The 53,637-nt window shown below is 72.3% G+C and carries 69 protein-coding genes (2 of these 69 only partly in view); 65 read left to right on the top strand and 4 right to left on the bottom strand.

Features of this window, described 5'->3' with window-relative positions; genetic code table 11:
* The 22 genes from ACLQ21_RS09710 to ACLQ21_RS09605 all read left to right on the top strand — a co-directional run.
* Positions 1–816, top strand: the 3' portion of a protein-coding gene (locus tag ACLQ21_RS09710; RefSeq protein ID WP_425663187.1) for an RDD family protein. It extends 675 nt beyond the left edge of the window; only the last 816 of its 1,491 coding nucleotides appear in the window; its start codon lies beyond the left edge, outside the window; the stop codon is at positions 814–816.
* Entirely contained in the window at positions 813–1,640 is an 828-nt protein-coding gene (locus tag ACLQ21_RS09705; protein WP_425663185.1) for a PP2C family protein-serine/threonine phosphatase, read from the top strand. Before ACLQ21_RS09710 ends, ACLQ21_RS09705 begins: the two co-directional genes overlap by 4 nt.
* Positions 1,637–2,929, top strand: a complete 1,293-nt coding sequence (locus ACLQ21_RS09700) for an FHA domain-containing protein (protein ID WP_425663183.1) — start codon at positions 1,637–1,639, stop codon at positions 2,927–2,929. Before ACLQ21_RS09705 ends, ACLQ21_RS09700 begins: the two co-directional genes overlap by 4 nt.
* On the top strand, positions 2,926–4,416 hold the full coding sequence (locus ACLQ21_RS09695) for a protein kinase domain-containing protein (RefSeq protein ID WP_425663181.1): 1,491 nt from the start codon (positions 2,926–2,928) through the stop codon (positions 4,414–4,416). Before ACLQ21_RS09700 ends, ACLQ21_RS09695 begins: the two co-directional genes overlap by 4 nt.
* Complete coding sequence (locus tag ACLQ21_RS09690) at positions 4,409–5,134, top strand: hypothetical protein (RefSeq protein ID WP_425663179.1); 726 nt, start codon at positions 4,409–4,411, stop codon at positions 5,132–5,134. Before ACLQ21_RS09695 ends, ACLQ21_RS09690 begins: the two co-directional genes overlap by 8 nt.
* A 12-nt stretch (positions 5,135–5,146) precedes the next feature.
* Complete coding sequence (locus ACLQ21_RS09685; RefSeq protein ID WP_425663177.1) at positions 5,147–9,682, top strand: FtsK/SpoIIIE domain-containing protein; 4,536 nt, start codon at positions 5,147–5,149, stop codon at positions 9,680–9,682.
* A 93-nt stretch (positions 9,683–9,775) separates the two neighbouring features.
* Entirely contained in the window at positions 9,776–10,063 is a 288-nt protein-coding gene (locus tag ACLQ21_RS09680) for a WXG100 family type VII secretion target (protein ID WP_425663175.1), read from the top strand.
* Between the two features lie 157 nt (positions 10,064–10,220).
* Positions 10,221–10,535 (top strand): hypothetical protein, encoded by a 315-nt coding sequence (locus ACLQ21_RS09675; RefSeq protein ID WP_425663173.1) that lies wholly within the window; start codon positions 10,221–10,223, stop codon positions 10,533–10,535.
* Positions 10,536–10,575: 40 nt separating this feature from the next.
* Positions 10,576–11,826 carry a hypothetical protein gene (locus tag ACLQ21_RS09670; RefSeq protein ID WP_425663171.1) on the top strand — a complete coding sequence of 417 codons (1,251 nt, stop codon included), beginning with the start codon at positions 10,576–10,578 and terminating at the stop codon, positions 11,824–11,826.
* Positions 11,827–11,853: 27 nt separating this feature from the next.
* Entirely contained in the window at positions 11,854–12,519 is a 666-nt protein-coding gene (locus tag ACLQ21_RS09665) for a hypothetical protein (RefSeq protein WP_425663169.1), read from the top strand.
* Positions 12,519–13,187, top strand: coding sequence for a hypothetical protein (locus tag ACLQ21_RS09660; RefSeq protein ID WP_425663167.1), 669 nt, complete (start codon positions 12,519–12,521; stop codon positions 13,185–13,187). Before ACLQ21_RS09665 ends, ACLQ21_RS09660 begins: the two co-directional genes overlap by 1 nt.
* Positions 13,184–13,909, top strand: coding sequence for a hypothetical protein (locus tag ACLQ21_RS09655; RefSeq protein WP_425663165.1), 726 nt, complete (start codon positions 13,184–13,186; stop codon positions 13,907–13,909). Before ACLQ21_RS09660 ends, ACLQ21_RS09655 begins: the two co-directional genes overlap by 4 nt.
* Before the next feature lie 316 nt (positions 13,910–14,225).
* Positions 14,226–14,600: a 30S ribosomal protein S12 gene (rpsL, locus tag ACLQ21_RS09650; RefSeq protein ID WP_055787040.1), complete on the top strand. Its 375-nt coding sequence runs from the start codon at positions 14,226–14,228 to the stop codon at positions 14,598–14,600.
* A complete protein-coding gene (rpsG, locus tag ACLQ21_RS09645) occupies positions 14,600–15,070 on the top strand; it encodes a 30S ribosomal protein S7 (protein WP_425663162.1) in 471 nt (156 codons plus the stop codon). The genes rpsL and rpsG overlap by 1 nt, the downstream gene beginning before the upstream one ends.
* An 89-nt stretch (positions 15,071–15,159) precedes the next feature.
* Entirely contained in the window at positions 15,160–17,274 is a 2,115-nt protein-coding gene (gene fusA, locus ACLQ21_RS09640; RefSeq protein ID WP_425663160.1) for an elongation factor G, read from the top strand.
* 150 nt (positions 17,275–17,424) lie between these two features.
* Positions 17,425–18,618, top strand: coding sequence for an elongation factor Tu (tuf, locus tag ACLQ21_RS09635; protein WP_425663159.1), 1,194 nt, complete (start codon positions 17,425–17,427; stop codon positions 18,616–18,618).
* Positions 18,619–18,691: 73 nt separating this feature from the next.
* Positions 18,692–19,459 (top strand): hypothetical protein, encoded by a 768-nt coding sequence (locus ACLQ21_RS09630; protein ID WP_425663157.1) that lies wholly within the window; start codon positions 18,692–18,694, stop codon positions 19,457–19,459.
* A 44-nt stretch (positions 19,460–19,503) separates the two neighbouring features.
* A complete protein-coding gene (locus ACLQ21_RS09625; RefSeq protein ID WP_425663155.1) occupies positions 19,504–19,953 on the top strand; it encodes a DUF1801 domain-containing protein in 450 nt (149 codons plus the stop codon).
* Between the two features lie 147 nt (positions 19,954–20,100).
* The gene (locus ACLQ21_RS09620; RefSeq protein ID WP_425663154.1) at positions 20,101–20,640 is read left to right on the top strand and encodes an OsmC family protein; all 540 of its coding nucleotides are present in this window, start codon (positions 20,101–20,103) and stop codon (positions 20,638–20,640) included.
* A gap of 44 nt (positions 20,641–20,684) precedes the next feature.
* Entirely contained in the window at positions 20,685–21,251 is a 567-nt protein-coding gene (locus tag ACLQ21_RS09615) for a dTDP-4-dehydrorhamnose 3,5-epimerase family protein (protein ID WP_425663152.1), read from the top strand.
* Positions 21,244–21,474: an SCO4848 family membrane protein gene (locus ACLQ21_RS09610; protein WP_425663151.1), complete on the top strand. Its 231-nt coding sequence runs from the start codon at positions 21,244–21,246 to the stop codon at positions 21,472–21,474. The genes ACLQ21_RS09615 and ACLQ21_RS09610 overlap by 8 nt, the downstream gene beginning before the upstream one ends.
* A gap of 86 nt (positions 21,475–21,560) precedes the next feature.
* On the top strand, positions 21,561–22,187 hold the full coding sequence (locus ACLQ21_RS09605; RefSeq protein WP_425663149.1) for a hypothetical protein: 627 nt from the start codon (positions 21,561–21,563) through the stop codon (positions 22,185–22,187).
* On the opposite strand, the gene ACLQ21_RS09600 is transcribed toward ACLQ21_RS09605, so the two are convergent.
* Positions 22,163–22,957, bottom strand: coding sequence for an IclR family transcriptional regulator (locus ACLQ21_RS09600; protein WP_425663147.1), 795 nt, complete (start codon positions 22,955–22,957; stop codon positions 22,163–22,165). The genes ACLQ21_RS09605 and ACLQ21_RS09600 overlap by 25 nt on opposite strands.
* 94 nt (positions 22,958–23,051) lie before the next feature.
* Here ACLQ21_RS09600 and hutH point away from each other — a divergent pair, with 94 nt between their 5' ends.
* Genes hutH through ACLQ21_RS09570 form a run of 6 tightly spaced genes read left to right on the top strand, consistent with a single transcriptional unit; the run spans position 23,052 to position 30,588 of the window.
* Entirely contained in the window at positions 23,052–24,650 is a 1,599-nt protein-coding gene (hutH, locus tag ACLQ21_RS09595) for a histidine ammonia-lyase (RefSeq protein ID WP_425663145.1), read from the top strand.
* On the top strand, positions 24,650–26,302 hold the full coding sequence (hutU, locus tag ACLQ21_RS09590) for a urocanate hydratase (RefSeq protein ID WP_425663430.1): 1,653 nt from the start codon (positions 24,650–24,652) through the stop codon (positions 26,300–26,302). The genes hutH and hutU overlap by 1 nt, the downstream gene beginning before the upstream one ends.
* 1 nt (position 26,303) lies before the next feature.
* On the top strand, positions 26,304–27,548 hold the full coding sequence (gene hutI, locus ACLQ21_RS09585; protein ID WP_425663143.1) for an imidazolonepropionase: 1,245 nt from the start codon (positions 26,304–26,306) through the stop codon (positions 27,546–27,548).
* A 34-nt stretch (positions 27,549–27,582) separates the two neighbouring features.
* Positions 27,583–28,728, top strand: coding sequence for a type III polyketide synthase (locus ACLQ21_RS09580; protein WP_425663141.1), 1,146 nt, complete (start codon positions 27,583–27,585; stop codon positions 28,726–28,728).
* A 7-nt stretch (positions 28,729–28,735) separates the two neighbouring features.
* Positions 28,736–29,467 carry a methyltransferase domain-containing protein gene (locus ACLQ21_RS09575; RefSeq protein ID WP_425663139.1) on the top strand — a complete coding sequence of 244 codons (732 nt, stop codon included), beginning with the start codon at positions 28,736–28,738 and terminating at the stop codon, positions 29,465–29,467.
* Positions 29,464–30,588 carry an FAD-dependent oxidoreductase gene (locus tag ACLQ21_RS09570; protein ID WP_425663137.1) on the top strand — a complete coding sequence of 375 codons (1,125 nt, stop codon included), beginning with the start codon at positions 29,464–29,466 and terminating at the stop codon, positions 30,586–30,588. The genes ACLQ21_RS09575 and ACLQ21_RS09570 overlap by 4 nt, the downstream gene beginning before the upstream one ends.
* Here the strand turns inward: ACLQ21_RS09570 and ACLQ21_RS09565 are convergent.
* Positions 30,569–31,516: an arginase family protein gene (locus ACLQ21_RS09565; RefSeq protein WP_425663135.1), complete on the bottom strand. Its 948-nt coding sequence runs from the start codon at positions 31,514–31,516 to the stop codon at positions 30,569–30,571. The genes ACLQ21_RS09570 and ACLQ21_RS09565 overlap by 20 nt on opposite strands.
* A 104-nt stretch (positions 31,517–31,620) precedes the next feature.
* Here ACLQ21_RS09565 and ACLQ21_RS09560 point away from each other — a divergent pair, with 104 nt between their 5' ends.
* From ACLQ21_RS09560 to map, 24 genes are all read left to right on the top strand, one after another.
* Complete coding sequence (locus ACLQ21_RS09560; RefSeq protein WP_425663133.1) at positions 31,621–31,848, top strand: antitoxin; 228 nt, start codon at positions 31,621–31,623, stop codon at positions 31,846–31,848.
* Positions 31,849–32,227: 379 nt separating this feature from the next.
* Entirely contained in the window at positions 32,228–32,536 is a 309-nt protein-coding gene (gene rpsJ / locus ACLQ21_RS09555; RefSeq protein WP_021010896.1) for a 30S ribosomal protein S10, read from the top strand.
* A gap of 8 nt (positions 32,537–32,544) precedes the next feature.
* Positions 32,545–33,195, top strand: a complete 651-nt coding sequence (rplC, locus tag ACLQ21_RS09550; RefSeq protein WP_425663131.1) for a 50S ribosomal protein L3 — start codon at positions 32,545–32,547, stop codon at positions 33,193–33,195.
* A gap of 2 nt (positions 33,196–33,197) precedes the next feature.
* Complete coding sequence (rplD, locus tag ACLQ21_RS09545) at positions 33,198–33,872, top strand: 50S ribosomal protein L4 (RefSeq protein ID WP_425663129.1); 675 nt, start codon at positions 33,198–33,200, stop codon at positions 33,870–33,872.
* Entirely contained in the window at positions 33,869–34,168 is a 300-nt protein-coding gene (gene rplW, locus ACLQ21_RS09540) for a 50S ribosomal protein L23 (RefSeq protein WP_343918769.1), read from the top strand. The genes rplD and rplW overlap by 4 nt, the downstream gene beginning before the upstream one ends.
* Before the next feature lie 17 nt (positions 34,169–34,185).
* The gene (rplB, locus tag ACLQ21_RS09535) at positions 34,186–35,025 is read left to right on the top strand and encodes a 50S ribosomal protein L2 (protein WP_425663127.1); all 840 of its coding nucleotides are present in this window, start codon (positions 34,186–34,188) and stop codon (positions 35,023–35,025) included.
* Between the two features lie 12 nt (positions 35,026–35,037).
* Positions 35,038–35,319 carry a 30S ribosomal protein S19 gene (rpsS, locus tag ACLQ21_RS09530; protein ID WP_425663125.1) on the top strand — a complete coding sequence of 94 codons (282 nt, stop codon included), beginning with the start codon at positions 35,038–35,040 and terminating at the stop codon, positions 35,317–35,319.
* Positions 35,320–35,344: 25 nt separating this feature from the next.
* On the top strand, positions 35,345–35,713 hold the full coding sequence (rplV, locus tag ACLQ21_RS09525) for a 50S ribosomal protein L22 (RefSeq protein WP_425663123.1): 369 nt from the start codon (positions 35,345–35,347) through the stop codon (positions 35,711–35,713).
* Positions 35,713–36,435 carry a 30S ribosomal protein S3 gene (rpsC, locus tag ACLQ21_RS09520; protein ID WP_343918761.1) on the top strand — a complete coding sequence of 241 codons (723 nt, stop codon included), beginning with the start codon at positions 35,713–35,715 and terminating at the stop codon, positions 36,433–36,435. Before rplV ends, rpsC begins: the two co-directional genes overlap by 1 nt.
* Positions 36,436–36,438: 3 nt before the next feature.
* The gene (rplP, locus tag ACLQ21_RS09515) at positions 36,439–36,858 is read left to right on the top strand and encodes a 50S ribosomal protein L16 (protein WP_425663121.1); all 420 of its coding nucleotides are present in this window, start codon (positions 36,439–36,441) and stop codon (positions 36,856–36,858) included.
* On the top strand, positions 36,858–37,193 hold the full coding sequence (gene rpmC / locus ACLQ21_RS09510) for a 50S ribosomal protein L29 (protein ID WP_425663119.1): 336 nt from the start codon (positions 36,858–36,860) through the stop codon (positions 37,191–37,193). The genes rplP and rpmC overlap by 1 nt, the downstream gene beginning before the upstream one ends.
* Positions 37,193–37,477 (top strand): 30S ribosomal protein S17, encoded by a 285-nt coding sequence (gene rpsQ, locus ACLQ21_RS09505; protein ID WP_425663117.1) that lies wholly within the window; start codon positions 37,193–37,195, stop codon positions 37,475–37,477. The genes rpmC and rpsQ overlap by 1 nt, the downstream gene beginning before the upstream one ends.
* 26 nt (positions 37,478–37,503) lie before the next feature.
* Positions 37,504–37,872 carry a 50S ribosomal protein L14 gene (gene rplN, locus ACLQ21_RS09500; RefSeq protein ID WP_123697054.1) on the top strand — a complete coding sequence of 123 codons (369 nt, stop codon included), beginning with the start codon at positions 37,504–37,506 and terminating at the stop codon, positions 37,870–37,872.
* A 3-nt stretch (positions 37,873–37,875) separates the two neighbouring features.
* A complete protein-coding gene (gene rplX, locus ACLQ21_RS09495; RefSeq protein WP_425663116.1) occupies positions 37,876–38,247 on the top strand; it encodes a 50S ribosomal protein L24 in 372 nt (123 codons plus the stop codon).
* Entirely contained in the window at positions 38,240–38,806 is a 567-nt protein-coding gene (gene rplE / locus ACLQ21_RS09490) for a 50S ribosomal protein L5 (protein ID WP_425663115.1), read from the top strand. The genes rplX and rplE overlap by 8 nt, the downstream gene beginning before the upstream one ends.
* 82 nt (positions 38,807–38,888) lie before the next feature.
* Complete coding sequence (gene rpsH, locus ACLQ21_RS09485) at positions 38,889–39,287, top strand: 30S ribosomal protein S8 (protein ID WP_425663114.1); 399 nt, start codon at positions 38,889–38,891, stop codon at positions 39,285–39,287.
* Positions 39,288–39,293: 6 nt separating this feature from the next.
* Positions 39,294–39,830, top strand: coding sequence for a 50S ribosomal protein L6 (rplF, locus tag ACLQ21_RS09480; RefSeq protein WP_425663112.1), 537 nt, complete (start codon positions 39,294–39,296; stop codon positions 39,828–39,830).
* Positions 39,830–40,201: a 50S ribosomal protein L18 gene (rplR, locus tag ACLQ21_RS09475; protein WP_425663110.1), complete on the top strand. Its 372-nt coding sequence runs from the start codon at positions 39,830–39,832 to the stop codon at positions 40,199–40,201. The genes rplF and rplR overlap by 1 nt, the downstream gene beginning before the upstream one ends.
* On the top strand, positions 40,198–40,923 hold the full coding sequence (rpsE, locus tag ACLQ21_RS09470; protein WP_425663108.1) for a 30S ribosomal protein S5: 726 nt from the start codon (positions 40,198–40,200) through the stop codon (positions 40,921–40,923). The genes rplR and rpsE overlap by 4 nt, the downstream gene beginning before the upstream one ends.
* On the top strand, positions 40,920–41,108 hold the full coding sequence (rpmD, locus tag ACLQ21_RS09465; RefSeq protein WP_123697061.1) for a 50S ribosomal protein L30: 189 nt from the start codon (positions 40,920–40,922) through the stop codon (positions 41,106–41,108). Before rpsE ends, rpmD begins: the two co-directional genes overlap by 4 nt.
* Positions 41,101–41,565, top strand: a complete 465-nt coding sequence (rplO, locus tag ACLQ21_RS09460) for a 50S ribosomal protein L15 (protein WP_425663106.1) — start codon at positions 41,101–41,103, stop codon at positions 41,563–41,565. Before rpmD ends, rplO begins: the two co-directional genes overlap by 8 nt.
* A gap of 60 nt (positions 41,566–41,625) precedes the next feature.
* Positions 41,626–42,957 carry a preprotein translocase subunit SecY gene (secY, locus tag ACLQ21_RS09455; RefSeq protein WP_425663104.1) on the top strand — a complete coding sequence of 444 codons (1,332 nt, stop codon included), beginning with the start codon at positions 41,626–41,628 and terminating at the stop codon, positions 42,955–42,957.
* The gene (locus ACLQ21_RS09450) at positions 42,958–43,539 is read left to right on the top strand and encodes an adenylate kinase (RefSeq protein ID WP_425663102.1); all 582 of its coding nucleotides are present in this window, start codon (positions 42,958–42,960) and stop codon (positions 43,537–43,539) included.
* Positions 43,539–44,369, top strand: coding sequence for a type I methionyl aminopeptidase (map, locus tag ACLQ21_RS09445; protein WP_425663100.1), 831 nt, complete (start codon positions 43,539–43,541; stop codon positions 44,367–44,369). Before ACLQ21_RS09450 ends, map begins: the two co-directional genes overlap by 1 nt.
* 2 nt (positions 44,370–44,371) lie before the next feature.
* Here map and ACLQ21_RS09440 read toward each other — a convergent pair whose 3' ends face one another.
* A complete protein-coding gene (locus ACLQ21_RS09440) occupies positions 44,372–44,794 on the bottom strand; it encodes an ImmA/IrrE family metallo-endopeptidase (protein ID WP_425663099.1) in 423 nt (140 codons plus the stop codon).
* Entirely contained in the window at positions 44,739–45,209 is a 471-nt protein-coding gene (locus ACLQ21_RS09435; protein ID WP_425663098.1) for a helix-turn-helix domain-containing protein, read from the bottom strand. The genes ACLQ21_RS09440 and ACLQ21_RS09435 overlap by 56 nt, the downstream gene beginning before the upstream one ends.
* A 151-nt stretch (positions 45,210–45,360) precedes the next feature.
* Between ACLQ21_RS09435 and ACLQ21_RS09430 the strand changes: the two genes are divergently transcribed.
* The 13 genes from ACLQ21_RS09430 to ACLQ21_RS09370 all read left to right on the top strand — a co-directional run.
* The gene (locus tag ACLQ21_RS09430) at positions 45,361–45,564 is read left to right on the top strand and encodes a helix-turn-helix domain-containing protein (RefSeq protein ID WP_425663096.1); all 204 of its coding nucleotides are present in this window, start codon (positions 45,361–45,363) and stop codon (positions 45,562–45,564) included.
* Between the two features lie 74 nt (positions 45,565–45,638).
* Positions 45,639–45,917 carry an uberolysin/carnocyclin family circular bacteriocin gene (locus tag ACLQ21_RS09425; RefSeq protein ID WP_425663094.1) on the top strand — a complete coding sequence of 93 codons (279 nt, stop codon included), beginning with the start codon at positions 45,639–45,641 and terminating at the stop codon, positions 45,915–45,917.
* A gap of 1 nt (position 45,918) precedes the next feature.
* Positions 45,919–46,524 carry a stage II sporulation protein M gene (locus ACLQ21_RS09420; protein WP_425663093.1) on the top strand — a complete coding sequence of 202 codons (606 nt, stop codon included), beginning with the start codon at positions 45,919–45,921 and terminating at the stop codon, positions 46,522–46,524.
* Between the two features lie 20 nt (positions 46,525–46,544).
* Positions 46,545–47,102 (top strand): hypothetical protein, encoded by a 558-nt coding sequence (locus ACLQ21_RS09415; RefSeq protein ID WP_425663092.1) that lies wholly within the window; start codon positions 46,545–46,547, stop codon positions 47,100–47,102.
* Entirely contained in the window at positions 47,099–47,512 is a 414-nt protein-coding gene (locus ACLQ21_RS09410) for a hypothetical protein (protein WP_425663091.1), read from the top strand. The genes ACLQ21_RS09415 and ACLQ21_RS09410 overlap by 4 nt, the downstream gene beginning before the upstream one ends.
* 46 nt (positions 47,513–47,558) lie before the next feature.
* Positions 47,559–48,638 (top strand): hypothetical protein, encoded by a 1,080-nt coding sequence (locus ACLQ21_RS09405; protein WP_425663090.1) that lies wholly within the window; start codon positions 47,559–47,561, stop codon positions 48,636–48,638.
* Positions 48,635–49,252: an ABC transporter ATP-binding protein gene (locus tag ACLQ21_RS09400; protein WP_425663089.1), complete on the top strand. Its 618-nt coding sequence runs from the start codon at positions 48,635–48,637 to the stop codon at positions 49,250–49,252. The genes ACLQ21_RS09405 and ACLQ21_RS09400 overlap by 4 nt, the downstream gene beginning before the upstream one ends.
* Positions 49,249–50,151 carry an ABC transporter ATP-binding protein gene (locus ACLQ21_RS09395; protein ID WP_425663087.1) on the top strand — a complete coding sequence of 301 codons (903 nt, stop codon included), beginning with the start codon at positions 49,249–49,251 and terminating at the stop codon, positions 50,149–50,151. The genes ACLQ21_RS09400 and ACLQ21_RS09395 overlap by 4 nt, the downstream gene beginning before the upstream one ends.
* A complete protein-coding gene (locus ACLQ21_RS09390; protein WP_425663086.1) occupies positions 50,148–50,909 on the top strand; it encodes a hypothetical protein in 762 nt (253 codons plus the stop codon). The genes ACLQ21_RS09395 and ACLQ21_RS09390 overlap by 4 nt, the downstream gene beginning before the upstream one ends.
* 111 nt (positions 50,910–51,020) lie before the next feature.
* Positions 51,021–51,275 (top strand): HPr family phosphocarrier protein, encoded by a 255-nt coding sequence (locus tag ACLQ21_RS09385; protein WP_343918712.1) that lies wholly within the window; start codon positions 51,021–51,023, stop codon positions 51,273–51,275.
* Between the two features lie 22 nt (positions 51,276–51,297).
* On the top strand, positions 51,298–52,869 hold the full coding sequence (locus tag ACLQ21_RS09380; protein WP_425663085.1) for a PTS mannitol transporter subunit IICB: 1,572 nt from the start codon (positions 51,298–51,300) through the stop codon (positions 52,867–52,869).
* Positions 52,870–52,928: 59 nt separating this feature from the next.
* Positions 52,929–53,360 carry a PTS sugar transporter subunit IIA gene (locus tag ACLQ21_RS09375; RefSeq protein WP_425663084.1) on the top strand — a complete coding sequence of 144 codons (432 nt, stop codon included), beginning with the start codon at positions 52,929–52,931 and terminating at the stop codon, positions 53,358–53,360.
* On the top strand, positions 53,360–53,637 hold the beginning of the coding sequence (locus ACLQ21_RS09370) for a mannitol-1-phosphate 5-dehydrogenase (protein ID WP_425663083.1). It continues 841 nt past the right edge of the window; the window shows 278 of its 1,119 coding nt (coding positions 1–278); its start codon is at positions 53,360–53,362; its stop codon lies beyond the right edge, outside the window. Before ACLQ21_RS09375 ends, ACLQ21_RS09370 begins: the two co-directional genes overlap by 1 nt.

Genomic DNA, 53,637 nt, shown 5'->3' with positions numbered 1-53,637 from the left:
AGCCTCGCGCAGGCCTACCGGCCCGGCGCGCGCATCAGCTCCGGCGTCGTCGGCGCCGCACGCCCGCAGCCGGCGCGCGCCGAGCACGTGGGCCTCGCCTCGCAGCCGGCAACGGAGGTGCCGACCGGCACCGTCCCCGGCATGCCGGCCGGAGGCGCGCGCCTCGGCGGCTACCGTCCCGGCGAGCTGAGCGGCGCCGCCCGCCCGCCCGCGCCGACCGCGCCGCCGTCCGCACCGCAGCCGCCTGCACCGCAGCCGCCCGCACCGCAGCCGCTCGCACCGCTCCGCGGCCCCATCGTCGACAGCGCGCCTGGCTTCTCGCGGCCCGTCGCGCCCGTCAACGCCGTCCCGTCGCAGCCGGCCACGAGCGGCGTCCCCGACGAGACGGTCATCGAGCCCGACATCGACGCCATGGACGACATCGACGACCGCACGGTGCGTCGCGTCGAGGTGGACGACGACCTCGAGGCCACCCGTGCGCGGCCGCGCAGCCGCTCGTCGGCCACGCTCGCGTTCGACACCGGCGATCGCTTCGCGCTCACCGGCGCCGCACTCATCGGCCGCAACCCCTCCCCGAGCGACGGCGAGGTGGTCGAGCACCTGCTGCCCTTCGCCGACGACACCCGCACGGTCTCGAAGACGCACGTGCTCGTCACCGTCGCGCCGCTCGCGGTCGTCGACCGGGCGTCGACCAACGGCTCCGCCGTCGTGCGCGCCGGCGTCGAGCAGCAGCTCGAGCCGGGCCGGCCGTTCCCGCTCGAGCGCGGCGACGTCGTGCGCTTCGGCGACCGCACCTTCACGGTGGAGCCCGCATGAGCGCCGTCGGGGAGTTCCGCTTCAGCCACCCCTCGATCTCGCTGCGCTGGGCCGGCACGACGCACGCCGGCATGCGCCGCGCGGTCAACGAGGACTCCGTCTTCGCCTCCTTCCCGGTCTTCGTCGTCGCCGACGGGATGGGCGGGCACGCCGCCGGTGACGTCGCGAGCACGCTCGCGGTCGAGGCCTTCCGCAGCCTCAAGGGCCGGGCGCTCGCCGACGTCGAGTGCGTCGAGGCCGCCGTCGAGCGCGCATTCGAGCAGGTCCACGCTCGCGCCGCCGACGAGGCGATCGGCGGCACGACCCTCTCGGGCTCGGTGCTCGTCGACGTCGCGGGCGTCGCCCACTGGCTCGTGCTCAACATCGGCGACTCCCGCACCTACCTGTTCGAGCGAGGCTCCCTCGAGCAGATCACCGTGGACCACTCGGTCGTGCAGGAGCTCGTCGAGACGGGTGTTCTGCACCGCGCCGACGCCCGCACGCATCCGCACCGCAACGTCATCACGCGCGCGCTCGGCGCCGGCGAGCGCCAGCCGGCCGACGCGTGGCTCCGGCCCGCCGAGCGCGGCCAGCGCCTGCTCGTCTGCTCCGACGGACTCACCGGCGAGGTCGACGACGCCGAGATCGCCGAGATCCTCGCCGACGTGATGTCGCCGGCAGCGGCCGCCGCGCTGCTCCTGCGCCGCGCGCTCGACGCCGGCGCCCCCGACAACGTCTCGATCGTCGTCGTCGACGTCGACGCCGTCGCCATCGCCGACGAGGAGCTGTTCGACACGAACGTCCAGAGCATCGACGACACCATCCCGAAGGGGGCGCGAGCATGACCGCACGCATCGAGTACGCGCCGGGCGACGCATGGTGCATCGCGGCGGGCCGCGTCGTGCTGGTGTGCGAGCGCGATCTGCCCGCCGTGCGGGCGCGAGCGCTCCACGACGCCGCCGCCGCCGTCGAGTCCCTTGAGTCGCTGCGCACCGTGCTCGAGCTGGAGCCGGCCGCGCTCCTCGGCCTCGTCGACCTCGATGACCGCCGCGTGCTGCTGCGCCGCCACGGCGTGCCGGCCGCCGCCGACGAGGAGCCGCTCGACGACCGCTTCGGCGCCGACTGGGGCATCGACGACGCCGACGCGTCGTCGATCATCACCGCCGGAGCGATCGCCGCGCTCACGCCGGACGTGCTGCCGCTCGAGGACGGCGTCGTGCGCGTCGCCGCCGTCAGGGCGGTGCCGCGTCCGTCGGTCGCGTCGGGCACCGGCGCGGTCGATGCGACCGCCGAGCCGGTCGCGGCCGCGGAGCCGCGCACCGGCGCGTTCGGCGAGACCCTGCCACCGCGCGGCGAGCGCGAGACGAAGCGCGAGCCGGAGCAGCAGGCGGAGCCGGCACCCGCGCCCACCCCGGCCAACCCGATCGGCGGGCTGATCGACTCCGTGCCCGGCTTCATCCGGCCGGCCGTCGACCTCGATGCCGCCGAGCCGGAGGCTGCGCCGCTGGCTGGCGCCGCTCCCGTTGAGGTCGGCGATCACGACGGCATGACGATCACCGCGGAGCAGGCGCGAAGGCTGCAGGAGGACGGCCCCCGCGCCGCGAGCGTCGACGCGCAGCAGCCGCCGCAGCAGGCTCCGCTGTCCGCGCCCGCGACCGGTCCGCTCGTGCTCTCGACGCTGTGCCCGAGCGGCCACGTCAACGCGCCCGGCACGCTCGCGTGCGTGCGCTGCGGCGGCACCGTCGACGACGGCTCCGCGGCGCAGCGCCCGCGCCCGGAGGTCGCGGTCGCCGTGCTGCCGTCGGGGGAGCGCGTCCCGCTCGGCCGCGGCGTCGTGCTCGGCCGCCGACCGCGCTCGCGTCGGGCCGAGGACGGCAGGGTGCCGCGCCTCGTCACCGTCGAGAGCCCGGGCGAGGACATCTCCCGCAGCCACCTCGAGCTCCGCGTCGACGACTGGAACCTGATCGCGATCGACCTGAGCTCGACGAACGGCACGCTGCTGCTGCGAGACGGCGCCGCGCCGCAGCGCCTCCGGCCCGAGGCCTCCACGATCCTGCAGCTGGGCGATCGCCTCGACCTCGGCGACGCGGTCGTCGTCAGCATCGAGGCAGCACAGATGGGACTCGTGCCGTGAGCCCGAAGCGCGCGCCCTCCGCGCCCCCGGCCCTGCCCGGCTACGACTACGTGTCGCTGCTGGGCTCCGGCGGCTTCGCCGACGTCTTCCTGTACCAGCAGCTGCTGCCGTCGCGGCAGGTCGCGATCAAGGTGCTGCTGCCCGACGCCGTCAACCGCGAGCTCATCGAGAACTTCCGCCACGAGGCGAACGTGATGGCGCAGCTGTCGACGCATCCGTCGATCGTGACGATCTACGGAGCGGCGGTCGCGCCCGACGGCCGGCCGTTCCTCGCGATGGAGTACTGCTCGAAGCCCAACCTGGGTGTGCGGTACCGGCGCGACCGGTTCGCGGTGCCGGAGGTGCTCTCGCTCGGCGTGCAGATCGCCGGCGCCGTCGAGACGGCGCACCGCGCCGGCATCCTCCACCGCGACATCAAGCCGGCGAACATCCTCGTGACCGCCTACAACCGGCCCGCACTCACCGACTTCGGCATCGCCACGAGCGCCGGAGCCGCCGACGACGCGAGCGGCATGTCGATCCCGTGGTCGCCGCCCGAGGCGTTCCAGGACCCGCCCGGGTCGACGCCCGCATCCGACGTCTTCTCGCTCGCGGCGACGCTGTGGACGCTGCTGGCCGGTCGCACGCCGTTCGAGCTGCCGGGCGGCAGCAACACGAGCGTCGACCTCATCGATCGCTCGCAGCGCGGCGAGATCTCGCCGCTCGCGCGGCACGACGTGCCGCCGAAGCTCGAGGCGGTGCTCGCCTCGGCGATGGACCCCGAGCCCTCACGCCGGTACGCGACCGCGGTCGCGTTCGGGCGGGCGCTGCAGCAGGTCGAGGCCGAGATGGCGTTGCCCGTGACGCCGCTCGACGTGCTCGACGACTCGCTCGAGCCCGACGCGGTCGACGAGGAGGACGGCGGCGCCACGCGCATCCGCGGCGTCGTCTCGATCGACCCGCACGCCGGCGAGCCCGCCCCCTCGATGGCGATGGCGGGAGGGCCCGACGTCGGCGACGCGACGCTCCGCAGGCCCCGCCCCGGCCCCGGCTCGGCGACGCCGCTCGCTGCCGCGCCCGAGCCGCAGCCGCGGCCCTCGCGCCGGCGCGCGCTCGCGACGGCGATCGGCAGCGCCCTGGTCGCGCTCGTCGGCGGCGGCATCGTGTGGATGGCGGTCACCGCGGGCTCCCAGCCGCAGCCGTCCGCGAACCCGACGCAGACCGTCGCCGCGCCGCAGGCCGCGCAGCGCCCGCCGGCACCCATCGCCGTCACGGGTCAGGTCACCGGCGAGACGGTCGTGTTCACGTGGACCAATCCGCAGCCGCAGGAGGGCGACGCCTTCCAGTACCGCTACGAGCGCAGCGACGCCGACCCCGTCACGTCGACGGTGCCCTCGCCGACCGTCACGCTCGAGCGCGACGCCGACGGCGAGTCGTGCATCCTCGTGAGCCTCGTCCGCGCCGATGGGCGCTCCTCCAACGACACGAAGGGATGCGTCGATGGCTGACACGCCGCAGCTGCAGCTCGAGTTCGCGGGAGAGTGGATGACGCTCGACCCGGAGCGCCCGTTCGTGATCGGCCGCGAGGGCGACCTCACCGTCGACGACAACCAGTACCTGCACCGGGCGTTCCTCGAGCTGCGCCACGTCGACGGCCTGTGGTGGCTCGCGAACGTCGGCTCGCGACTGTCGGCGACCATCTCGAGCGGCGGCGGTGCCGTGCAGTCGTGGCTGTCGCCCGGCGCGCGGCTGCCGCTGGTGTTCTCGGAGTGCTCGATCGTGTTCACCGCCGGCCCCACCACCTACGAGATCGGCGTCCACTCCGACGACGCGGCGTTCGCGATGTCGACCGAGCACCGCCGCCGCTCCTCGGGCGAGACCACGGTCATGCCGGTGGGCCTCACGCAGCTCCAGAAGCTGCTCATCGTCGCGCTCGCCGAGCCCATGCTCCGGCGCGACGGCGTCGGCGTGAGCGAGCTGCCGTCGAGCGGCGCCGCGGCGGAGCGGCTCGGCTGGACCATGAGCCGCTTCAACCGCAAGCTCGACAACGTCTGCGACAAGCTCGACCGGATGGGCGTGCAGGGGCTGCGCGGCGGTGTCGGCAAGCTCGCGAGCAACCGACGCGCCCGGCTCGTCGAGTACGCCGTCTCCTCCCAGCTCGTGACCCGCAGCGACCTCTCGCTGCTCGACGACCCCGCGCTCCGCGCCGCGGACGACCAGGACTGATCGGAGAGCCACGTGAAGGTCAAGCTCACCCTGCACCGGACCACGTCCGAGCCCACCGACGTCGTCATCACCGCCGACTCGACGGCCACGGTCGAGGACGTCGCCCGGCAGATCGCGCTGGCCGAGCCGACGCGCTCGATCGCCTTCGGCGACGACGACACCCTCTCGCTCGCCGTCGCCCCGCCGACCGAGCGCTCGCTCGTGCAGCTGCAGCCCGATGCGCTCGTCGCCGAGGCCCCGATCGGGTCGGGCTTCCACGCCCAGGTCGTCAACCTCGGCGTCGGTGCCCGCCGGGGCGGCCCGGCGGGGAGCGCGGTCGAGGCGGTCGCCGTGCTCCTGGCCGTGTCCGGCCCGCTCCGCGGGCAGGAGTTCCCGCTGCCGCGCGGCCACTGGCGCCTGGGCCGCGACGCCGCGAACGACATCGTGCTCGACGACCCGCTCGTCTCGAAGCGGCACGCTCGCGTCGAGGTGGGCGCGCACATCGAGGTCGTCGACCTCGGCTCATCGAACGGCATCCTGGTCGACGGCCAGCACACGACCCGGATCACCGTCATCCCCGGCCAGCCCTTCACGATCGGCGACTGCGACTTCGTCGTGCACGTCGCGAGCGCATTCGACGGCTCGGGGGAGGACCCGGTGCTCGAGCGCGGCGGCGCGCTCATGTTCAACCGCAGCCCGCGCGTGGAGCCGCGCTACCCGGGCGAGGCGCTCAAGTCGCCACGGATCCCGAAGGAGATCAGCGACAAGCTGTTCCCCTGGCCCATGCTCATGACGCCGATCCTCATGGCCGCGGCCCTCTACGCCCTCACGGGGCGCGTGCGCTCGATCCTGATCGCGTTCATGACGCCGCTCATGTTCCTCGGCAACTTCATCAACCAGCGTCGGCAGTCGGGGCAGCGGCAGAAGGTCGAGACGCAGGTCTTCGAGAAGCAGTTCGAGGCGCTCGAGGAGCGCTTCTACCGCGAGCAGCCGGTCGAGGTGCGCGTCCGCAACCAGGAGGCGCCGCCCGTCGCCGAGGTCTTCGACCACGCGATGCGGCTCGGGCCGATGCTCTGGACGCGACGGCCGGAGCACTGGAACTTCCTCGGGCTGCGGCTCGGCAGCTGCCGCGACGAGTCGCGGCTGACGATCCGCGAGCCCTCCGAGGACGAGGGCAGCGGGCTCCCGGAGTACCTGGAGCGCGTCGACCGCCTGCGCGAGCGCATGCGCGAGGTCGACGACGTGCCCGTGTTCGAGTCGCTCTCGACCGCCGGCTCGATCGGCGTCGCGGGGGTCAAGGGCGTCGCCGCGGACGCGCTGCGCGGCATCGCGGTGCAGCTGTTCGGGCTGCACGCGCCCAACGAGGTCGTCGCGGTCGCGCTCTGCGACCCCGAGTGGACCGAGGAGCTCGACTGGCTCAAGTGGCTCCCGCACACGACGAGCGCGACGAGCCCCTTCGCGGGGATGCCGCTGGCCGACTCCGCACCGGCGGGCACCGCGCTGCTCAACGCGCTCGAGGAGCACGTCATGCGCCGCGGGAAGCCCCCGGTGCCCCGCGGTCCCATGGCCGACCGCTGGACGCCCATGGACTTCGGCACCGACGTCGAGCGCGCGGCGGGCATCACGCAGTCGCAGCACCAGACCTCCGTCGTCGTCATCGTGACCAATGACGCGCCGGTCGACCGCCCGCGACTGACCCAGATCCTGGAGCGCGGCGCCGACGTCGGCGTGCACGCGATCTTCGTCGCGCCGACCGTCGAGTCGCTCCCGGCCGCGTGCCGCAGCTTCGTCGACGTCACCGACGGGCTGGAGTCCGCGCGCGCGGGCTCGGTGCGCGCCGGCGAGGCGAAGGAGTCCGTGACGGTCGAGGGCGTCTCGCTCGAGTACATGCGGATGTTCGCGAAGCGCCTCGCCCCGGTCGTCGACTCGAGCATCGTCATCACCGACAGCTCGGACATCCCCGGATCGGTGACGCTGCTGTCGCTCATCGGCGACGAGGTCGCGGAGGACCCCGCGGCGGTGATCGACCGCTGGCGCCAGAACTCCACGATCCTCGACCGCTCGGGCGCGAAGCTGCCGCGCCTCAAGCGCGCCGGCACGCTGCGCGCCGTGATCGGCCAGGGCCCGAGCGACGTCATGACGCTCGACCTGCGCACCCAGGGCCCCCATGCCCTCGTGGGCGGCACGACGGGAGCCGGCAAGTCCGAGTTCCTGCAGGCCTGGGTGCTCGGCATGGCGGCGGCGCACAGCCCGGACCGCGTGACGTTCCTCTTCGTCGACTACAAGGGCGGATCGGCGTTCGCCGACTGCGTCGAGCTGCCGCACTGCGTCGGGCTCGTCACCGACCTCAGCCCGCACCTCGTGCGGCGCGCGCTCACGAGCCTCAAGGCCGAGCTGCACCATCGCGAGCACCTCTTCAACCGCAAGAAGGCGAAGGACCTGCTCGAGCTCGAGAAGCGGCAGGACCCCGAGACGCCGCCCGCGCTCGTGCTCGTCATCGACGAGTTCGCGGCGCTCGCGAAGGACGTGCCGGAGTTCGTCGACGGCGTCGTCGACATCGCCCAGCGCGGGCGCTCGCTCGGCATCCACCTCATCATGGCCACGCAGCGCCCCGCGGGCGTCATCAAGGACAACCTGCGCGCGAACACCAACCTGCGCGTCGCGCTGCGCATGGCCGACGAGTCGGACTCGAAGGACGTCGTCGACGACCCCGTCGCGGCCTCGTTCGACCCGAGCCTGCCGGGCCGCGGCATCGCGAAGACCGGCCCCGGTCGCCTCGTCCCCTTCCAGTCGGCCTACGCCGGAGGCTGGTCGAGCCAGGACGAGTCGGTCGCGGCGGAGGTGCGCGTCGCGGAGCTGCGCTTCGGCTCGACCCCCGACTGGGAGGTCGAGCGTGTCGCGGAATCGGACTCGCACGCCGAGGACCTCGGTCCGAACGACCAGAAGCGCATCGTGCGCACGCTGATCCGGGCGGCGGGCGAGGCAGCCATCCCGGCACCCCGGCGCCCGTGGCTCGACGACCTGCCGACGACGATCGACCTGCGCTCGCAGCCGCTCGAGGGCGACAGCCGAGTGCTGCTCGGCCTGTCCGACCTCCCCGAGCGGCAGCAGCAGCTGCCCGCCTACTTCGAGCCGGACAAGGACGGCTCCATGCTCGTCTTCGGCGCGTCCGGCTCCGGCAAGTCGGCGCTGCTGAAGACGGTAGGGACGGTCGCGGGGATGCGGCCGGAGCTCGGCAGAGCCGAGGTCTACGGCCTCGACTTCGGCTCCGGGTCGCTGCGCTCCATCGAGCGCCTGCCGCACGTCGGCTCGGTCATCGAGGGCGACGACGTCGAGCGCGTCCAGCGACTCCTGCGCTCGATCGACCGCGAGCTCGACCGCAGGGCTCGCGCGTTCGCCGCGGCGGACGCCTCGAGCCTCGGTGAGTTCCGCACGATCGCCGAGCCGGACGCGACCCGCATCTTCGTGCTCGTCGACAACTTCCCCGAGTTCCGCAAGGACTGGGAGATCCAGTCCGCACGCTCGCCGTACTACCGGATGTTCATGCGCATCATCGGCGAGGGCCGCAACCTCGGCGTCCACGCGGTCATCGCCGCGGACCGGCCCGGCTCGCTCTCGAGCAACGTCACGGCGAACATCTCGCGCCGCGTCGTGCTGCGGCTCGCCGACCCCAACGGCTACATGTACCTGGGCGTCGACCGCGACGTGCTCGACGACACCTCGCCCGCGGGCCGGGCGATCTTCGACGGTGCCGAGACGCAGCTCGCCATCATCGGCGGCACCGCGAACGTCGCAGAGCAGGCCGCCCTGCTCGACGAGCTCGGCCGGGGCCTCCGCGAGCGCGGCGCCCCCGACGTCGAGGAGATCGGCGCGCTGCCGACGCTCGTCGCGCAGTCCGAGATGCCCGAATCCGTCGACGGCATGCCGGTGTTCGGCGTCGCCGAGGACACGCTCGGCCCCCGGCCCTTCGAGCCGCTCGGCACCTTCACGGTGGTGGGGCCGCCGCAGTCCGGCCGCTCGAGCGCGCTGCGATCGCTCGTGCGAGCCATGGAGCGCTTCGATCCGGACGTGAAGCTCTTCCACCTCGGTGGACGGCGCGCGCAGCTGACGGACTTCCGGCCATGGATCCGGAGCGCGGTGCGGCCCGACGAGGTCGACGCGCTCGCGAAGGAGCTCGCGGAGCTCGTCGTCGACGAGTCCGTGCCCGGCAGGATCGCCATCGTCGTCGAGGACGTGGCGCAGCTGAACGACGGTCCCTCGGAGCGCGCGGTGCGCGCCCTGATGGCGGCGGTCAACAACAGCGACCACGTGCTCTTCGGCGAGGCGGACATCTCGCGCGCCGGGAGCAGCAGCGGCGCCCTCGGCGAGTGGAAGGCAGGCAGGCAGGGCATCGCGCTGCAGCCCGACGCCTATGACGGCGACAGCATCTTCAAGGTGCCGTTCCCGCGCGTGAAGCGCTCGGAGTTCCCCGTCGGCCGCGGCATCTTCGTGCAGCACGGCCGCGCCGTCGCGATGCAGATGCCGTTCGTGCCGGAAGCCGCCCACGTGGCGTCGCCCGTGCATGGGTAGGTCTCCCCATTGCTCTCCCAGCAGGCCGTTCCTAGGTTTGACGCAGGTGGTCCGGACTGGGGCCACGACTCCACCTGAGAAAGGCGATCACCGATGAGTGACTTCGGCGCAACGTATGACGAGATGGAGACCACGGCCTCCAACCTCGACACCGGCAAGACGGACATCGACGACCTGCTCAACAGGCTCCAGGGCTACGTCGACACGCTGGTCGAGGATGGGTTCAAGACCGAGAAGGCGTCGGGCAAGTACCGCGACGGCTACCAGGATCTGACGGACGGCCTCAAGGAGGCGGCGCAGGGCGTCGAGGACATGGCGCAGGCGCTGCGCGACATGGCGCAGGCCATCAAGGACACCGACACGGCGCTCGCCGGCGGCTGAGCCCAGTGTCGGCGAGGAGGGGGCCGCGGCTGCGGCCCCCTCCTCGCACATCCGGGCCGCGCCGTCATGGGGAGGTCTCCCCATCGCCCCCGCGCAGAGTCCCACCTAGATTTGCAGGAACGGCAGTCATGCCGAGAACCGCACCGAGGAGATCCCGATGAACGATGTGCTCATCAAGTACAGCGAGCTCGAACGGCTCCTCGAACGCCTGGGCAGCATCATCACCGAGTTCGAGAGCGCGAGCGACCGCTCGAGCCAGATCCGCGACGCCGTCGGCTATCCGTTCGGGCGCTCGGAGCTCACCGACAAGGCGAGCGAGGCCGAGTCGCGCTGGAGCTACAAGCGCGGCAAGCTCACGGAGTCGCTCATCGGCATCCGCGATCACGCGCAGGCGCTCCACGACGCCTTCCAGGAGTTCGACGCGGACGCCGCGACGAAGTTCGAGTCCGGCGCCCAGCCGCCGGCAGCCTGACCACCAAGACCACCACCGACGCACGCCGAAGGACGAGGGCATGAGCACCTGGCCGTACACGCCGAGGACCCGACAGATCCTGGAGTTCCAGCAGGACGGGGGCGAGATCGTCTCGCTCGGCTGGGACATCTGGTACCTCGGCCAGTACATGGACACCGCCGCGGGGATCATGGAGAGCCTCGCCAACGGCAGCGACGGGCAGCAGGGCCAGGCGGTCGACGAGCTGCGCAGCAAGGTCGGCGACGCCCACGTGCAGCTCGCGCTCGCCGGCGAGCTCTACAAGCCGATCGGCATGGCGCTCAAGGGGTACGGCGCCGAGGTGCGCGACACCATCAGCACGCAGATCAACACCCGGCACCAGTCTGCCCACGACGCCTGGACGACCTACGTCGGCCTCCCGGGCGACCGCAACGGCCGCTCGTACTTCCTCGGCATCGGTGAGCCGGAGGCCGGCTCGCCCGAGGCCGAGCAGCACGAGGCCGAGGACGCGGCCAAGGAGCAGGCGTGGAACGACTGGATCGACGCCGCCGACTCGTACGACGCCGCCTACGACACGTGGGAGTCGGCGTGGGACCAGGCGGTCGACACGATCGACGACGGCTTCAGCGACGACCTGAAGGACTCGCGCTGGGAGAAGTTCAAGCAGGGCCTCGACATCTTCCTCGAGGTGCTCAAGTGGGCCGGCCTCGTGGTGGGCATCCTGGCTCTCATCATCGGCGGCCCGATCCTCGCGGCGATCGCCGCGGCGATCGCCGTGGCCGCGCTCATCGGCACGCTCATCCTCGCCTTCGAGGGGGATCGAACGTGGGGCGATGTCGCGTGGGCGGTGGTCGACCTCGTGCCGGTCGGCAAGGTCGGCAAGCTGTTCCAGGCCGGCGAGAAGATGAAGTTCGTCAAGGAGCTCGGCAAGAACTTCCGGCCGCAGACGTACGCCGACGGCTGGACGGCGCTCAAGAGCTTCCCGACAGAGGGCTGGGGCAAGGGAGCGTCGCGCAACGTCGTCGACGGCGTCACGGGGCTCCTCACCGGCAAGAACGGGCCCGGCTGGAAGACGCTGTGGAAGGACAACATGGACATCTCCGCGTGGCGCGCCGCGACGAACCCCGGCCTGGCCGACCGCTTCGGGGAGCGCATCATCCGCTTCGGCGGCACGATGTACGAGGGCTCCTTCACCGTCGCGAACCACGTCTTCAAGGTGCAGGACTGGGCGACGACCATCTCGAACGGCGTCACGGGCCAGAACGACTCGAGCTGGCGCAAGAGCGACCCCATCGTCCGCTTCATCTTCTGATCGATGGCCGCTGCTAGGGTCGCCGGCGTGACGGCATCGACCACGGGCGGTATCGCCGCGACGACGACCGAGGATGGCTGGCTCCGGATCCCGGAACTGCCGCAGGCGCAGCGCGAGGCGTGGGTCGCCGAGGTCGTCGGCGAGCTCCGCGAGGCGTGGGGCGAGGCGTGGGACGACCGCGCCGAGCTCATGGTGTCGACGATGCTCGCCGAGACGATCGGCGACCGCCCTGACGCGCACGTCGTCTTCGAGGTGTGGCCGTTCGCGGTCCCTGCCCGCGCGCGCGTGCAGATCTCGATGCTCGACGCCGCGACGGTGCCCGACCTCCAGCAGCTCGGCTTCAGCCTCGTCCCGTACGACGGCGCGGCGGCGGGCCCGGGGCTCATGCTCGTGCGGCGGAGCACCGAGGCCGCCGAGGACGGCGAGGGCGTCAGGCTCGTCGACTGGGGCGTGCTCTTCGACGACGGCACGCACGCGCTGCTCGTGCAGGTCGACACGCTGCCGCTCTTCTTCCTCCAGCGCATCCTGCCCGGACTCCACGGTCTCGTCGTGGGGCTCGAGGCGACGCTGCCCGACGGCCGGCCGTTCCGCGCCGTCCCGTCGGCGCACGCGCTCGCCGACCCCGACGGCGAGTGGTCGGCGCTCCGGCTCCGCGCTGAGGGCCTCGCCGGCGACGACGCGGGGGCCCGCTGATGGCCGTCGACACGGGCGCGGCGCCCGCGGCGCCCGGCGGGGTCACTGAGCGCGTCTCGCTGCGAGAGGCCCTCGGCGCGATGCCCCTGCCGCGCTTCGAGCTCACGCTGCCCGAGGGCTGGGGGCGGATCTCCGCCGACGAGGAGGGCCAGGCCGACCTCGAGCGTCGCGTCCGCGAGCGGATGATGCGCACGGGGCGGCCCGACCTGATGGCGGGCCTGCGCGCGCTGCTGCGCGAGAGCATGGGCTCGATGCGTGAGCACGGCGCCGTCGCCGTGTTCCTTCCGCTCGACCCCGACGGGACCGGCCAGACGGGTGCCGCGACATCGATCACGGCGTGCTTGCGCACGGGCACGCCCGACGCGCCCCTCGACGAGTACGTGCAGCAGGCGATCCGGCGCTTCGATGCGAAGCCGCTCCTCGACGACCTGCGCACGCTGCGGTTCGAGACCGAGTCGACCCGCGACCTCGACGGCGTCTCCGCGGTCATCTCGACGACGCACTACATCACGCCCGTGCCCGGCACGCGCCGACAGCGCGCGCTCGAGCTGCTGGCCACCTACGGCAGGCCCGAGTCGATGGCGCGCGACGACGAGCGCATCGAGCTGCTGCACACGATGTTCGATCTCAGCGCATCGACGCTGCGATGGACGAGGGAGGAAGCATGAGCGCCGAGCGAGCGAGCGCCGCGGTCCGGCAGGCCCGCGAGGACGACTTCTCGGACGGGCTCCGGCTCGGTTCGCTCGAGATGGCGCAGGCCGTCGAGGCGCCCGGTGTGCGGATCGGCGGTGCTGGCACCGCGCTCCTGACCCTCGCCACGGGGCTCGCGCTCGTCGCGCCGCTCGGCGGGGTGCTCGCGCCGCTCGGAGGCTCGGGAGCCGACGTCTTCTCCGGCACCGGCCGGCTCGCGCCCGACCAGGAGCGGCTCATCGTCCTCGCGTGCTTCTGGATCGCCGCGGCCGGGCAGGCGTGGAGCCTGTTCTCCTGGTGGCGACTGGGTCGCGCCCGCAGCGGCTGGGCCGTCGCGGCCGCCGCGCTCGCGGTGGCCGCGGCTGCGGTCGCCGCGCTGTGGCACCTCGCCCGGACCCCCGATCCCACCGCCTTCCTGCTGCCGATCCTGCTGACCGGAGCGCTCGGGCTCATGGCGCTCGTCGCGCGCCTCACGATGTCGCGACGCGAGACGGCCGCCGACGTGCGGCGCCGCCAGGTCGCCGAGCAGCTGCGCACCCTGCCGAGCGAGCAGCAGCACGCCCTGCTCGCCGAGCGCCGCGAGATCCTCGCGGCGCTGCTGGATCGGGGACTCATCGACGACGAGCTCGCGCAGCGCGCCGCCGCGGCGCCGCTCGGCGAGTGGTGGCAGGTCGACCGGGAGCGGCCGTCGGGGGAGTGAGCGCGAGCACGAGCCGCCACTCGAGGCGGCCGCCGCTCGAACGCATCCGCGGTCGGTGACCGCGCGCAGCGCCGGCGCTTGACCGTGCAGGCGCGGTGGCCCTATCCTTGATCGGGTGTGCGCACACGCGCGCCCTGCGTCATGCGCGGGGCTCGGGCGGGCAGCACTTGGGCCGCGGACTCGAAGTCCGCGATCCCCCACGGCATATCCACCACCCGCGAGGAGTGCGCGAGAGCGCGCGGTGGATCACCGATGGAGCCGGCTCGACCGGCGAACCACATCGAATCGCTGTCACCGTGCAGCAGGAAGAAGCAACGTGCCCACTATCCAGCAGCTGGTCCGCAAGGGTCGGTCGCCGAAGGTCACCAAGACCAAGGCGCCCGCTCTGAAGGCGAACCCCCAGCAGCGCGGCGTCTGCACCCGCGTGTACACCACCACCCCGAAGAAGCCGAACTCGGCGCTCCGCAAGGTCGCCCGCGTGAAGCTCTCGAACGGCACCGAGGTCACCGCCTACATCCCCGGTGAGGGCCACAACCTCCAGGAGCACTCGATGGTGCTCGTGCGCGGCGGTCGTGTGAAGGACCTCCCCGGTGTGCGCTACAAGATCGTGCGCGGCGCGCTCGACACCCAGGCCGTGAAGAACCGCAAGCAGGCTCGCAGCCGCTACGGCGCGAAGATGGAGAAGAAGTAATGCCTCGCAAGGGTCCCGCTCCCAAGCGCCCGGTGGTTGCTGACCCCGTCTACGGCGCACCGATCGTCTCGCAGCTCGTCAACAAGATCCTCCTCGACGGCAAGAAGGGCCTCGCCGAGCGCATCGTCTACGGCGCGCTCGCCGGCGTCGGCACCAAGTCCGGTCAGGACGCGGTCGCCGTGCTCAAGAAGGGTCTCGACAACATCCGTCCGACCCTCGAGGTGAAGTCGCGCCGCGTCGGCGGCTCGACCTACCAGGTCCCCGTCGAGGTCAAGCCGCACCGTGCGAACACGCTCGCGCTGCGCTGGCTCGTCTCGTACGCCAAGGCGCGTCGCGAGAAGACCATGACCGAGCGCCTCATGAACGAGATCCTCGACGCATCGAACGGCCTCGGCGCCGCGGTGAAGCGTCGCGAGGACACGCACAAGATGGCCGAGTCGAACAAGGCCTTCGCGCACTACCGCTGGTAGCAGCCAGCAGGTGAGGGTCCCGGCTCCGGCCGGGACCCCCACCCCGCGACACTCAGACCCCCGCTCCATCCACTCATCGGAGGAACCCTGTGGCACAGGACGTGCTCACCGACCTGAACAAGGTCCGCAACATCGGCATCATGGCCCACATCGATGCCGGCAAGACCACGACGACCGAGCGCATCCTGTTCTACACGGGCGTCAACCACAAGATCGGCGAGACCCACGACGGCGCCTCGACCACCGACTGGATGGAGCAGGAGCAGGAGCGCGGCATCACGATCACGTCTGCCGCCGTGACCTGCTTCTGGGACAACAACCAGATCAACATCATCGACACCCCCGGCCACGTCGACTTCACGGTCGAGGTCGAGCGCTCGCTCCGCGTGCTCGACGGCGCGGTCGCCGTCTTCGACGGCAAGGAGGGCGTCGAGCCCCAGTCCGAGACCGTCTGGCGCCAGGCCGACAAGTACGACGTGCCCCGCATCTGCTTCGTCAACAAGATGGACAAGATGGGTGCCGACTTCTACTTCACGGTCGACACGATCATCAACCGCCTCGGCGCCCGTCCGCTGGTCATCCAGCTGCCGATCGGCTCCGAGAGCGCCTTCGAGGGCATCGTCGACCTGGTCGAGATGAACGCGAAGACCTGGCGAGGCGACTCCAAGGGTGACGTGAAGATGGGCGCCGAGTACGCCATCGAGGAGATCCCGGCCGAGCTTCAGGAGAAGGCCGACGAGTACCGCAAGGCACTGCTCGAGACCGTCGCCGAGACGGACGACGCCCTCATGGAGAAGTACTTCGAGGGCGAGGAGCTGACGGTCGCCGAGATCAAGGCAGCCATCCGCAAGATGACCGTCAACTCGGAGATCTACCCCGTGCTGTGCGGGTCGGCCTTCAAGAACCGCGGCGTGCAGCCCATGCTCGACGCGGTCGTCGACTACCTCCCGACGCCGCTGGACGTCCCGGCCATCCCCGGCCACGACATCCGCGACGAGGAGGTCGTCATCGAGCGGCACGCCGACCGCGACGAGCCCTTCGCGGCCCTCGCGTTCAAGGTCGCCGTGCACCCGTTCTTCGGCCGCCTGACCTACGTGCGCGTCTACTCGGGCCACGTCGAGTCGGGTGCCGCGGTCGCCAACTCGACCAAGGGCAAGAAGGAGCGCATCGGGAAGATCTTCCAGATGCACGCCAACAAGGAGAACCCGGTCGAGTCGATGACCGCGGGCCACATCTACGCGGTGATCGGCCTCAAGGACACGACGACCGGTGACACGCTGAGCGACCCGGCCAACCAGGTCGTCCTCGAGTCGATGACGTTCCCCGAGCCCGTCATCGAGGTCGCGATCGAGCCGAAGACGAAGGCCGACCAGGAGAAGCTCTCCCTCGCCATCCAGAAGCTGGCGGAGGAGGACCCGACCTTCCGGACCGAGAACAACCCGGAGACCGGTCAGACGGTCATCAAGGGCATGGGCGAGCTGCACCTCGACATCCTCGTCGACCGCATGAAGCGCGAGTTCAAGGTCGAGGCGAACGTCGGCAAGCCCCAGGTCGCGTACCGCGAGACCATCAAGGGCACGGTCGAGAAGTACGACTACACGCACAAGAAGCAGACCGGTGGCTCCGGCCAGTTCGCCAAGGTGCAGATCAAGCTCGAGCCGATGGACCTGTCGGGCGAGGAGAGCTACGAGTTCGTGAACGCCGTCTCCGGTGGTCGCATCCCTCGCGAGTACATCCCCTCGGTCGACGCGGGCATGCAGGACGCCATGCAGGTCGGCGTGCTGGCGGGCTTCCCGACGGTCGGCGTCAAGGCGACGCTGCTCGACGGCGCCGCGCACGACGTCGACTCCTCGGAGATGGCGTTCAAGATCGCCGGCTCGATGGCGTACAAGGAGGCTGCCCGCAAGGCGCAGCCCGTGCTGCTCGAGCCGCTCATGGCGGTCGAGGTGCGCACGCCCGAGGAGTACATGGGCGACGTCATCGGCGACCTGAACTCGCGTCGCGGGCAGATCCAGTCGATGGAGGATGCCCAGGGAGTGAAGGTCGTCAAGGCCCTCGTGCCGCTGTCGGAGATGTTCGGCTACGTCGGCGACCTGCGGTCGAAGACGTCCGGCCGTGCCGTCTACTCGATGGAGTTCTCGACCTACGCCGAGGTGCCCCGCGCCGTCTCGGACGAGATCGTCCAGAAGAGCAAGGGCGAGTGACCCGTGGGGCGGTCGAGAGGCCGCCCCTGGGCACCGCCCATGGCCTCGGTTTCGCCTGAACCCACGGCCGAAGTACGATGAATCACCACCACCCGAACGCTCTGCCGCGACGCGGCGGTGCACTCATGAGAACAGTCCTAGGAGGACACAGTGGCTAAGGCCAAGTTCGAGCGGACCAAGCCGCACGTCAACATCGGAACGATCGGTCACGTCGACCACGGCAAGACGACGCTGTCGGCTGCGATCTCGAAGGTCCTGGCAGACAAGTACCCGTCGGCCACCAACGTGCAGCGCGACTTCGCGTCGATCGACTCCGCTCCCGAGGAGCGCCAGCGCGGCATCACGATCAACATCTCGCACATCGAGTACGAGACGCCGAAGCGCCACTACGCGCACGTCGACGCTCCTGGTCACGCTGACTACATCAAGAACATGATCACGGGTGCTGCGCAGATGGACGGCGCGATCCTCGTGGTCGCCGCCACCGACGGTCCGATGGCGCAGACGCGCGAGCACGTGCTGCTCGCCAAGCAGGTCGGCGTGCCGTACCTGATGGTCGCGCTCAACAAGTCGGACATGGTCGACGACGAGGAGATCCTGGAGCTCGTCGAGCTCGAGGTCCGCGAGCTGCTCTCGAGCCAGGACTTCGACGGCGACAACGCTCCCGTCGTGCGCGTCTCGGCGCTCAAGGCGCTCGAGGGCGAGGAGAAGTGGGTCGACGCGATCGTCGAGCTCATGCAGGCCGCTGACGACAACATCCCGGACCCGGTCCGCGACCGCGACAAGCCCTTCCTCATGCCGATCGAGGACGTCTTCACCATCACCGGCCGTGGCACGGTCGTGACGGGTCGCGCCGAGCGCGGCACGCTCGCGATCAACTCCGAGGTCGAGATCGTCGGCATCCGCCCGACGCAGAAGACCACGGTCACGGGCATCGAGATGTTCCACAAGCAGCTCGACGAGGCTTGGGCCGGCGAGAACTGCGGTCTGCTCCTCCGCGGCACCAAGCGCGAGGACGTCGAGCGCGGCCAGGTCGTCGTGAAGCCGGGCTCGGTCACGCCGCACACGAACTTCGAGGGCACGGCGTACATCCTCGCCAAGGACGAGGGTGGCCGTCACAACCCGTTCTTCACGAACTACCGCCCGCAGTTCTACTTCCGCACCACCGACGTCACCGGCGTCATCTCGCTGCCCGAGGGCACCGAGATGGTCATGCCCGGCGACACCACCGACATGACGGTCGAGCTGATCCAGCCGATCGCCATGGAGGAGGGCCTCGGCTTCGCCATCCGCGAGGGTGGCCGCACCGTCGGCGCCGGCACGGTCACGAAGATCATCAAGTAGTCATCTGACTGCTCTCGGAGGGGGTCCGGCTTCGGCCGGGCCCCCTTCGTCATGCGCGCGCTATCGTCACGGCGTGCAGCGCGACGCGTTCGACGAGTTCACCGACCGGCTCTCGGCATGGGCGTCGACGGCCGATGGCGTGCTCGGCCTCGTGCTGCAGGGCAGCACCGCGGGCACGAGCCATCCGCCCGACGGCTGGAGCGACCACGACTTCTCCGTCATCGCCGAGCCCGGGGCCACGGAGCGGCTGCGCTCGAGCACGGCGTGGCTCCCGAGGCGTGCCGCGGCCATCGCGCTGCACGAGCGCGACACCGAGCACGGCGCGTGGGTCGTCTACGACGACGGGCACCTGCTGGAGTACGCCGTGTTCACGCTCGACGAGCTCGCCTCGAGCCGCACCGGTGCGCACCGCGTGGTCGTCGACCGCGTCGGCGACCTCGCCGAGCGCATCCGACCGACGCTCTCGCCACCGCCGCGCGACCCGCGCAGGCTCGCGACCGCGCTGCACCGGGCTCTGCTGGTCGGGGGAGGGCGCGCCGCGCGCGGCGAGCGGCTGGTCGCCCGCCGCCACCTCGTCGACGCGGCCGGATCGCTGCTGGCCATCACGGCGCTGCTCGCGCCTCCCGAGCGCGCGGTCGGCGACCCGCACGACCTCTGGCGCCGCGTCGAGAGCACGCATCCCGCCGTCGCGGCCGCGCTCGAGCCGATCCTCGTCCGGAGCGACGCGACGGCGGCGCTCGAGCTCGCGCGGCTCGCCGAGCGGCTCGCCGGCGGGCAGGCGTGGTGGCCGGGTGAACTCGCGCTGGCGGTGCGCGAACGGCTCACCGCGGTGTCCGGCTGACCGACCGGCTGGACGTGCGCCCGGATGGAGCGCAGGATGGAGCCGTGGCAGAGCCGAAGACGAAGCCGACCGACGCGAGCGTGGAGGCGTTCCTCGACGCCGCGCAGCCGCCCCGACGGGTCGAGGAGGGGCACCGGCTCGCGACCATCATGCGCGAGGAGACGGGCATGGAGCCGGTCATGTGGGGGTCGTCGATGGTGGGCTACGGCTCGTACCACTACGTCTCAGCGTCGCGCACGTCGACGACCGAGGGGGACTGGCCCAAGGTGGCCTTCTCACCCAGGAAGGGCGCGATCTCGCTCTACGGGCTCAAGGATCAGCCGGAGGGTGCCGCGCTGCTGCCCGATCTCGGCGGCTACAGCGAGGGTGCGGGCTGCGTGTACGTGAAGCGCCTCGAGCAGGTCGACGAGCAGGTGCTGCGGCGCCTCATCCGCATCGCCTGGAGCCGCGGCGACGACCCCGTGCGCGGGGACGGGCGGCGCGACGACCGCTGAGGGGAGCAGCGGCCGCTCATGCCGCAACGCGCCCTGTCGCGCAAGCGTGTGACGGTTCGCGTCGCCACGCGACGCACCGTGACGCCCGGGCTTCGCGGGCACCCGTCGGCGCTGGGAGCGTGGGGACTCCCGACCTGAGGAGATCCCATGAGCACGACCACCGCATCCGTCCTCGACATCACCGCAGCCGCGCGCGACGCCCGCCTCGACGGCGCCGAGCGAGCCTGGGGCGACCGACTCGCCGCCGACGTGGCGAACGCCCGCCTCGTGGTCGGGGCCGACGGCACTGCGGAGGGCGCCGTCGCGACGGTCGTGCGCGTGGGCCGCCACGAGCTCGTCGTCGACGAGCCCGCCGGCCTCGCCGGTGACGACGCCGGCGCGAGCCCCGTCGAGTTCGCGCTCGCCGCCCTGCTCGGCTGCCAGACGGTCGTCTACCGGCTGTACGCCAAGCGGCTCGGCATCGCGATCGATCGCCTCTCGCTGCGGGCCGAGGGCGACCTCGACGTACGCGGCCTCTTCGGCGCCGACGACGTGCGTCCCGGATTCGCGGGGATCCGGGTGATCGTCGACATCGACGGCCCGGAGGCGCGCGAGCGCTACGACGAGCTGCGTGCGATCGTCGACGCGCACTGCCCGGTGCACGACCTGTTCTCGAACCCGACCCCGATCGAGACGCGCCTCGCCTGACGGCGCCGCCGGGCATCCGCTCGCCGCTGCCATAGCCTGGAGGCGTGGCGGAGATCATCGAGTTCGAGACGCAGCAGACGACCATCGAGGGCCTCGCCCTCATCCGCATGAAGCAGGTGGTCGAGGATCGCGGGACCGTGCGGGAGTTCTTCCGTGCCTCCGCGTTCGCTGAGGCGGGCATCCCGCTGCCCGCCTTCCGGCAGGTGAACGTCACCGAGACGAACCCCGGCGCGATCCGGGGGATGCACGGCGAGTCGATGGTGAAGCTCATCGCGATCGCGCACGGCACGGCGTGGGGCGCGTGGGTGGATGCGCGTGCCGATTCCCCGACGCGCGGCGCCGTCTTCCAGACCGCGCTCGAGCCCGGCGTGCAGATCCTCGTGCCCGAGGGCGTGTGCAACGGCTTCCAGTCGACGGGTGAGACCCCGACGCAGTACGTCTACTGCTTCACGGAGGAGTGGGTGCCGGGCATGACGGGCGTGGCGATCAGCCCGCTCGACCCGGCGCTCGGCATCCAGTGGCCGCTGCCGGTCGATGTCGACGACCGCTCGCGCATCAGCGAGAAGGACCTCGCAGCACCCTCCCTCGCCGAGGCCCTCGCCCGTGCCTGACCCCGTCGGCACCGCCGGCGCGGTCCTGCTGCTGATCGGCGCCGCCTTCAGCGTCATCGTGTGGCCGGCGTTCCTCCGACGCGTCGCCGCGGACCCCCGTGCACGGGACGCGGACGGCCGAGCGACGCGCTTCCTCACCGTGCACCTCACGCTCGTCGCGATCGCGATCGTGATCGCGATCGCGCAGGCGGTCGCCGGCGTCTGGTGGCTGCTCTCGCGCTGAGCTCCCAGCACGCTCCGGGGTGGATCCGGTTGGGTGGGACGCAGCCGGTGCACCGGGCGCCGGCTCGGAGAGCGAAGGTGCGAACCATGGCAGACAGCCCGATCCGCGACGGCGGCGATCAGCCGCTCGACGACGAGAAGCCGCTGCGCACGGCGGCCGAGACCGGAGCGACGAGCTCCGCGGCACCCCGGGGAGCCACGCCCACCGGGCACGGCGAGACGGGCGACGCCCCGCTGCCCGGCGGTGACGCGGCCGGCCCGCTGGACGGCGACGACCACGCCGGCACCGAGCCGCGCGAGCCCATCAGTGGCGAGCCGGGCGTGCCGGACCCCGACAAGGAGTACGATGGCGACGCCGACTTCGTCGCCGAGGCGACGGGCGAGCGCTACACGCGGAGCGTGCAGGAGGGGCTCGACCGGATCGACGAGCACAAGGCGCGCATCGCCGAGCTGGAGCAGGAGCGCGCCGGCGCTCCGGACGTGCCGGACGAGCCGCTCGAGCCGGGCCCCGGCGCACCCGAGCCGCCGACGGGGCCCGACTCGCCCGACGTGCCCGTGCTGCCGGATGCGCCGGGAGCCCCCGGTGCGCCGGCCGTGCCGGGCGCGCCGACCGGGCCGGATGCGCCGCAGGGCCCCGGCGTGCTGCGGCCGCCCTCCGGCGGCGCCGACCCGAGCGGCCTCGACGACCCCTACGACGGCGGCGTGCCCCGCTGAGCCTCGGCCGAGCTGCCGCCGAGCCTCCGCGTGAGCTCGGCGGCGGCGGCCGCGCACGCGGCGCCCAGCGCCGCCCACGCGTCGTCGTCGACGTCGACGAGGCGGAACGTGAGCCCGACCGACGCCGCGGGATAGTCGGCCGCGTCGCGCGCGGCCGCGGCGACCGAGCCGTAGGCCGCGTCGACCTCGCCGTCCTCGGTGGCCCAGCCGCGCCGCCGCACCGCGGCGAGCAGCGACGTGAGCGCGGCGCGCGTCGCCGGCCGCTCGCCCGCGAGGTCGCGGTCGCGCGGCAGCAGCGCACGCACCTGGTCGTCGCCGAGCGCCGCGAGCATCGCGCGGCCCGTCGCCGTGCGCACCGCGGGCAGCCGCACGCCGACGCGCGAGACGGTCATGGGTGAGCGCTTGCCCTCGCCGCGGCCCGCGTAGGCGACGTCGCTGCCGGCGAGCACGGCGAGGTGGCTCGTGGCCGGCACGGTCGCGCCCGCGACGAGCCGGTCGAGGATCGGCTGCGCGAGCCGCTCAAGACGAGTGGCGGCGGCGACGCGGGAGCCGATCTGCTGCACCCGGGCGCTCGGGCCCCACGCGCCCAGCTCGGGGTAGTGCACGAGGAAGCCCTCGTCGCGCATCACCTGCAGCAGCTGGTAGGCGCTCGAGCGCGGCAGGTCGAGCTCGCGCGCGATCGTCGCCGCGCGCACCGGTCCCGCTTGCTCCGCGAGCAGCGACAGCACCCGCAGCGCGCTGCGAGCCGCCGGCATCCGCGGCATCCCCATGCTGCTCCCTCCGCCGTCCCATGAGTCTTACATCTCAGACGCGATTGCGCACCGAGCCGGTGCGGTCGGCCCTGTGCGGCGGTGGAATGGGGCCATGGCAGTGGTCATCGGAGACGTCCCCCTCACCCGGCACGAGGTCGTGCAGGTCGCCCGCTTCGACGCGCCCGTCGAGCTCAGCGCGGGAGCGCTCGAGCGCATCGACGCGGCCCGCGCGATCATCGACGGCCTCGCCGCCGACACTCGGCCCCACTACGGGATCTCCACCGGCTTCGGCGCGCTCGCGAACACGTCGATCGCGCCGGGCGACCGCACACGGCTGCAGCAGTCGCTCATCCGCTCGCACGCCGCGTCGAGCGGCGAGGCGGTCGAGCGCGAGGTGGTGCGCGGCCTCATGCTGCTGCGGCTGCAGACGCTCGCGACCGGCCGCACGGGCATCCGCCGCGCCACGGCCGAGCTCTACGCGGCCATGCTCAACGCCGGCATCACGCCGGTCGTCGGCGAGTACGGCTCGCTCGGATGCTCGGGCGACCTCGCGCCGCTCTCGCACGTCGCGCTCGCGGCCATGGGGGAGGGCACGGTCGTGGTGGGCGCCAGCGGCGAGCTCGACGGGGAGATGGTGGATGCCGCCACGGCGCTCGAGCGCGCTGGCCTCACCCCCGTCGTGCTCGCCGAGAAGGAGGGGCTCGCGCTCGTCAACGGCACCGACGGCATGCTCGCGATGCTGTGCCTCGCGCTCGCCGACCTCGACAAGCTGCTCGACACCGCCGACCTCACCGCGGCGATGAGCGTGGAGGGGCTGCTCGGCACCGACGCGCCGTTCGCCGCCGACCTCATGGCGCTGCGCCCGCACCCGGGCCAGGCCACGAGCGCCGCGCAGATCGCCGCCCTGCTCGCCGACAGCCCCATCGTCGCGAGCCACAAGGTGCCAGAGGACACACGCGTCCAGGATGCCTATTCGCTGCGCTGCGCCCCGCAGGTGCACGGCACGGCGCGAGACACCGCCGCGCACGCTGCGCGGGTGGCCGAGATCGAGCTCGCGAGCGCGATCGACAACCCGGTCGTCCTGCCCGATGGCCGGGTCGTCTCGAACGGCAACTTCCACGGCGCGCCGATCGCCGCCGTGCTCGACTTCCTCGCCATCGCGATCGCCGACGTCGCCTCGATGAGCGAGCGCCGCAGCGACCGCTTCCTCGACCCCGCGCGCTCCTTCGGGCTGCCGCCGTTCCTCGCTCACGACCCGGGCGTCGACTCGGGCCTCATGATCGCCCAGTACACGCAGGCCGGCATCGTCTCGGAGCTCAAGCGGCTCGCGGTGCCCGCATCCGTCGACTCGATCCCCTCCAGCGCGATGCAGGAGGACCACGTCTCGATGGGCTGGGGCGCGGCCCGCAAGCTTCGCCGCGCGATCGACGGCCTCGGCCGCGTGCTCGCGATCGAGCTGATGACGGCGGCGCGCGGCATCGAGCTGCGCGACGCCCCGGCCGGCCCGCGCACGGGCCGGGTGATCGAGCACCTGCGCCGCCTCGTGCCCGGCATCGGCCCCGACCGGTTCCTCGCCCGCGACATCGAGGCGTCCGTCGCCTTCACGGTCGGCGGCGGCGCGCTCATCGCCGCCCGCCTGCTCGACCGCGTGGAGTCCTGGAGCACCGACGCCCCGTTCGAGACCGCATCCGCACACGAGGGAGACCGATGATGGAAGGCGCACGCGAGGTCCGCGCACACCGCGGCAGCGAGCTGCACACGAAGGGCTGGCAGCAGGAGGCCGCCCTGCGCATGCTGCAGAACAACCTCGACCCCGAGGTGGCCGAGCACCCCGACGAGCTCGTCGTCTACGGCGGCACCGGCAAGGCGGCGCGCGACTGGGCGTCGTTCGACGCGATCGTGCGCGAGCTCGAGCGGCTCGACGACGACGAGACGCTGCTCGTGCAGTCGGGCCGCCCCGTCGGCGTCATGCGCACCCACGCGTGGGCGCCGCGCGTGCTCATCGCCAACTCCAACCTCGTCGGCGACTGGGCGACGTGGCCCGAGTTCCGCCGGCTCGAGGCGGCGGGCCTCACGATGTACGGCCAGATGACCGCCGGCAGCTGGATCTACATCGGCACCCAGGGCATCCTGCAGGGCACCTTCGAGACCTTCGCGGCGGTCGCGCGCGCGCTCGGCCGCGAGAGCCTTGCCGGCACCATCACCCTCACCGCGGGCCTCGGCGGCATGGGCGGCGCTCAGCCGCTCGCCGTCACGATGAACGACGGCGTCGCGATCTGCGTCGAGGTCGACCCGAGCCGCATCGCGCGGCGCATCGAGCACCGGTACCTCGACGCCGAGGCGACGGACGTGGCGGATGCGCTCGCGCGCGCCGTCGAGGCGCGGGACGCCGGGCGGGCGCTCTCGATCGGCCTGCTCGGGAACGCCGCCGACGTCGTGCCCCAGCTGCTCGCGATGGGCGCGCCGATCGACATCGTCACCGACCAGACGAGCGCCCACGACCCGCTCGCGTACCTGCCGTCGGGCATCGCGTTCGAGGAGTGGGACGCCGAGCGCCGCCGCGACCCCGAGGGGTTCACGACGCTCGCCCGCGCGTCGATGGCGCGCCACGTCGAGGCGATGGTGGGGTTCCAGGCCGCCGGCGCCGAGGTGTTCGACTACGGCAACTCGATCCGCGCCGAGGCGCAGCTCGGCGGCTTCGACGACGCGTTCGCGTTCCCCGGGTTCGTGCCCGCCTACATCCGGCCGCTGTTCTGCGAGGGCAAGGGCCCGTTCCGCTGGGCGGCGCTCTCGGGCGACCCCGAGGACATCCGCAGGACCGACGAGGCGATCCTCGAGCTCTTCCCCGAGGACGCGCACCTCGCCCGCTGGATCCGCATGGCGCAGGAGCGCGTGCAGTTCCAGGGGCTGCCGGCGCGCATCTGCTGGCTCGGCGCGGGCGAGCGGCACCGCGCAGGCCTGCGCTTCAACGAGATGGTCGCCGACGGCACGCTCTCGGCACCGATCGTGATCGGCCGCGACCACCTCGACAGCGGCTCGGTCGCGAGCCCCTACCGCGAGACCGAGGCCATGCGCGACGGCTCCGACGCCATCGCCGACTGGCCGCTGCTCAACGCGCTCGTCAACACCTCGTCGGGCGCGAGCTGGGTCTCGATCCACCACGGCGGCGGCGTCGGCATCGGCCGCTCGATCCACGCGGGGCAGGTCACGGTCGCCGACGGCACCGAGCTGGCCGCCGAGAAGCTCGAGCGGGTGCTCTCGAACGACCCCGCCATGGGCGTCATCCGCCACGTCGACGCCGGCTACGACGAGGCGATCACCGCGGCCGACGAGCGCGGCATCCCGATCCCGATGCGGCGCTGACGTGGCAGACCGGGGACGCTCGACGCTCATCACCGGCATCGGCGAGCTCACGACCAACGACGACGAGCTCGGACGGATGCGCGACGCGGCCGTCGTCGTCGAGGGCGACGCCATCGCGTGGGTCGGCGGCGCCGCCGATGCGCCGGCCGCAGACGAGCGGGTCGACGTCGGCGGCCGTGCCGTGCTGCCCGGCTGGGTCGACAGCCACACCCACCTCGTGTTCGCCGGCGACCGGACCGCGGAGTTCGAGGCCCGCATGGCGGGGCAGGCGTACGCGGCGGGCGGCATCGCCCAGACGGTCGCAGCGACCCGCGCCGCGAGCGACACCGCGCTGGCGGCCAATCTCGACCGGCTCGCGGACGAGGCGCTGCGCGGCGGCACGACGGCGCTCGAGACCAAGACCGGCTACGGGCTCACGATCGCCGACGAGCTGCGCAGCGCGCGCATCGCCGCGGGACGCGCCGACGCGGTGACGTTCCTCGGCGCGCACCTCGTGCCGCCCGGCTGGGCCGACGACGGCGCGGATGCAGACGCCTACGTCGATCTCGTGGCCGGCGACATGCTCGCCGCCGTCGCGCCGCACGTCGACGCGGTCGACGTGTTCTGCGAGCGCGGCGCCTTCGACGAGCCGCAGTCGCGTCGCGTGCTCGAGGCCGCCCGCGCCCGAGGGCTGGCCCTGCGTGTGCACGGCAACCAGCTGGGGCCCGGTCCCGGCGTGCGGCTCGCGGTCGAGCTCGGGGCGCTGAGCGTCGACCACGTCGCGTTCCTCGACGATGAGGAGGTCGCGCTGCTCGCGGAGAGCTGGCACGGCGGCCGCGGGACGGTCGCGACGGTGCTGCCCGCGTGCGATCTCTCGACGCGCATGCCGCTCGCCCCCGCGCGTCGCCTGCTCGACGCGGGCGCCGTCGTCGCGATCGCGACGAACTGCAACCCCGGCACGTCGTACACGACCTCGATGGCGTTCTGCGTCGCGACCGCGGTGCTGCAGATGGGGCTCTCGATCGAGGAGGCGGTGCGGGCGGCGACCCTCGGCGGCGCCGTCGCGCTCGACCGCGACGCCCCGCGCATCGCCGCCGACGGCCGGGCGCTCCTGCCGCTGGGCCGCATCCGCCCCGGCGCGCGAGCCGACCTGCAGGTGCTCGACGCGCCGTCGATCACGCACCTCGCCTACCGACCCGGCGTGCCGCTCGTGCACGCGGTCTGGCGGGCCGGCTCCCCGGTGGTCGGCGCGCGCCCGATTCCCTAGCGGAGTCCAGGTCGTCCCCCGTACGCTCCGGAGCATGACCGTGCGCCTCAGAGGACTGTCGACGGCCGTGCCGACGACCCAGCTCGTGCAGACCGAGGTCGAGCAGGTGTTCGGCTCGCAGCCCGGCCTGTCGAGGCTCGCCCAGCGCATCGTCTCGACGTCGTTCGGGCTGTCGGGCATCGACCACCGCTACACGGTGCTCGACGAGCTCACGCTCGACGGCCCCGCGCCCGACGAGCCGGTGTTCTACGACCGCGAGTCCGGCCGCCTGCTCGATCCCGGCACCCGGGTGCGGATGGACCGCTACGCCGAGCACGCGTCGCGGCTCTACGTCGAGGCGGGGCGGGCGGCGCTCGCGGCCGTGCCGAGCATCGCGGCGGCCGACGTCACGCACGTCATCACCGTCTCGTGCACGGGCTTCTACGCACCGGGCCCCGACTTCGTGCTCGCCCGCGACCTGGGGCTGCCGGCGGGCGTGCAGCGCTACCACCTCGGCTTCATGGGCTGCTACGCGTCGATGCCGGCGCTGCGGCTCGCCTCGCAGCTGTGCCAGGCCGACCCCGCGGCGGTCGTGCTCGTCGTGAGCGTCGAGCTCTGCACGCTCCACCTGCGCACCTCGAACGACCCCGACACGATCGTGGCGACGTCGCTGTTCGGCGACGGCGCCGGCGCTGGGCTCGTCACCTCGCGCGAGCTCGAGCCGGGCGAGCGCGCCTTCGAGCTCGACGCGTTCGCGACCCGCACGACGCCGCAGGGCGAGGGCGCGATGGCGTGGCGGATCGGCGACCACGGCTTCGAGATGGTGCTCTCGAACGCCGTGCCGTCGCTCATCGGCGAGCACATCACCGGCGCGATCGAGCCGCTGCTCGAGGCGGAGGCGCCTCTCGTGGGCGCGCTGCACGACGGCGCCGTCGGCGGGGCGATCGAGCACTGGGCGATCCACCCGGGCGGCCGCAGCATCCTCGACCACGTCGAGTCGACCCTGCGGCTCTCGGAGCCGCAGCTCGTGCCCGCTCGCGAGACGCTGCGCGACTTCGGCAACATGTCGAGCGCGACCGTGCTCTTCGTGCTCGACCGCATCCTCCGCGACCCGGGGGCGACCGACGGCGACCGCGTGGCCGCGATGGCGTTCGGGCCGGGCCTCACCGTCGAGTCGGCGCTGCTCACCGTCCGGGGCTGAGCGCGCCGTGCCGCTCGGCTGGCTGCTCGCGCGCGACGCGGACGCGCGCGAGACGATGGACGACCCGGGCTGCGACCCGGCGACGCTTGCCCGCACGTACGCGCGCTTCGACCTCGTGAACGCGGTGGTCTCCGGCAGAGGCGCGATCTACCGCCGCTGGATCCGGCCGCGGCTGCGCGCGGGCCAGGCCGTGCGGCTGCTCGACGTCGGCACCGGCGGCGCCGACCTGCCCCGGCGGATGCTGCGCTGGGCCGCGCGGGAGCCCGGCAGGCTCGACGTGGTCGCGATCGACCCGGATGCGCGCGCGATCGCGTTCGCGCGCGCCGAGCCCGCCGTGCCGGGGCTCGAGCTGCGGCAGGCAGCGACGGGCGACCTCGTCGCCGCGGGGGAGCGCTTCGACGTGGTCGTCTCGAACCACGTGCTCCACCACTTGACGCCGCGCGAGCTTGGCGCGATCCTCGCCGACTCCGAGGCGCTGCTCGCGCCCGGGGGAGTGGCCGTCCACGCCGACATCGCGCGCTCCGCGCTCGCGTACGCGGGCTTCGCGGTCGGCACGCTGCCCTTCGAGCCGACGCTGCTTCGCGACACCTACATCCGCGCCGACGGGCTGACGTCGATCCGGCGCAGCCACACGCCCGCCGAGCTCGCGGCGGCCGCGCCGCCCGGCTGGAGCGTGCGCCGCGGCGTTCCGTTCCGGCTCGAGCTCGTGCGGCCTCAGCTCGTCCGGCCCCGGCCGTGAGCGCGCGGCACGACGTCGCGATCGTCGGCGGCGGCGCCGTCGGCCTGCACCTCGCGTGCCTGCTCGCGCAGCGCGGCGTCGACGTCGTGGTGCTCGAGCGGCGCACCGAGCCGTCGCACCTCTCGCGCGCGATCGGCATCCACGCGCCGGGCCTCGCCGCGCTCGACGCCGCGGGCGTCGGCGACGCGGTGCGGGCCGCGGCGATCCGGATCCGCTCCGGCGTCGCGCTCAGCCGCGGCCGGCTTCTCGCGCGCCTGCCATTCGAGCACGAGCCCATCCTCGCGCTGCAGCAGCATCGCACCGAGGCGCTGCTGCGTGAGCGGCTCGCGGCGCTCGCGCCGGGCGCGCTCAGGCAGGGCGTCGAGCTCGTCGGGCTCGCGAGCGGGGCCGACGACGTCGAGCTCGCCGCCCGCGGGACGAGTCCCGTGCGCGCCCGCTGGGCCGTCGGCGCGGACGGCGTGCGGAGCACGACCCGAGCGCTGCTCGGCATCCCCACCGGGGCGCGCCCCGGCAGCGGCGGCTATGCGATGGCCGACGCGCCCGACGCGACCGGCGCCGCGGCGACCGCGCTGCTGCACCTCGAACCCGCGGGCATCGTCGAGTCGTTCCCCATGCCGGGCGGCCAGCGGCGCTGGGTCGCGCGGCTCGCGGCGCCCGAGCCCGGCATGACCACCGAGGGCCTGCAGCGCATCCTCGACGAGCGGCTGCTCGCGCCGCCCCGACTGCCGCCGCTCGCGCCCACGAGCGCCTTCGTGGCGCGTCAGCGGCTGGCCGACCGCTTCGCGCTCGGCAGGGTCGCGCTCGTCGGCGACGCAGCGCACGAGGTCAGCCCGATCGGCGGGCAGGGGATGAGCCTCGGCTGGCTCGACGCGCTCGCGCTCGACCGGGCGCTCGCCGCCGCGCTCGACGGCTCGGGCGAGGCCGGCGCGCCCTTCGCGGCCTACGAGCGGGCTCGGCGCCCCGCCGCCGAGCGTGCCATGCGCCGCGCGTGGTGGAACATGGCCATGGGCTCGCCCGCGAGCGCGCCGCGGCTCGCGCTCCGCCTCGCGCTCGTGCGGACGCTCGCGGTGCCGCCGGGCAGGACCGCGGTCACCGCCGCGTTCACGATGCGCGGGCTGTGACCCCCGGGTGCGCGAGCTCGGGTCGCTCCGCCAGGGCGGCGAGCGACTCGAGCACGCACAGGGCGGTGAGGCGCACGGTGCGGCCGTCGGGAGCGTCGGCGGTGGCGTCGACCTCGGTGAGGTCGAGCGAGACGACCGCGTCGTGGCCCACGATCGCCCGGACGAGCGCACGGAGCTGCCACGCGCTGAGCCCGCCGGGCGTGGACGCGGGGCAGCCCGGGGCGACCGAGCGGTCGCACGCGTCGACGTCGATGTCGAGGTGCACCGGCCCGCCCGCGGCGCCCGCGATCGCCACGGCACGGGCGGCGATCGCCGCGAGCGGCTGCTGCTCGAGCTCGCCGCGAGAGACGACGGTGATCCCGGCATCGCGGGCGCGCGCCGCGTAGGCGGCGGAGTTGGCGAAGTCCTGGATGCCGAGCTGCACCACGCGCCCGCCGTCGAGCCCCGCCTCGAGCAGGCGCCGCACCGGCGACCCGTTGCTGCGCCCGTCGCGGAGGTCGTGGTGCGCGTCGATCGTGATGAGGCCGGCCGTGCCGATGCGGTCGCCCCAAGCGCCGAGCGCCGCCGGCACGGTCGCGGCGTTGTCGCCGCCGAGCGCGATGACGAGCCGGCCCCGCGCCGCCGCCCGCGCCACGAGCGCCGTCGCCGCCTCCTCGTCGCCGTCGGGCTCCACGGCATCGCCCGCGTCCGCGATCCGCAGCCGGTCGAGGCCCGCGCCGCCGATGGCGTGCGGCGAGTACCGCCGCAGCGCGTCGCGCACTGCGGCGGGCGTCGCGTGCGCACTCGTCGGGCTGAGCGACGTCGCGTGCGTGCCGAGGCCGACGAGCACGGCGTCGAGCGCGCCCTCGACCGCATCGAGCGCCGGCCAGTCGCCGGCGCGAGGCCAGCTGGGATCGTGGGGCAGTCGTTGAGGGAGCGGCGGTGCCATGTCGCGAGCGTAGCGACGGCCGATCCAGCCCTGGCGGTTCCCAGCGGCATGTGCTTCGGTGGCTCCGACGCCGCGAACGACCCCGGCGTCGGCGGGAGGCATGCATGGGCATCGACGACCTCGTGAACAAGGCGAAGGACGCGCTCCACGGCGAGCACGGCGAGCAGGCCAGCGACCGGGGCATCCAGGGCGCAGGCGACGGCTTCGACCGGCTCAGCGGAGGGCGGTTCGCAGAGCACACCGACGGCATGCAGGAGCACGCGGATCGGGCGCTCGGCGGAGACGCAGACGCTGCCACGGCGCAGACGCAGGACGACGCACCGCGCCACTAGGCGCAGGGCACCGAGGGGCGGGGAGCGAATCCCCGCCCCTCCGCACGTCCGGGCGCGGTGCCTCCCCGGGCGGCGCGCCGCGCCAGCACTGCGGAGTTAGCGCGACACGCCCGGGTTGCACGAACATCCGCATCCGTGCGAGAATCGACAGGTTGCAAACGCGGCGTCTCACGCCGCTCACTGCCCTGGCAGTGCACAGGACGATCACGATCCTGGGCCGCGGGCAGCCGACTCAGAACTTCACCGAAATCGAGCATGGCATGGCCGTGCTCGGCCCCGGTGCGCGCCCCTCGCGGGCATTGACAGAAGAACAGCGGTGCACTGACAGGTGCGTTGCGAGCAGCCCTCCCAGGCTGCGTCGACAGGAAGAGAGTCAGCCATGGCGGGACAGAAGATCCGCATCCGACTGAAGTCGTACGACCACGAGGTCATCGACTCCTCGGCGCGCAAGATCGTCGACACCGTGACCCGTGCGGGCGCGACGGTTGTGGGCCCGGTGCCCCTGCCGACCGAGAAGAACGTGGTCGTGGTGATCCGGTCTCCTCACAAGTACAAGGACAGCCGCGAGCACTTCGAGAAGCGCACGCACAAGCGACTCATCGACATCATCGATCCGACGCCGAAGGCGGTCGACTCGCTCATGCGCCTCGACCTGCCCGCTGACGTCAACATCGAGATCAAGCTCTAAGGAACGCAATGTCGAAGATCACGACGACTCGCGGCCTGCTCGGCACGAAGCTCGGGATGACCCAGGTCTGGGATGAGCAGAACAAGCTCGTCCCCGTCACGGTGCTCGAGATCACGCCGAATGTGGTCACGCAGATCCGCACGCCCGAGAAGGACGGCTACGCAGCCATCCAGATCGCCGCCGGCCAGATCGACCCGCGCAAGGTCAACCAGCCCGCCGCCGGTCACTTCGAGGCCGCCGGCGTCACGCCGCGCCGCCACCTCACCGAGGTCCGCACCGACAACGCCGGTGTCTACGAGCTCGGCCAGGAGCTCTCCGTCGACCTGTTCGCCGCCGGCCAGAAGGTCGACGTCGTCGGGACGTCGAAGGGCAAGGGCTTCGCCGGTGTCATGAAGCGCCACAACTTCGCCGGCGTCTCCGCATCGCACGGTGCGCACCGCAACCACCGCAAGCCTGGCTCGATCGGTGCATCGTCCACGCCCAGCCGCGTCTTCCGCGGCATGCGCATGGCCGGTCGCATGGGCGGCGAGCGCGTGTCGGTGCTGAACCTCACGGTCCACTCGATCGACGTCGAGCAGGGCCTCATGCTCGTCAAGGGCGCCGTCCCCGGTGCCCGCGGCCGACTCGTGTTCGTCCGCAACGCTGTGAAGGGAGCCTGAGCATGACCACCCAGGTCGCAATCGTCGACACGCAGGGCAAGCAGGCCGGCTCGGTCGAGCTGCCCGCGAGCATCTTCGACGTCCAGACGAACGTTCCGCTCATCCACCAGGTCGTCGTCGCGCAGCTCGCTGCCGCACGTCAGGGCACGCACGCGACCAAGGGTCGCGGCGAGGTGTCCGGATCCGGTGCCAAGCCGTTCAAGCAGAAGGGCACCGGCCGCGCCCGTCAGGGCTCGGTCCGCATGCCGCAGCACCGCGGCGGTGGCATCGTCCACGGCCCGCAGCCGCGCGACTACTCGCAGCGCACCCCCAAGAAGATGATCGCCGCGGCGCTCCTCGGCTCGCTGTCGGACCGCGCTCGCGGTGGCCGGCTGCACGTCGTCGAGTCGTTCGGTGCCGGTGACGCCCCGAAGACCCGCGTCGCCGTCGAGATGCTCTCGGCGATCGGCGTCGCGAAGAACGTGCTGGTCGTGCTCGACCGCACCGAGGAGACCGCAGCGCTCACCGTGCGCAACCTCCCCGAGGTGCACGTGCTCACGTGGGACCAGCTCAACGCCTACGACGTGCTCGTGAGCGACGACATCGTCTTCACGAAGGCCGCCTACGAGGCGTTCGTCGCAGCCAAGTCCCCCAAGGCCCCGAAGGCCGATGAGGCAGAGAAGGACGAGAACCGATGAGCGGCTACAACAAGGACCCTCGCGACATCATCATCCGCCCGATCGTGTCCGAGAAGAGCTACGCGCTCATCGACATGGGCAGCTACACGTTCGAGGTCGACCCGCGCGCCACCAAGACCGAGGTCAAGCTGGCGATCGAGAAGATCTTCGGCGTCAAGGTCGAGCGCGTCAACACTCTCAATCGCGTCGGCAAGACGCGCCGTACCCGCTTCGGCACTGGCAAGCGCAAGGACACCAAGCGCGCCATCGTCAAGCTGAAGTCCGGCTCGATCGACATCTTCACGACTGTCGGCTGAGCGGAAGGAACAAGACCATGGCCATTCGCAAGTACAAGCCGACGACCCCCGGTCGTCGCGGCTCCTCCGTCGCGGACTTCGCTGAGATCACCCGGTCGACGCCCGAGAAGTCGCTGCTGCGCCCGCTGCCCAAGACGGGCGGCCGCAACAACACCGGTCGCATCACGACGCGCCACATCGGTGGCGGTCACAAGCGCCAGTACCGCGTCATCGACTTCCGTCGCAACGACAAGGACGGCGTCAACGCCCGCGTCGCGCACATCGAGTACGACCCGAACCGCACGGCGCGCATCGCGCTCCTGCACTTCGAGGACGGCACGAAGCGCTACATCCTCGCGCCGAACAAGCTCAAGCAGCACGACGTCGTCGAGTCCGGCGCAGGCGCCGACATCAAGCCCGGCAACAACCTGCCGCTGCGCAACATCCCCACGGGTACGGTCATCCACGCGATCGAGCTCCGTCCGGGTGGCGGCGCCAAGCTGGCCCGCTCCGCCGGTGCATCGGTCCGCCTCGTCGCCAAGGACGGCCCCTACGCGCAGCTCCGCCTGCCGTCGGGCGAGATCCGCAACGTCGACGCGCGCTGCCGCGCCACGATCGGCGAGGTCGGCAACGCCGAGCAGTCGAACATCAACTGGGGCAAGGCCGGTCGCAAGCGCTGGCTCGGTGTCCGTCCGACCGTCCGCGGTGTCGCCATGAACCCGGTCGACCACCCGCACGGTGGCGGCGAGGGCAAGACGAGCGGTGGTCGCCACCCCGTCAGCCCGTGGGGTCAGGCCGAGGGCCGCACCCGCCGGCCGAACAAGCCGAGCGACAAGCTCATCGTCCGCCGCCGCTCGACCGGCAAGAAGAAGCGCTAGTAGGAGAGTCCGATGCCCCGCAGCCTCAAGAAGGGTCCGTTCGTCGACGACCACCTCCTCACCAAGGTGGCTCGACAGAACGAGGCCGGCAGCAAGAACGTCATCAAGACGTGGTCGCGCCGTTCGATGATCGTGCCGGCCATGCTCGGTCACACGATCGCCGTGCACGACGGTCGCAAGCACATCCCGGTCTTCGTCACAGAGACGATGGTCGGCCACAAGCTGGGCGAGTTCGCGCCCACCCGCACCTTCCGTGGACACGTGAAGGACGACAAGAAGGGTCGTCGCCGCTAACGCGGCGGCGAAGAAGGAGAAGGCAATGGTTGAGTCGATCGCTCGCGTTCGTCACATCCGCGTGACCCCTCAGAAGGCCCGCCGTGTCGTCGACATGATCCGCGGCAAGCAGGCCGAGGAGGCCCTCGCGATCCTGAAGTTCGCCCCGCAGGGCGCCTCGGAGCCGGTGTACAAGCTCGTCGCCTCGGCGATGGCGAACGCCCGGGTCAAGGCCGACGCGACGAACGAGTACCTCGACGAGCAGGACCTGTACGTGGCCCGCGCGTTCGTCGATGAGGGCACCACGCTCAAGCGGTTCCAGCCGCGTGCGCAGGGTCGCGCGTTCCGCATCAACAAGCGGACCAGCCACATCACCGTCGTGCTCGCGACGCCGACCACGGAGGACGAGAACTAATGGGACAGAAGGTCAACCCCTACGGCTTCCGCCTCGGCATCACCACCGACCACGTGTCGCGCTGGTTCGCCGAGTCGACCAAGCCGGGGCAGCGCTACGCCGACTACGTCGCTGAGGACATCCGCATCCGCAGGATGCTGTCCACCAGCCTCGACCGCGCAGGCGTCGCCCGCATCGAGATCGAGCGCACCCGTGACCGCGTGCGCGTCGACATCCACACCGCCCGCCCGGGCATCGTGATCGGCCGCCGCGGCGCCGAGGCCGAGCGCATCCGCGCCGACCTCGAGAAGCTCACCGGCAAGCAGATCCAGCTGAACATCCTCGAGGTCAAGAACCCCGAGGCCTCGGCGCAGCTCGTCGCACAGGGCATCGCCGAGCAGCTCAGCGCTCGCGTGGCGTTCCGCCGTGCGATGCGCAAGGGCCTCCAGTCGGCGCAGCGCGCCGGCGCCAAGGGCGTGAAGATCAAGGTCTCCGGCCGCCTCGGCGGCGCCGAGATGAGCCGCAGCGAGCAGTACCGCGAGGGCCGCGTGCCCCTGCACACGCTCCGCTCGAACATCGACTACGGCTTCTACGAGGCCAAGACGACCTTCGGTCGCATCGGCGTGAAGGTCTGGATCTACAACGGCGAGCTCACCAACCGCGAGCTGGCTCGCGAGCAGGCGAACCAGAAGCCGCAGCGCGAGCGCCGCGGCCCCCGTCGCGACGCACCAGTGGAGGCGTAAACCATGCTGATTCCCCGTCGAGTCAAGCACCGCAAGCAGCACCACCCGAAGCGCACCGGTCAGGCGACCGGTGGCACCCAGGTGGCGTTCGGCGACTTCGGCATCCAGGCGCTCACGCCTGCCTACGTCACCAACCGTCAGATCGAGGCTGCCCGAATCGCCATGACGCGCCACATCAAGCGCGGCGGCAAGGTGTGGATCAACATCTACCCGGACCGTCCCCTCACGAAGAAGCCCGCCGAGACCCGCATGGGTTCCGGCAAGGGCTCGCCCGAGTGGTGGGTCGCGAACGTCAAGCCCGGCCGAGTCCTCTTCGAGGTCGCCGGCGTCAACGAGGAGCTCGCACGCGAGGCGATGATGCGAGCCATCCACAAGCTGCCGCTCAAGGCACGCATCATCAAGCGCGAGGAGGCTGACGCATAATGGCGATCGGTTCCAAGGAGCTCATGCCCGCCGAGCTCGCAACCATGGACGACGAGCGTCTCGTCGTCGAGCTCAAGCGGGCGAAGGAAGAGCTGTTCAACCTGCGCTTCCAGTCGGCCACCGGCCAGCTGGACTCGCACGGCCGCCTGCGCGCCGTCAAGCGCGACATCGCGCGGCTGTACACCGTGATCCGCGAGCGCGAGCTCGGCATCAGCGCCTCCCCGGCGCCCGTCGAGAAGGCCGCGGAGAAGAAGAAGTCCAAGAAGGCCGACGAGGCCAAGAAGGCCGACGAGGCCAAGCCGGCCGACGAGGCCGAGAAGTCTGAGGAGAAGTGATGGCCACCGAGCAGCCCACGGGCGAGGCCGCGCAGCGCGGCTACCGCAAGTCGCGCATCGGCTACGTCGTCTCCGACAAGATGGAGAAGACCGTCGTCGTCGAGGTCGAGGACCGCGTCAAGCACCCCCTGTACGGCAAGGTGCTGCGCAAGTCCTCGAAGGTCAAGGCGCACGATGAGCAGAACGCCGCCGGCATCGGCGACCGCGTCCTGATCGCAGAGACCCGTCCGACGAGCGCCACCAAGCGCTGGCGCATCGTCGAGATCCTCGAGAAGGCCAAGTAGGCCTCGGCCTCGAAGGAGATCCAGACATGATCCAGCAGGAATCCCGCGTCAAGGTTGCCGACAACACCGGCGCCAAGCAGCTCCTGACCATCCGCGTGCTCGGCGGCTCCGGCCGTCGCTACGCCGGACTGGGCGACACGATCGTCGCCACGGTCAAGGACGCCATCCCCGGTGGTGCGGTCAAGAAGGGCGATGTCGTCAAGGCCGTCATCGTCCGCACCGTGAAGTCCACCCGCCGTCCCGACGGCTCCTACATCAAGTTCGACGAGAACGCAGCAGTCATCCTGAAGAACGACGGCGACCCGCGAGGCACTCGCATCTTCGGTCCCGTCGGTCGCGAGCTCCGCGACAAGCGCTTCATGAAGATCGTCTCGCTCGCACCGGAGGTGATCTGACCCATGGCCAGCATCAAGAAGGGCGACCTCGTCGTCGTCATCGCCGGCGCGCGCGAGTCGCGCGGCGGCGACCGGGGCAAGACCGGCCGCGTGATCGAGGTCCTGCGCGAGCAGAACCGCGTGATCGTGGAGGGCGTCAACCTCGTCACCAAGCACATCAAGGTCGGCCAGACCAACCGCGGCACCCGCACGGGCGGCATCGAGACCCACGAGGCCCCGATCCACATCTCGAACGTGGCCCTCGTCGACCCCGAGTCGAAGAAGCCCACGCGAGTGCGCAGCGAAATCACGTCCGTCGAGAAGAACGGCGTCACGACCACGCAGAAGGTCCGCGTCGCCTCGAAGTCGGGCAAGGAGATCAAGAGCAATGACTGACACCGCAGTTCGCCTGCCCAGGCTCAAGCAGCAGTACCGCGAGACGATCGTGCCGCACCTCCGCGAGGAGTTCAGCTACGCCAACGTCATGCAGGTGCCCGGCCTGACCAAGATCGTGGTCAACACGGGCGTCGGCGAGGCCGCGCGCGACTCCAAGGTGATCGAGGGCGCCATCCGCGACCTCACGCAGATCACCGGGCAGAAGCCGATGGTGACCGCCGCTCGCAAGTCGATCGCGCAGTTCAAGCTGCGTGACGGCATGCCGATCGGTGCGCACGTGACGCTCCGCGGAGACCGCATGTGGGAGTTCCTCGACCGTCTGCTGACGCTCGCGCTCCCGCGCATCCGCGACTTCCGCGGCCTGAGCCCGAAGCAGTTCGACGGCAACGGCAACTACACCTTCGGTCTCCAGGAGCAGTCGGTGTTCCACGAGATCGACCAGGACAAGATCGACCGCGTCCGCGGGTTCGACATCACCGTCGTCACGACGGCGAAGTCGGATGACGAGGGTCGCGCGCTGCTCAAGGCGCTCGGCTTCCCCTTCAAGACCGACTCCTGACCCCATCGGCGCCGCCGGCGCCGAGCAGATTCAAGGTCGCTGTCCGTGGAACGGGCAGCGAAACCAGAACGGAGAACCACCCATGACGATGACCGACCCGGTCGCCGACATGCTGACGCGTCTGCGCAACGCCAACACGGCGATGCACGACGAGGTCACGCTGCCGTCGTCGAACCTCAAGGCCAACATCGCCGAGATCCTCGAGCGCGAGGGCTTCATCTCGGCCTGGAAGGTCGAGGATGCTCGCGTCGGCAAGACGCTGACCCTCAGCCTCAAGTACGGCGGGAACCGCGAGCGCGCGATCTCCGGCCTCAAGCGCGTGTCGAAGCCCGGTCTGCGCGTGTACGCACGCTCGACCGAGATCCCCCAGGTCCACGGCGGCCTCGGCGTCGCGATCCTGTCCACGAGCTCGGGACTCCTCACTGACCGTGAGGCCGAGCAGAAGGGCGTCGGCGGGGAAGTCCTCGCCTACGTGTGGTGAGCTGACATGTCACGAATCGGACGACTCCCCATCGACATCCCCGCTGGTGTCGAGATCACGGTGGACGACGCGGTCGTCACCGTCAAGGGCCCCAAGGGCGAGCTGCAGACCCCGATCGCGAAGCCGATCCAGGTCGAGGTCGCCGACGGCCAGATCCAGGTCACGCGACCGGACGACGAGCGCGAGTCGCGCTCGCTCCACGGCCTGACCCGCACCCTCATCGCCAACGACATCGTCGGCGTCACCGAGGGCTACTCGAAGTCCCTCGAGGTCGTCGGCACGGGCTACCGCGTCGCCGCCAAGGGCACGGGCGTCGAGTTCGCGCTCGGCTTCTCGCACCCGGTCAACGTCGAGCCGCCCGCCGGCATCACGTTCACGGTCGAGGGCAACAACAAGCTCACCGTCAGCGGCATCTCGAAGCAGGCCGTCGGCGAGGTGGCTGCGAACATCCGCAAGCTGCGCAAGCCCGAGCCCTACAAGGGCAAGGGCGTCCGCTACGCGGGCGAGCAGATCCGCCGCAAGGCTGGAAAGGCTGGTAAGTGATGGGCATCGGTACCCGAGGCAAGACCAAGTCGGCTGCCCGTGGTCGTCGCCACGCACGTCTCCGCAAGAAGGTCGTCGGCACCAGCTCGGTGCCGCGCCTGGTCGTCACCCGCTCGGCACGCCACGTGTTCGTGCAGGTCGTCGACGACTCGCAGGGCGTCACCGTCGCATCGGCGTCGACCATGGAGGCTGACCTCCGCGCGTTCGACGGCGACAAGACGGCGAAGGCCAAGCGCGTCGGCGAGCTCGTCGGCGAGCGCGCCAAGGCGGCAGGCGTCGAGTCTGTCGTGTTCGACCGGGGCGGCAACCGCTACGCCGGTCGCGTCGCGGCCATCGCCGATGGCGCACGAGAGGCAGGGCTGGGACTGTGAGCGAAGAGAACAAGGACACGCAGGTGACGGACACCACGCAGCAGGCTGCGACGGCCGCTCCGGCCGCCGAGGCCGGCCAGTCGTCGGACCACCGCGACGAGCCCCGCGAGCAGCGGCGCGGAAGCCGCGACCGCGGCACGCGCAACGAGCGCGGGCGTCGTGACGACCGCACGGAGAACCAGTTCCTCGAGCGCGTCGTGACGATCAACCGCGTCTCGAAGGTCGTCAAGGGCGGTCGCCGCTTCAGCTTCACGGCGCTCGTCGTCGTGGGCGACGGCGACGGCATGGTCGGCGTCGGCTACGGCAAGGCGCGCGAGGTCCCCACCGCGATCTCGAAGGGTGTCGAGGAGGCGAAGAAGAACTTCTTCCGCGTCCCCCGCATCGCGAAGACGATCCCGCACCCGACGCAGGGCGAGGCCGCAGCCGGCGTCGTGCTGCTGCGTCCCGCGGCCGCCGGTACCGGCGTCATCGCGGGCGGCCCCGTGCGCGCCGTCCTCGAGTGCGCGGGCATCCACGACGTGCTGAGCAAGTCGCTGGGCTCGTCGAACTCCATCAACATCGTCCACGCGACGGTGGCAGCCCTGCGCCAGCTCGAAGAGCCCCGTGCAGTCGCCGCCCGTCGCGGCCTCCCGATGGATCGCGTCGTCCCGGAGCGCCTGCTGCGCGCCGACGCCGAGAACATCAAGCACGAGGCCGAGATCGCGAAGGCGGCATCCAAGTGAGCAAGCTGAAGATCACGCAGATCAAGTCTGTGATCAGCGAGAAGCAGTACCAGCGCGAGACGCTGCGCTCGCTGGGCCTCAAGCGCATCGGCCAGTCGGTCGAGCGCGAGGACACCCAGCAGAACCGTGGCTACGTCAACACGGTGCGGCACCTCGTCAAGGTCGAGGAGATCGAGAATGACTGACAAGAACGAGTCGGCCGAGCTGCCGTCGCTCAAGGTGCACCACCTCCGGCCCGCGCCGGGTGCGAAGAAGGCGCGCACGCGCGTCGGTCGCGGTGAGGCGTCGAAGGGCAAGACGGCCGGCCGTGGCACCAAGGGCACCAAGGCCCGCTACTCCGTGCGTCCCGGCTTCGAGGGCGGCCAGCTGACGAGCGTCATGCGCGCTCCGAAGCTCCGCGGCTTCAAGAACCCGTTCCGCACTGAGTACCAGGTCGTCAACGTGGGCCAGCTCGGCGAGCTGTTCCCGAACGGCGGCGACGTCACCGTCGCCGACCTGGTCGCCAAGGGCGCCGTCCGCAAGAACGAGCTCGTCAAGGTGCTCGCCGGCGGCGAGCTCTCCGTCGCGCTGACGATCAGCGTCGACAAGGTCTCGGCTGCGGCAGAGCAGAAGATCGTGGCCGCTGGCGGCTCCGTCAAGTAAGTAGGCTGAGGGGCGGTCCGTGCGCGGGCCGCCCCGATTGCCATTCTCGGAAGGCTGCACGTGTTCAGTGCCATTGCACGCATCTTCAAGACGCGCGACCTGCGTCGGAAGATCCTCTTCACGCTCGCCATCGTGGCGGTGTTCCGGCTCGGGTCGTTCATCCCCGCGCCGTTCGTCGACTACGGCAACGTGCAGGCGTGCATCGCCGCGAACCAGACCGCGACAGGGCTCTACCAGCTGGTGAACCTGTTCTCCGGTGGCGCGCTGCTGCAGCTGAGCATCTTCGCGCTGGGGATCATGCCGTACATCACGGCCGCGATCATCGTGCAGCTGCTCCGCGTCGTCATCCCGCACTTCGAGACCCTCTACAAGGAGGGCCAGGCGGGCCAGGCGAAGCTCACGCAGTACACCCGGTACCTGACGATCGCGCTGGGCGTGCTCCAGTCGACGACGCTCATCACCGTCGCGCGCTCCGGCGCACTGTTCTCGTCCACCGGCGGCCCCTCGCTGCCGCAGTGCCAGAACCTGCTGACGAACGACTCCTGGTGGTCGATCGCGCTCATGATCATCACCATGACCGCAGGCACCGGCCTCATCATGTGGCTCGGCGAGCTCGTCACCGAGCGCGGCGTCGGCAACGGCATGTCGCTCCTCATCTTCACGTCGATCGCGGCCACCTTCCCGGGCGCGCTCGGCATCATCTTCGAGACGCAGGGCCCGAACACGTTCGCGATGGTGCTCCTCGTCGGCGTGCTGATCATGGGTCTCGTGGTCTTCGTCGAGCAGTCGCAACGCCGCATCCCGGTGCAGTACGCGAAGCGCATGGTCGGCAGGCGGATGTACGGCGGCCAGTCCACCTACATCCCGATCAAGGTCAACATGGCCGGCGTCGTGCCCGTCATCTTCGCCTCCTCGCTGCTGTACCTGCCCGCCCTCGTCGCGCAGTTCAACATGCCCGCCGACGGCACGACGCCGGCCGACTGGGTGCTGTGGGTGCAGGCGAACTTCACGACCGGCGACCACCCGCTCTACATGCTGGTGTTCTTCCTGCTGATCGTGGGCTTCACCTACTTCTACGTCGCCATCACGTTCAACCCCGAGGACGTCGCCGACAACATGAAGAAGTACGGCGGCTTCATCCCGGGCATCCGCGCCGGTCGCCCGACGGCCGAGTACCTCGACTACGTGCTCACGCGCATCACGTTCCCCGGCTCGATCTACCTGGGCCTCGTCGCGCTCATCCCGCTCATCGCGCTCGCGACGGTCGGAGCGAACCAGAACTTCCCGTTCGGTGGCGCATCCATCCTGATCATCGTCGGCGTCGGGCTCGAGACGGTCCGCCAGATCGACGCGCAGCTGCAGCAGCGCCACTACGAAGGGCTCATCCGCTAGATGCCGAACCTCCTCATCGTCGGCCCGCCCGGTGCGGGCAAGGGCACGCAGGCAGCACGGATCGCGGAGGCGCTCGGCGTCCCCGCCGTGTCGACCGGCGACATCTTCCGGCAGAACATCAAGGAGCAGACCGAGCTCGGCAAGCGGGTGACCGCGATCCTCGACGCCGGCGAGTACGTGCCCGACGAGCTCACGAACGAGCTCATCGACGATCGGCTCGCGCAGGCCGACGCCGAGGACGGCTACCTGCTCGACGGCTACCCGCGGACGGCCGGCCAGGTCGAGTTCCTCGACGGCGTGAACCTCCACCGCGGCGAGCAGCTCGACGCCGTCGTGCGCCTCGTCGCGGACACCGACGAGGTCGTCCGCCGCCTGCTGGCCCGAGCGGCGCAGCAGGGACGCAGCGACGACACCGAGGACGTCATCCGTCACCGCCTCGACGTGTACGAGCGCGAGACGGCGCCTCTCGTGGCGATCTTCGAGGAGCGCGACCTGGTGGTCGAGGTCGACGGCATCGGCCCGGTCGACGAGGTCACCGAGCGCATCCTCGCCGGGCTCGCCGAGCGCGGCATCTCCGCCTGATGCGCGGCCGCGGCCCGTACAAGTCGCGCCGAGAGCTCGCGGCCATGCGCGAGCCCGGTCGCATCACCGCGCTCGCGCTGCAGGCGGTCGAGGCCGAGATCCGCGCGGGCGTCACGACGCTCGCCCTCGACGCCACCGCCGAGCGCGTCATCCGCGAGCACGGGGCGGTGCCCAACTTCCAGCTCGAGCCGGGGTACGAGCACACGCTGTGCGTCAACGTCAACGACGTCGTCGTCCACGGCATCCCCGACGGCCGCGTGCTCGAGCCGGGCGACCTCGTGACGGTCGACTGCGGCGCGACGATCGGCGGCTTCCACGGCGATGCGGCGATCACCGTCGTCATCCCAGGAGGCGACCCCGAGATCACGGCGCGGCGCGAGCGCCTCAGCGAGGTGACGCGCGGCGCGCTCTGGGCCGGCATCGCGGCGCTCGCCGGCGCGAAGCAGCTCGGCGAGGTCGGTGCGGCGGTCGAGGACCACATCGAGGCGAACAGCGACTTCCGCATCGACGAGGACTACATCGGGCACGGCATCGGCGCGCGGATGCACGAGGACCCGCCGGTCTTCAACTACCGCACCCGGGTCGTCGGCCCCGCGGTGAAGCCCGGGCTGTGCGTCGCGATCGAGCCCATCATCCACGCGGGGAGCGCCGCGACGACGGTGGACGCCGACGGCTGGACCGTGCGCAGCGCCGACGGGTCCGACGCGTGCCAGTGGGAGCATTCCGTGGCCGTCCACTCCGGCGGCATCTGGGTGCTGACCGCCTTCGACGGCGGGGCTTCGGAGCTCGCGCCGCTCGGCGTCGTGCCCGTGCCGATCCCCGAGCGCTGACCTCAGGGGCCGTCCCGGCCGATGCCCCGCAGCGCGCGGTAGGCGTGCAGGATGTCGACCGTGACGCCCAGCTCCTCCGCGAGCTCGACGTCGTCGCGCGCCCACGTGCACGCTGCGCGCAGGGCGACGGGGTCGATCAGGAGGCGGGCTGCGAACCGCTCGGCGTCGCGCTCGGCGGCCGCCGAGGTGCCGACGTGCATCCGCAGGGCATGGCCGAGCTCGTGGGCGAGCACGCAGCGCTCCTCGACGGGCGTGAGCCCGGGCGCGAGCAGGATGCGCCGCCGCGGGTCGTCGTACGCCCCGAGCCAGCCGCTCGGGAGCCGGGCGGTGCGCACCTCGACCCCTGCTTCGCCGCAGAGGCCGAGCAGGTCACTCAGCGTGGGGCTCGTCCCGTCGAGCGACGCCGCGCCTCGCCGCAAGTCCATCCAGCTGCTCCTCGGGTCCGCCGTCGTGGATGGCGGTGACGGTAGCGGCGCCCGCTGACATGCCGCCGACGCGGACGTGCGCGGCGAGGGTCGCGATCGCGGCGTCGGCGGCGAGGTGGCGGCGGTCCACGGGGACGTTCGTGAGCAGCTCCGCCATCACCGCGACCCACAGCTCGACGTCGGGGTCCTGCGGCTCCGCGTCGGTCGCGAGCCCCAGGGCGGTGAGGAGCCTGCGCAGCACGTCCTCCTGCGGAGCCCCGGAGCCCCGCTCGATGTTGCTGACGGTCGTGCGGTCGACGTCGGCGAGCTCCGCGAGCGCCTTCTGGCTGAGCCCCCGCCGCAGCCGCGCCGGTCGCACGAGCGCGCCGTAGCGCGAGCGCTCGGACGCGGTCGCCCCGCGCAGGTGGATCGCCATCGTCGCTCCCTCCCGTTGCCGACAGCGTAGCCACCCGCGCGCGGCGGTTCGCCCCCACATCCCCACATCGCTCGGAGAACCGTGCCGGGTCCGCGGCATCGCTGTGGAGAACATCTTGCGAGCATGTCGAAGTTCAGGCATACTCTTCGACATGAAAGTCGAATCCCGCATCGGATCCTCGATCGCGGCGCTGCGGCATCATGCGCGGCTCACCGAGGCCGAGCTCGCCCGGCTCGCGGGCATGCCCGTGTCGACGGTGCTCGGCATCGAGCTCGGCACGATCGAGCCGCCCCCGGTGCTCGTCGGTCGACTGACGGCCGCCATCGCGAGCCGCCTGCGCGACGAGCTCGCGTGATGGAGCGGCGGGCCACGGACTCGTGCCGACCGGCATGGGCACCCGGCAAGCGGGTGCGACGAAGGAGGAAGCACATGCACAAGGAATCGCGCAGGGCACGGGTCGCGGTCTGGACCGCGTCGGTCGGCGTCAGCGTCGTCGGGATGGCCATCGCGGGCCTGTCGCTCGCCTGGCTGGTCGGCAGCTTCGGGCTGTCCGCGGCCGCGGCGTCGCAGATCGTCACCGCAGTCGAGATGGGCGGCGCGGCGCTGGCCGTCGTCTCGGCGGTCCTGGGCGGCGGCATCGCGGGCGCCGTCATCTCGACGATCGTCTGGTACCTCAAGCGCAAGCTGCGCAAGCTGGCGATCGCCTGACATGGGCGCGACCGACACGCTCGCCCCGAGGCCGCCCGCGCTGCGGTCGGCAGTGCTCCGGTCGGCAGGCGTGTCGGTCGTGCTCGCCGCGACGGCGCTCGGGCTCGTGACGGCGGTCGCGGCGGCGTCCGGGGGAGGGCTCGCCGAGCGCAACGCCGTCGCCCTCGCCGCCGGCGACCTCGACTCGAGCGTGCTCGCGGGCGACCGCGACGCCCCCGCCATCGCGCTCCGCAACCTGGGTGCCGTCGCGCTGCTCGCGGCCGGTGCGCCGCTGCTGGGCACGCTCACCCTGGTCGCGGTCCCCGTGATCGGCATCGGGCTCGGTCTCTCCGCGGCTGCCGTGGTCGCAGCGCTCGGGCCGCTCGAGGCGCTCCAGCGCGTCGCCCCCTACATCGCCTTCGAGCTCACCGGCGTCGTGCTGGCCGCGGCGGCGGGCATCCTGCCGACCGTGCACGCGCTCGCGGCGGCGGCGCGCCGCTCGGCCTCGCTCCCGAGCGCCTACGCGAGCGCGCTCCCGGCGAGCCTCGCGCTCACCCTCCTCGCGGCGCTGCTCATCCTCATCGCCGCGGGCATCGAAGCCGTCGTCATCGCCGCGCATCCGCACTGATGCGCATCGGAAGGAGCACCATGATCGACATCCATGACCCGAGCCGGCCGACGGACCGGCGATCCGCGGGCACATCGCCGAGCGCGTGGGCGCTCGTGCTCACCGTCGCGGTCGCGCTGCTGTGCCTGCGCATCCCGAGCTTCGTCGCGGTCGCGGCGACGGCGGTCGCGGAGCAGGCGGCCGCGCTCGGCGACGCGGACCTCTCGGCAGCGGCGGTCGCAGTCGGCGCGATCTCGGCCGTCGCCATCCACGTGCTGCTGCTCGGGCTCGGGGCGCTGCTCGCGACGCTGCTCGAGCGGGCGCTCGGCCCGGGCGCGATCGCGGCCCGCGCGCTCGGCGGCCGGTTCCGGGTGGGCGTCGGCGGACTGACCTTCGCCGCCATCGTGCTCGGCCTGCAGGTCGCGGCCCTCGCGCTGGGCGTCGCGGCGGTCGAGCGGTCGTGGCCGGTGTGGCTCGGCGCGGCGGTCGTCGCGCTCCTCGCACCGGCCGCCTTCCCGGTCGCCCGCGCGTCCGTGCGCGCCTACGCCAGGGCGCTGCTCGCGAGCTGCGGGACGGCGGTGCTGCTGTGCGCGGGATGACCGGGTCGTTCCGGCTCCCGCTGCTCGGCGTCCGAGTGTCGCTCGCTGCCGCCGGCGTGCGGATCCTGGCGGGCCTGTCGCTGCTCGCGGCCGCGGCGCTGATCGCGGTGCTCGTCGGTGCAGACCTGCCCGCCGGTCGAGCGCAGCTCGCGTCGCCGATCGCGCTCGCGCTGTCGGTGCTCGCGCTCATCGCAGCTGTGCCCTCGCTCATCGACGGGCGGCTGCGGTTCCCGCTCGCGGGAGTCGCGTCGCTGTGCCTCGGGCTCACGGCGGCGGTCGCGACCGGGCTCGGTGCGTCCCCCTTCGTCTCGGCGCTCGGCTGGCTCCTGGTGGTCGTCGCGGCCGCGACCGGCATCTACCACCTGCTCGGCGCGGGAGCGCCGCCGGACCGTGGCCGACCGCGCCGCTAGCACGGCCCGCATCGCGAGCACGGCCAGCGGTGCGAGGAGGGCCAGCGTGACGAGGACGGCCGGCGTCGCCGAGCTGGCGCGCACGGCCGAGGTGGTCGTCGCGGCGCTGCTGCCGCGACGCTGCGCCCTCCCGGCGCGCTCGGCGATCGCGCCGATCGCGGTCGCCGGGGTCGTCGTCGCCGCGTCGGTCCCGCTCGTCGTGGCCGTCGCGGTCGAGCTCGCCGCAGCGACATGGGGGAGTGCCGCGGTCGCGGTGCTCGTCACGGTCGTCGCGATGGCAGCGCCTGCCCTGCGCCTCACGCTCGCCTCGCCTCCGCGGCTCGCCTCCGGGATCGCGCGCTGCGCGGCCCTGCTGCGCGCCCTCGACCTGGGTGGCGCGACGCTCGCGCGGCACTGGACGATCGCAGCGACCGTGGGGTCCAGCGCGCCGACGGCAGGCCTGGCGGTCGGCGCGGCACTCGTGCTCGCCGGGCGCGGCGAGGCAGGCGCGGCGCTCGGCGTCGTCGGTGCCGCCGCGGTGGGGGTGGTCGGCGTCATGCTGCTCGCCGGCCGAGCCGGCCGCCGACTCGCTGCCGCGGCGAACGGGCCAACTCCGTGGGCGCTCGCCGCTCGGCGACTGGCGGCGGTGCTCGCGGTCGTGTGCGTGCTGCTCGTCGTGCCGCCGCACCTCGCTCCCGCGGGTGTCGCTGCCGGGGGTGTCGCGACGGCGGTCTGGGTCACGGGCGATGCGCTCGCCGTCGATGCGCGACCGTGGCTCCGGCTGCAGGTCGCGCTCATCGGCTGCGGCGCATCCGCCACGCGCACGATCGCTCGGGCCGCCGGCGCGGGCTTGGCGATCACGGCGGTCGTGGGCGGACTCATCGCCGTCGCGGCTGCCCGGCTCGCCGGCGCCGATGCGGGGCTGCGCATCGGCTGCGCCGCGGGCGGGGTGACGTTGGCGGCGCTCGCCGTGCTGGCGCTCGAGCCCGACGCGCGGGCCGCCCCGCAGCGCTGCCTGGCCTTCGCCGCCGCCCTCGCTCCCGGTGTGGCGGCGCTCATGGGCGGCGCCCCGGCGACCGCGATCGCCGCGATCGCCGCGGTCGTCGCGGCTGTCGGGCTCGTCGCACTGGGACGGAGGCTGCCGTGATCGGGATCGCGATCACCGGGGTGGGGGCTGTCCGTCGGGGGCGGCGCAGCATCACGATCCCGGACCTCGTCATCGAGGGGCCGGGCCTCGTGCACGTCCGCGGCGGCAACGGCTGCGGCAAGAGCACGCTCATCGAGCTGCTGGCGGGCGGCATCGCCCCCGCGAGAGGATCGGTGCGCGTGTGCGGCGAACCCGCGATGTCGAGGGCCGCTCGTCGCGCGCGACGCGTGTGCCGCACCGAGATCGCGCTGCTCGGGCACGTCACCCTCCGGCGGCACGCCGTGCTGTTCGCGCGAGCGGCCGGCCTGCCGGGAGCAGCTGCGATGGATGCGCTCGTCGACGAAGGACTCGGTGGTCGCCTCGACGACGCGGTCGATGCGCTCTCGACGGGGGAGGCCAGGCGCGCGTGGGTGCGGCTGACGACCGTCGGCCGGGCGCCCGTGCTGCTGCTCGACGAGCCGTTCCTGGGCGTCGACCCAGCAGCGTCGATCGCGCTGCGATCGCGCGTGACCGCGTGGGCGGCGGAGTCGCTCGTGATCGTGGTCGACCACGACGACCGAGCGTGGGAGCCGCCGGCGCTCGAGCTGGCGCTCGCCGCGCCGCCGGTGCCATGACGGCGGCGATCGAGGTGGTCGCGCTCCGCGCCGCCAACCGCGAGCGCACGGTGCTCGACGGCGTCTCGTTCGTCGCTCCGTGGCGAGCGGTGACGGGCTTCGTCGGTGTCAACGGCGCCGGGAAGACCACGACGCTGCGCCGCATCGTCGGCCTCGAGCGCGCCCCTCGTTGCCGGGGCGGCGTCGCCCGTGTCGCCGGTCTGCCCTACGCGGAGCTGGTCGAGCCGCTGGCCGTGATCGGCTACTGCCCGGACGTGCTCGGTGCCGCACCCGGGCAGACGGCGACGCAGCACTTGCGCGCGCTCGCCGCTCGCGTCGGCGTCGGCGACGCCGCGGTGCGACGCGCGCTCGCCGAGGTCGGGCTGGCGGGCGCGACGGGACGCATCCGCACCTTCTCGCTCGGCATGCGGAGGCGGCTCGCGATCGCCGGCGCGCTGCTCCCGGATCCGCGCGTGCTCGTGCTCGACGAGCCGTTCGACGGGCTCGACCCCGCGGGTCGGCGCTGGCTGCTCGAGCGCCTGCGCGCGCACGCCGACGACGGCGGCGCCGTGCTGCTGTCGGCGCACGCGCTCGACGAGATCGAGCCGCTGCTGGACCGCGTGGTGTGCCTGCACGCCGGCCGGGTGCGCTTCGAGGGTGCGACCGACGAGCTGCTCCGCTCGCACGCCGCGCCGGTCGTGCTCGTGCGCTCGGTCGACCAGCCGCGGCTCGCGGCGGCCCTGCGCGGCGCGGGCGCGGTCGTCCACGGTCGCGGGGGCGGGGCGCTCGCCGTCCGCGGGGTCGGAGCGATCGAGATCGCCCGCGTCGCGGCGCGCAGCGGCGTGCTCGTGACCGAGCTGACGCCGAGGCGGACGACGCTGAGCGCCGCGTTCGGCGCGGCGACCGGGGCGCTCGAGTGACCCGCCTCGCTCGGCTCGCGGCTGCAGAGCTCATCGCGCTGCGAGGTCGGCGCCTGTGGTGGGCGGTGGTCGTCGGCGGCGCCGGATCGTTCGCGGGCGGGTTCGCGATCGCGGCACTCGTGCTGCCGTTCGACGAGGCCTCGGCGGTCGAGTCGAGCATCGTGGTCGTGTCGCGCGGCTCGACCGCGGCCGTCGCCGTCGCGCTGCTCGCGAGCCTCGCGGTGGCCGGCCCCTATCGCGACGGCGCCTGGATGCACGCCGCCCTCGCGGCTCCGTCGCCGGGGATGCGAATGATCGCGGGCGCTGTGCCGGTCGTCGCGCTCAGCACCGGCGTCGCGGCGATCGCGGTCACCGCCGCAGCCGCGGGCGCGGCCGTCCTCGACCCGGACCCGCTCGCCGCGCTCCCGCTCGCCGCCGCGGGCCACCTCGCGGTCGTCGCCGTCTGGTCGGTGTGGATGCTGTGCCTCGCGCACGCGACCCGGTCGCCGCTCGCGACGCTCGCCGTCGGCGCGGGCCTCCCGCTCGCGGTGGAGCCCGCGATCGCCGGCGCGCTGGCGCTCTCCGCGATCCCCGGCGCGCGCTGGCTGCTGCCCGGCGCGACGCTCCGCTCGCTCGCCGAGCTCCCGATCGGCATTGGCGCGGTGGTCGAGGGGCCGTCGCTCGCGGACGCCCCGATGCTCGCCGCCGCCGCGCTCGGCTGGACCGCGCTCGCGATCCTCGCGGCGTGGGCGCGGGCGCACGGCGCACCGCCGCGCTGAGGCGAGCGGACCCGCGTCGGGGGAGCGCAGATCCGCCCGCCCACTGCCGGGTACCGGTGATAGCGTGACAGCCACCCCGGGCCGCCCCGGCCCTGACCGCGAAGGAGCATCATGGCCGAGCGCACCGTGACCGTCGAGTCCGCGCACGGGCTGCACGCCCGTCCCGCATCCCTGTTCGCGCAGGCGGCGGCCAAGGCCTCCAGTCCCGTGACCGTCGCCAAGGGCGACAAGCAGGTCAACGCGGCCAGCATCCTGTCCGTCATCTCCCTCGGCGTCTCGAAGGGCGACGAGGTCACCATCGCCTCCGACGACGAGGCGACGCTCGACGAGCTCGAGCAACTCCTCTCCACCGATCACGACGCGTAAGCCACGCACCCAGGAGTCGACGATGACCACGACCGCACCCACGCAGCAGGGAGGCGGCGCGCGCGTCGCCATCCAGAAGTTCGGCACCTTCCTGTCCGGCATGATCATGCCGAACATCCCCGCGCTCATCGCGTGGGGCATCCTCACGGCGCTCTTCATCGAGGTCGGCCCGTTCCCGAACGCGGACCTCGCCCAGATCGTCGGCCCGACGATCCACTACCTGCTGCCGATCCTCATCGCGGGCACCGGCGGCCGCATGGTCTACGAGACCCGAGGCGCCGTCGTCGGCGCGTTCGCGGTCATGGGCGCGATCGTCGGCTCCGACGTCCTCATCGACCGGGTCAACGCAGAGGGCGAGGGCGGCCTCGGCTACGTGCACATGTTCATCGGCGCGATGATCCTCGGCCCGCTGTCGGCCTGGGTCATGAAGCAGCTCGACAAGCTGTGGGACGGCAAGGTCAAGGCGGGCTTCGAGATGCTCGTCAACATGTTCTCGGCCGGCATCGTGGCCTTCCTCATGGCGCTGGTCGGCTTCTACCTCGTCGCCCCGGTCGTGAACTGGATCATGTCGGTCGTCGGCGGCGCCGTCGGCTGGCTCGTCGAGACGGGCCTGCTGCCGATCGCCTCGATCCTGATCGAGCCCGCGAAGGTCTTCTTCCTCAACAACGCGATCAACCACGGCGTGCTGACGCCGCTCGGCACGTCGGAGGTCGCGACCGAGGGCAGCTCGATCCTGTTCCTGCTCGAGGCGAACCCCGGTCCGGGCCTCGGCCTGCTGCTCGCGTTCTCCGTCTTCGGCGTCGGCGCAGCGCGTGCCACCGCCCCCGGTGCCGCGATCATCCAGTTCCTCGGCGGCATCCACGAGGTCTACTTCCCGTACGCCCTCATGAAGCCGACCCTCATCCTGGCGCTCGTCCTGGGCGGCGCATCGGGCGTCGCCACGAACATGCTGCTCGGCACCGGTCTCGCCGGGCCCGCGGCGCCCGGCAGCATCTTCGCGGTCGGCGCGCAAGCGGTGCTCGTCGGCGGCGGCAACCTCGTCGGCGTGCTGCTGTCGGTCGTGATCGCCGCGGCCGTGACGTTCGTGGTCGCCGCAGTGATCCTGCGGGCGAGCCGCAAGCGCGACCTCGCCCGAGAAGCCGAGAGCGGCAGCGACCTCGCCGACGCGGTGGCCAGGACGGAGGCCGCGAAGGGCCGCAGGTCCGAGCACCTCTCCAACCTCGCCGTCGCGGGCGGCGCGGCAGGCGTGGGTGGCGCGATGGCGTCGACCGACCCGGCCTCGCACGCGGGTGCGGCCGAGCCGATCCGCAGGATCGTGTTCGCCTGCGATGCGGGCATGGGCTCGAGCGCGATGGGCGCGAGCGTGCTGCGCAACAAGATCAAGAAGGCCGGCATCGACGGCGTCGAGGTCTCGAACATCGCGATCGCCAACCTCGACGGCTCCGAGGACCTCATCATCACGCACCAGGACCTCACCGCGCGCGCCCGCCAGCGCACGCCCGACGCCACGCACGTGTCGGTCGAGAACTTCATGAACAGCCCGAAGTACGACGATGTCGTGCGACTCGTCGACGAGTCCAACAGCCAGCACTGACCGCAGCCAGCACTGACCGCAGCCAGCACTGACCGCAGCCAGCACTGAGAAGGAGCCCCATGCCCGTCCTCACCCTCGAGCAGATCACCACGACTCCCACGGCGACCACGAAGGACGAGGCGATCCAGGAGGCGGCCGACATGCTCGTCGCCGCCGGCGCCGTCACGCCTGACTACGCCGATGCCATGCGGGCACGTGAGGCGAGCGTGTCGACGTACATGGGCAACCTGCTCGCCATCCCGCACGGCACGAACGAGTCGAAGGACGCGATCCTCGACTCCGCGCTGTCGGTCGCGCGCTACGACTCGCCGATCGACTGGGACGGGAACCCGGTGAAGTTCGTGGTCGGCATCGCCGGCAAGGACGGCGGGCACCTCGAGATCCTCTCGAAGATCGCGATCGTGTTCGCCGACGAGGACGAGGTCGCGAAGCTCGAGGCAGCACCCGACGCGCAGGCGATCCTGCAGCTGCTCGGCGACGTCAACGACTGATGCGCGCCGTCCACTTCGGCGCCGGCAACATCGGCCGCGGCTTCGTCGGGCTCATCCTGCATCGCGCGGGATTCGAGGTGACGTTCGTCGACGTCAACCCCGAGCTGATCGGCATGCTGCAGCGGGCGGATGCGTACCAGGTGCGCGAGGTGGGACCGGAGGCCACGATCCACACCGTGACGGGGTTCACCGGCATCGACTCGTCGTCGGATCCGGAGGCCGCGGCGCGAGCGGTGGCCGAGGCCGATGTCGTGACGTGCGCGGTCGGACCGACCGT

It is taken from the genome of Agrococcus sp. DT81.2 (assembly GCF_049844935.1).
In the GTDB taxonomy this organism is placed as follows: domain Bacteria; phylum Actinomycetota; class Actinomycetes; order Actinomycetales; family Microbacteriaceae; genus Agrococcus.
This window is presented reverse-complemented; position numbering and strand designations above follow the sequence as displayed.

What these genes read in the sequence shown, in the direction of transcription:
- ACLQ21_RS09660 (WP_425663167.1), top strand. Translation starts at nt 12,519, where the DNA reads ATGGCCGTCGACACGGGCGCGGCGCCCGCGGCGCCCGGCGGGGTCACT.
- rplX (WP_425663116.1), top strand. Translation starts at nt 37,876, where the DNA reads ATGGCCAGCATCAAGAAGGGCGACCTCGTCGTCGTCATCGCCGGCGCG.
- ACLQ21_RS09440 (WP_425663099.1), bottom strand. Translation starts at nt 44,794, where the DNA reads ATGGACTTGCGGCGAGGCGCGGCGTCGCTCGACGGGACGAGCCCCACG.
- rplN (WP_123697054.1), top strand. Translation starts at nt 37,504, where the DNA reads ATGATCCAGCAGGAATCCCGCGTCAAGGTTGCCGACAACACCGGCGCC.
- ACLQ21_RS09560 (WP_425663133.1), top strand. Translation starts at nt 31,621, where the DNA reads ATGGGCATCGACGACCTCGTGAACAAGGCGAAGGACGCGCTCCACGGC.
- ACLQ21_RS09425 (WP_425663094.1), top strand. Translation starts at nt 45,639, where the DNA reads ATGCACAAGGAATCGCGCAGGGCACGGGTCGCGGTCTGGACCGCGTCG.
- ACLQ21_RS09430 (WP_425663096.1), top strand. Translation starts at nt 45,361, where the DNA reads ATGAAAGTCGAATCCCGCATCGGATCCTCGATCGCGGCGCTGCGGCAT.
- ACLQ21_RS09670 (WP_425663171.1), top strand. Translation starts at nt 10,576, where the DNA reads ATGAGCACCTGGCCGTACACGCCGAGGACCCGACAGATCCTGGAGTTC.
- ACLQ21_RS09600 (WP_425663147.1), bottom strand. Translation starts at nt 22,957, where the DNA reads ATGGGGATGCCGCGGATGCCGGCGGCTCGCAGCGCGCTGCGGGTGCTG.
- rpsJ (WP_021010896.1), top strand. Translation starts at nt 32,228, where the DNA reads ATGGCGGGACAGAAGATCCGCATCCGACTGAAGTCGTACGACCACGAG.
- ACLQ21_RS09680 (WP_425663175.1), top strand. Translation starts at nt 9,776, where the DNA reads ATGAGTGACTTCGGCGCAACGTATGACGAGATGGAGACCACGGCCTCC.
- rpsS (WP_425663125.1), top strand. Translation starts at nt 35,038, where the DNA reads ATGCCCCGCAGCCTCAAGAAGGGTCCGTTCGTCGACGACCACCTCCTC.
- rplC (WP_425663131.1), top strand. Translation starts at nt 32,545, where the DNA reads ATGTCGAAGATCACGACGACTCGCGGCCTGCTCGGCACGAAGCTCGGG.
- ACLQ21_RS09565 (WP_425663135.1), bottom strand. Translation starts at nt 31,516, where the DNA reads ATGGCACCGCCGCTCCCTCAACGACTGCCCCACGATCCCAGCTGGCCT.
- rplW (WP_343918769.1), top strand. Translation starts at nt 33,869, where the DNA reads ATGAGCGGCTACAACAAGGACCCTCGCGACATCATCATCCGCCCGATC.
- ACLQ21_RS09450 (WP_425663102.1), top strand. Translation starts at nt 42,958, where the DNA reads ATGCCGAACCTCCTCATCGTCGGCCCGCCCGGTGCGGGCAAGGGCACG.
- ACLQ21_RS09435 (WP_425663098.1), bottom strand. Translation starts at nt 45,209, where the DNA reads ATGGCGATCCACCTGCGCGGGGCGACCGCGTCCGAGCGCTCGCGCTAC.
- rpsQ (WP_425663117.1), top strand. Translation starts at nt 37,193, where the DNA reads ATGGCCACCGAGCAGCCCACGGGCGAGGCCGCGCAGCGCGGCTACCGC.
- rplO (WP_425663106.1), top strand. Translation starts at nt 41,101, where the DNA reads ATGACTGACAAGAACGAGTCGGCCGAGCTGCCGTCGCTCAAGGTGCAC.
- rpsC (WP_343918761.1), top strand. Translation starts at nt 35,713, where the DNA reads ATGGGACAGAAGGTCAACCCCTACGGCTTCCGCCTCGGCATCACCACC.
- ACLQ21_RS09385 (WP_343918712.1), top strand. Translation starts at nt 51,021, where the DNA reads ATGGCCGAGCGCACCGTGACCGTCGAGTCCGCGCACGGGCTGCACGCC.
- ACLQ21_RS09415 (WP_425663092.1), top strand. Translation starts at nt 46,545, where the DNA reads ATGATCGACATCCATGACCCGAGCCGGCCGACGGACCGGCGATCCGCG.
- rpmC (WP_425663119.1), top strand. Translation starts at nt 36,858, where the DNA reads ATGGCGATCGGTTCCAAGGAGCTCATGCCCGCCGAGCTCGCAACCATG.
- ACLQ21_RS09620 (WP_425663154.1), top strand. Translation starts at nt 20,101, where the DNA reads ATGAGCACGACCACCGCATCCGTCCTCGACATCACCGCAGCCGCGCGC.
- ACLQ21_RS09690 (WP_425663179.1), top strand. Translation starts at nt 4,409, where the DNA reads ATGGCTGACACGCCGCAGCTGCAGCTCGAGTTCGCGGGAGAGTGGATG.
- ACLQ21_RS09420 (WP_425663093.1), top strand. Translation starts at nt 45,919, where the DNA reads ATGGGCGCGACCGACACGCTCGCCCCGAGGCCGCCCGCGCTGCGGTCG.
- rplB (WP_425663127.1), top strand. Translation starts at nt 34,186, where the DNA reads ATGGCCATTCGCAAGTACAAGCCGACGACCCCCGGTCGTCGCGGCTCC.
- rplE (WP_425663115.1), top strand. Translation starts at nt 38,240, where the DNA reads ATGACTGACACCGCAGTTCGCCTGCCCAGGCTCAAGCAGCAGTACCGC.
- hutH (WP_425663145.1), top strand. Translation starts at nt 23,052, where the DNA reads ATGGCAGTGGTCATCGGAGACGTCCCCCTCACCCGGCACGAGGTCGTG.
- ACLQ21_RS09580 (WP_425663141.1), top strand. Translation starts at nt 27,583, where the DNA reads ATGACCGTGCGCCTCAGAGGACTGTCGACGGCCGTGCCGACGACCCAG.
- rplF (WP_425663112.1), top strand. Translation starts at nt 39,294, where the DNA reads ATGTCACGAATCGGACGACTCCCCATCGACATCCCCGCTGGTGTCGAG.
- ACLQ21_RS09375 (WP_425663084.1), top strand. Translation starts at nt 52,929, where the DNA reads ATGCCCGTCCTCACCCTCGAGCAGATCACCACGACTCCCACGGCGACC.
- map (WP_425663100.1), top strand. Translation starts at nt 43,539, where the DNA reads ATGCGCGGCCGCGGCCCGTACAAGTCGCGCCGAGAGCTCGCGGCCATG.
- rplP (WP_425663121.1), top strand. Translation starts at nt 36,439, where the DNA reads ATGCTGATTCCCCGTCGAGTCAAGCACCGCAAGCAGCACCACCCGAAG.
- rplV (WP_425663123.1), top strand. Translation starts at nt 35,345, where the DNA reads ATGGTTGAGTCGATCGCTCGCGTTCGTCACATCCGCGTGACCCCTCAG.
- ACLQ21_RS09605 (WP_425663149.1), top strand. Translation starts at nt 21,561, where the DNA reads ATGGCAGACAGCCCGATCCGCGACGGCGGCGATCAGCCGCTCGACGAC.
- rpsG (WP_425663162.1), top strand. Translation starts at nt 14,600, where the DNA reads ATGCCTCGCAAGGGTCCCGCTCCCAAGCGCCCGGTGGTTGCTGACCCC.
- ACLQ21_RS09655 (WP_425663165.1), top strand. Translation starts at nt 13,184, where the DNA reads ATGAGCGCCGAGCGAGCGAGCGCCGCGGTCCGGCAGGCCCGCGAGGAC.
- hutU (WP_425663430.1), top strand. Translation starts at nt 24,650, where the DNA reads ATGGAAGGCGCACGCGAGGTCCGCGCACACCGCGGCAGCGAGCTGCAC.
- ACLQ21_RS09675 (WP_425663173.1), top strand. Translation starts at nt 10,221, where the DNA reads ATGAACGATGTGCTCATCAAGTACAGCGAGCTCGAACGGCTCCTCGAA.
- ACLQ21_RS09380 (WP_425663085.1), top strand. Translation starts at nt 51,298, where the DNA reads ATGACCACGACCGCACCCACGCAGCAGGGAGGCGGCGCGCGCGTCGCC.
- ACLQ21_RS09700 (WP_425663183.1), top strand. Translation starts at nt 1,637, where the DNA reads ATGACCGCACGCATCGAGTACGCGCCGGGCGACGCATGGTGCATCGCG.
- ACLQ21_RS09395 (WP_425663087.1), top strand. Translation starts at nt 49,249, where the DNA reads ATGACGGCGGCGATCGAGGTGGTCGCGCTCCGCGCCGCCAACCGCGAG.
- rpsH (WP_425663114.1), top strand. Translation starts at nt 38,889, where the DNA reads ATGACGATGACCGACCCGGTCGCCGACATGCTGACGCGTCTGCGCAAC.
- rplR (WP_425663110.1), top strand. Translation starts at nt 39,830, where the DNA reads ATGGGCATCGGTACCCGAGGCAAGACCAAGTCGGCTGCCCGTGGTCGT.
- rplD (WP_425663129.1), top strand. Translation starts at nt 33,198, where the DNA reads ATGACCACCCAGGTCGCAATCGTCGACACGCAGGGCAAGCAGGCCGGC.
- ACLQ21_RS09410 (WP_425663091.1), top strand. Translation starts at nt 47,099, where the DNA reads ATGACCGGGTCGTTCCGGCTCCCGCTGCTCGGCGTCCGAGTGTCGCTC.
- ACLQ21_RS09705 (WP_425663185.1), top strand. Translation starts at nt 813, where the DNA reads ATGAGCGCCGTCGGGGAGTTCCGCTTCAGCCACCCCTCGATCTCGCTG.